Here is a 56746-nt window from a genome sequence, read left to right as displayed (position 1 = left end):
ATTCGATATGCACCTGTGATTGATGGTAACAGTCAATCAGCCTAAGATGCTATATGCACTGTCTTAGGAGGGGCAATGAGATGCCCTCATCTTGAAGGCTGTTCAAAACAGAAATGGACTGCGAACGATTAGTCATTCAAGAATCCCACCCGTCACACCGTAAGGTGTAGGGCTTGCGACTTTAGTCGTGGGAGTCTCAAAATGGAGGATTCGCATGGCATTTGCGGCATACCGGATAATAGGATTCGCTGCCGCCAATTTGAATTTGCTCGCCCGTATACACCGGCTTGCCGTTCTCCACCCGCAGGTTCATGGTCGCCTTGCGTGCGCAGAACCAGCAGATGGTCTTCATTTCTTCAATTTTATCCGCATAAATGAGCATGAGCCGGCTGCCTTCAAACAGGTGGTTTTGGAAGTCGTTTTTGAGTCCGAAGGCCATGACCGGCACATCAAGCTCATCGACGATCCGGACAAGCTGCCGGATGCTCCTTTCATTCAAAAATTGGCATTCGTCTACAAGAACGCAGTATGGTTTGGGCTCATGGTCCCGGACAATGCCGAAAATATCGGTATCCTCGAAAATGGGAATTGCCTGTCTGCGCAGGCCGATCCGTGAGGAGACATACCCGACTTCATCCCGGTCATCCACAGCGGACGTAAAGATGAGAACCGGTTTGCTTTGTTCTTCATAATTATGGGCAACCTTCAGAATTTCGATCGATTTTCCGCTGTTCATAGCTCCATATTTGAAAAATAACTGTGCCAACTTCAGGTCTTTCCTCTCTTTGTTCATATCGTCAAACATGATTATTCTATCACAAATCACCAAAGCGGTTTGCCGCCATTTTGAAACTGCAGGATTGCTTTGGTAAGGTGTATATTAGGGAGTAAATATGAATTCTATCCATAATTTACAAGTGAGAGGATGAGTGGGGAATGGCCAAGCTTCGCATTGAAACGAAACAGGGTATGGTGGAGGGAAGAGAAGAAAACGGCGTTCGCGTCTGGAAAGGCATCCCCTACGCCAAGCCTCCGGTGGGAGAACTGCGGTTTCACGCTCCCGTAGCTCCGGAACCGTGGGACGGGATCCGGGAAGCTTTCAGCTTCGGAACGGTCAGCTTGCAGCCTTCTAGTCAAGGCGCCGGCTTGTTTGATTCCGGTGCGGAGCCGCCTGAGGTGTCCGAGGACTGCCTTTATTTGAATGTATGGGCGCCGGATGAACCGCTGGAGGCTCAGCTTCCCGTGATGGTATGGATCCACGGCGGCGCCTTTGTTGCGGGCTCAGGCAGTCTTCCATTGTATGACGGAACACGGTTTGCGCAGCGGGGAAAAGTGATCGTCGTTACGTTCAACTATCGTCTCGGACCCTTCGGATTTTTGCATCTTGCGCCATTGGGCGGTTCTTTCGCCTCCAACGCCGGACTGCTGGATCAGATTGCCGCGCTGAAGTGGGTACAGGACAATATAGCTGCGTTCGGCGGGGATCCGAACAAGGTGACCGTATTCGGCGAGTCGGCCGGCAGCATGAGCATTGCCGCACTTCTTGCCATGCCGGCGGCAAAGGGATTGTTCAGGCAGGCCATTATGGAAAGCGGAGCATCCCAGGCGCTGCCTGATGACGGAGCCTCGGCCATTGCGGGCGGAATGCTGCAGCTGCTGGGCATCGCGCCTCACGAAGCGGAGCGTCTTAAGACGCTGCCCGCGGAGCAAATACTGGCGGCAGGCGAGCGGCTCAAACAGCAGGCTGGCGGCGAGCTCATGATGCTGTTTCAACCGGTTGTGGAAGGAAATACACTGCCGCTTGATCCTTTAACCGCCATTCGGAATGGCGCTGCCAAGGATATTCCGCTGCTGATCGGCACTAACCGGGATGAAGGAGCGCTGTTCATCAGGCCGGACTCGCCGGTCATGAACGAGGAGGAGCTGGTTCAGGCCATAAAGCTGATGACGGGGATCGAAGGGGCCGAGGTGATCGCCCGCAGTTATCCTCTAAGTACCGAGGGTCAGGAGCAGCTCATGACGGATCTTTATTTTTGGCGTTCAGCCGTTCAGTTTGCCCTCGGTCAGAGCGAGCATGCTCCAGTATGGATGTACCGCTTCGATTGGACCCTTCCTTCCCATCCGCTGCTGGGAAAGGCGATTCATGCGGGAGAAATTGTGTTTGTATTCAACAATCTGGAGCACCTTAAAGCTGTTGGAGTACACGCCGATCCTTCCATGCAGCAGCTTGCGGACCGGATCCAGGATGCCTGGATATCCTTTGCCGTATATGGCACACCGGATACGGAAGAGCTGCCATGGCCAGCCTATGATCCGCATAACCGGACAACGATGATCTTCAATAATCACTGCGAAGCGGTGAAAGATCCCGATGCCCCGAAACGTGCGATGTTCGGCTTATAGGCAGAGGAAGACGCCGCTGGCTGGCGGCGTCTGTTGTTCTATCCAATATGAAGTACAGAAAGAGTGGTCTGGCGAATGAATACTGATCAAAGCGTGCCCGAACTGGAATCCGTCCTGAAGGAACATCGTGATTTCTTCAGCCGAGGCGGAACGCGCAGCGTTGCGCTGCGCATCCTGTTTCTGCAGCGGCTGAGGAAAACTCTGAAAAATCATGAGACGGAAATTTTGCAAGCGTTAAGGCAGGACCTAGGGAAATCCGATCATGAAGGCTATATGACGGAGCTTGGCATCGTGCTGGATGAAATCGGTTTTATCAGCAAGCGCCTTACGAATTGGGCCAAGCCCCGCAAGGTTAGAACCGTGCTCACACATGCCGGCTCCAAGGGAATGATCATGCCTGAGCCTTACGGCACAGTGCTGATCATTGCCCCGTGGAATTATCCGCTGCAGCTTGCGCTGTCCCCGCTTGTTGGAGCGATTGCCGCCGGAAATACGGTCATTCTCAAGCCTTCGGAGCTGACCCGCACGGTTTCCGGACTGCTTCAAACGATTCTGGAAGAAGTGTTTCCGCCGGACTATGTGAAGGTTGTTCAAGGCGGGCCCGATGTTAGCACGGAGCTGCTCAAGCAAAAGGTCGATTATATTTTCTTTACCGGAAGCGCGCCGGTGGGACGGATCGTTATGGAAGCCTCGGCGAAAACGCTGACGCCGGTAACGCTTGAGCTTGGCGGCAAAAGTCCGTGCATCGTTCATCATGATGCGGATATCAGACTTGCTGCGCGAAGAGTGGCCTTCGGCAAATTTACAAACGCCGGCCAGACCTGCGTAGCGCCGGACTATGTGTGGGTTCACCGGCAGGTAAAGGAACGTTTCTTAACGGAGCTGAAGTCCGTTATTACCGAATTTTATGGAGAACGACCGCTGGAGAGTGGGAACTACGGCCGTATCGTGGGGCGTCGTCATTTTGATCGGCTGATTCGTTTTCTGGATAACGGAAAATGCGTTATTGGAGGAGAGCATGACGAAAGCGCGCTGAAAATAGCCCCGACGGTTCTGGAGGAAGTGACCTGGGAAATGCCCGTGATGCAGGAAGAAATTTTTGGCCCATTGCTTCCCGTGCTGGAATATGAAGACCTTGAGCAGGTGCTTGAGACGGCAAGGAGCCTCCCGAAGCCGCTGGCCCTCTATTTGTTCAGCCAAAGCAGGCGGGTGCAAAGCCGGATTACCCGGGAGCTTTCCTTCGGCGGAGGCGCCATTAATGATACGCTGATGCATCTGGCAACGCCCTATCTCCCGTTTGGCGGGGTAGGCGAAAGCGGCATGGGAAGCTATCACGGTTACGAGAGCTTCAGAACATTTTCCCATGAGAAAAGCATCCTGAAACAGACGACGAAATTTGACTTGCCGTTTCGCTACCCCTCTTCAAAATACGGGCTTTCCATCATCCGGAAGCTTCTGAGATAACACAATAACGGCTAGTTTAGACAGAAGTCCACCCGGGTTAGAGCCGCCCTACATACATTGTTAGTAAATTTGGGCATTTTCACGATCCAATGTACAGGAGGGGGCTACTCATGGCGGCAAACCAGCGCGGAACAAAATCCGGTTCCGGCGTGTCGGCAGATACGCTTCGGACCGTGGCGGCCGGCATGCTGCCTTTTTACAAAGCGATAGCGGGCAGTCAGGCATTTGCGGCAAAGTGGAGCCGAGCCGTTGTAAAGGCTGATTTAAAGAACATGCACAAGCTGCTCAGCTTTGTTGCTCCTTATGCCGCAAGGCAAGGATACGGTACCAACAGCATCGGGTATTTTATATCCTTTGTTCTGCCAAAGCCGGACGGTGATTATTCGAACGGGACAACGATCCCGCCGGGAACGGTGCAGTTTACGTTTCAAACGCACATTCACCGGCAAATTGCGAAGGCGGTCATTCCTTTCTACAGGGAGCTTGCCTACAACAAGCCGTTTGCGGCTGCGTTGTCCCGGGCGATTTCCGGAAATGACGGACGTGCCGTATCTGCTATGATTCGAAGTCTTGTCAGATCGACGGCGCTGAAATCGGTCACGATCGAACAATCAGGTGTTGCCTTGCTGTTTAAATATCGCTCTTCAAAATTCTATTACCGAAATCTGCTGTTTCGGGAGTTCGGCTGACGGGCTCCCTCTCGACATATATGCCATGCTATGTTATTATGGGACTCTGATAACGTGGTAGCGAACTAAAGTGTTCGGCAATCATTTAGGGGGAAACAGAAGATGAAACGAAGTAAGACAGCAGTGCTTGCCGTTATTATGGGTATCGTCATGATGATGCTTGCAGGCTGCGGGGGCGCAGGCGGCAAAGATGACAATAAACTGATTATCGGAATCGACGATAAATTTGCGCCAATGGGATTCCGCGACGATAACAATAATATTGTCGGATTTGATATCGACTATGCCAAAGCGGCTGCTAAAGAAATGGGCAAGCAGGTGGAGTTCCAGCCGATTGACTGGTCGACCAAAGAATCCGAGCTGAACAGCGGACGGATCGACCTGATTTGGAATGGATACACCATTACGGACGAGCGTAAGCAAAAGGTGCTGTTCACGAAGCCGTATCTGGCGAACAGCCAGGTGGTTATGGTGACTGCAGATTCAAAAATAGCCAAGTTTGACGATCTGGCCGGTAAAGAGGTCGGACTTCAGTCCCTTTCATCGGCGGCTGATGCGCTGGGCGCGAGCTCGGTTAAGAGCAAGATAAAGAAAGTGACCGAGTTTCCGGATAATGTGCTCGCGCTCACGGACCTGAAAAACGGACGTCTGGACGCGGTTGTCATCGACGAAGTGGTGGCGAAGTATTACATGTCCAAGGAACCGGGCACGTTTAAGCTGATGGATGAATCCCTGGCTCCTGAAGAGTACGGGGTCGGCGTGAAGAAGGGCAATGAGGAGCTTCTGAACAGCCTGCAAAAAGCGCTGGACGAGCTGAACGCAAGCGGACAAGCGGCAGAAATCTCCAAGAAATGGTTCGGCGAGGATAAAGTTCTCAAATAAATAGGCAGTTATAATAAGATTTGAAAACCGGATGAAGTTTCCGGTTTTCTTTACTTAAGGAGTCGAAAGCGATGAGTCTCGATTATTTAATGGATATTGCCAGGCCGATGCTGGAAGGGGCGCAGACGACGATCATATTGTTCCTGATCGCGATCTTGCTGTCCATTCCGCTCGGTTACTGCATTACATTGCTGGCCAACAGCAGCATCAGGATTTTGTCCTGGCTGGCGCACACCTTTATTTATGTCATTCGCGGGACGCCGCTGCTTCTGCAGCTACTCTTCTTCTGCTTTGGCCTGCCGATGCTGCCCGTCATTGGCGAATATTTGGTCATGGACCGATTCATGGCAGCCTGTCTCGGATTCGTAATCAATTATGCGGCCTATTTCGCGGAAATATTCAGAGGCGGACTGCTTTCGATCGATAAAGGCCAGCACGAAGCGGCCAAGGTGCTGGGACTGAACAAATGGCAGACGATGAGGAAGGTTATTTTACCACAGATGACCCGCGTCGCTTTGCCGGCCATGGCCAACGAGTCAATCACCTTGGTAAAGGATACGGCGCTTCTGTACGCTGTGGCGGTTCCCGAGCTGCTGCACTACGCCCAGACGGCGGTCAACCGGGACTTCACCATCATGCCTTTTGTCGTGGCGGGAGTGATTTACTTGCTGATGACCCTGGTGCTCACCCTGTTCTTCAAGGCGCTGGAACGGCGGTTTAAATATGAATAAAAGGAATGTCGGACGATGACGATGATCGAAGTAAGCGATATGAAAAAAACGTACGGAAGCGTGGATGTGCTGCAGAAGGTCCGGTTCACGGTCGAGCCGGGAGAAGTGGTTGCCGTGATCGGCCCTTCCGGTTCCGGCAAGAGTACGATGCTGCGAAGTCTCATTCATCTCGAGGAAATTGACGGGGGAAGTATTCGGATTGGAGGCGAGTCCCTGGTGGAGGACGGAAGGTATGCTGCCCCTTCGGTCATCAGGCAGATCACATCCCGGATGGGGATGGTGTTCCAGCATTTCAATCTGTTTCCGCATTTGACCGTGCAGCAGAATCTGGAGCTTGCTCCCAAGATGGTCAAAAGGGAAAATGCCGCCCTCATTCGCAGCCGCAGCACTGAGCTGCTTGCCAAAGTGGGGCTTGCCGACAAGGCCGGTGCGCATCCGGCCAAGCTGTCCGGCGGGCAGAAGCAGCGGGTCGCAATCGCGAGAGCGCTCATGATGAGCCCGGACATTCTGCTCTTCGACGAGCCGACCTCGGCACTGGATCCCGAGCTGACCGGAGAGGTGCTGCAGGTGATCAAGCAGCTGGCCAGCGAAAAGATCACCATGGTGATTGTAACACATGAGATGAATTTTGCCCGCGATGTGGCGGACCGGGTTATTTTTATGGATAATGGGGAAATAGCCGAATCAGGCACGCCGGAGCAAATTTTCGGCAATCCGCAGCTTGAGCGGACCCGGGCATTTTTGAAACTCTGAGAATGAACGGATGGTCAAACGAACTCGTTTAGGATGCTGCCTGGACGGGTTCGTTTTTTCTTTGGCTGTTTTCTGCCTCAGTTTAAATCGATCTTCATCTGGCGAATTTGTAGAGAAGGTGTCCCTTTCGACTCGCCTCGTTTGTTATACATATGTAAACTTCATCCTTAACAGAGGAGGTGCTTAAGAAAATGGATGAGGAAATAGAATACAGGATTAAACGGGTTCAGGCGGGCGAGATTCAGGATTACTCTTATATTGTGAAGGAGTACCAGCATCAGATTTTCGTATACTGCTGGCGGCTTCTGGGCAGCAAACAGGAGGCGGAGGACGCCGTCCAGGAAGTTCTGGTCAAGGCATTTGAGAAAATCAACATGTACAGGCCAACTGTGGCTTTCTCCTCCTGGCTGTACAAAATGGCTTATCATTACTGCTTGAACTTGATCCACCGAAAGAAACTACAACGGAAATTTAAGTTTGGTCTGTTCAACCAAAACATGACCACTGCTAGCGCTGCACAGGTTATAGAGCGTCAACTCTTCAGTGAACCGCTCAGTCAGGCGCTGGAAAAGCTGACAGCGGAGGAGCGGAACCTGCTGGTGCTGCGAGTCTTTGAAGAAAAATCGTTTGGTGAGATCGGTGAAATAGTGAACAAAAGCCCGGAAGCAGTCAAGAAAAAATACGGCAGGACGAAAACAAAGCTAAAAAAATGATGGACCATATGAAGGAGGAAGAACAATGCGTGAATTACAAAGCACTTTCCAAGACGAAAGCCTGAAAAAAATGGATTTGCTGCCGGAGAAAGCGTTGGCAATCCAAGCGTTTGATGTCACGGACAAAGTTATGGACCAAGTCTATCAGATGGAACAACGAAAAGAGGGACTGACTGCCAAGATGCGCCTACGGCCGGGTATCGCCGCTCCCACTATGATCTTGTTTTTGGTTTTGGGTGCCTCTTTTACCGGATATGCGGCTTCGCAATACCTTGAGTTCCGCAACAGTAATGGTGATGTCGTATTAAATACGGCTAAAGCTGATGAACCAACAGATTTCTCCAAACAATATACAGAATTGCTGGGGATGTACAGCCAGCAGGTGAAAGACCGGCTCCAGCCGGGAGAATTTGCCGCCTATTACGTTAAGGATGATTTTATTAATAACGCCGACAAGCAGAATCCGGTCAAATTCGAATACAAATGGGCTGAATTCTCAAGCTTCAGCAGTCTGCAGGATGAAATTAAACGAACTCAGGCACCGCTCTTGAATAATCCTTCTCATCTGCCGGATGGCTACCTCTTTGATTACGGATACGTATATCCTGCTGTCATGTATCCTAATCTTCTGGAAGATGTGGAATACCGTACTTTAGCGGATGAACTGATCCAGGAATCCGAATCTGCTCCAGCAGGTGAAAAACTGTTTATGAAGAAGCTGAACTGGGAAAAAGCGGACTTCACTTTAGCACGGTATGCGAAAGGGGACGACTATGTGAATATTTCCGTCAGAACAGTCAACCCTGATTCCAAGCTGACGACTGTCATCCAGAAGGATCAGGATTCGGCTGAAAAGCTGACGATTAAAGGAACAGAAGTATTTTACATCAAGTCGGGTGAGACAAACCAGTCATCAAATGCACGCAAAAACTGGATTGGATGGAGAGATGACAACAATCATCTACTCTACGAAATTTATGATAACCAGGACAGTCAGCTGACCAAGCAGGACCTGATGAAGATTGCTGAAGACGTCCTCGTATCTCATTGATCCAGCCTGCAGAAGCGGACCAAAAATTCAAACTATATCTTGTATACAGAACGATTATTCATTCGGGGAAGCCTGTCTCTAGAGCAGACAGGCTTTCTTTTTCGCCAAAAACTTGGCGATCTATAAATTATTTGAAAGCGCTATTGTAAAAATCGGCGGAATGTGATACTTTATATGTGTAACCGGTTACATAAAGAGGTGATCAGAACATGGTGACGATTAAGGATGTTGCAAAACAGGCCTGTGTTTCGGTAGCGACTGTTTCCCGGGTCATTAATGAAACCGGATACGTTCACGCGGATACCCGGAAGAAGGTATTAGATGCGGTAGAACAATTGAACTATACACCAAACGAAGTAGCCCGGTCATTATATAAACGCAAGTCCAAACTCATCGGTCTGCTGCTGCCGGATATTACGAACCCGTATTTTCCGCAGCTGGCAAGGGGTGTTGAGGATGGGATGCAGGAAAATGATTTTCGGATTATTTTTGGCAACAGCGACGAGAATGAGCGCAAAGAACAGGAATATATCCTGACGTTTATACAGAACAACGTAGTAGGGGTTATAGCGTCAACGAACCATCCGAACTCGGATATGTATGCAAAGCTGAAATTGCCTGTCGTCTTTTTGGACCGTACTTCCAGCGACAGTCCATCGGTATACGCGGATGGCAGAAAGGGCGGACGCCTGGCCGCCGAGGAGATTATCGCACGCGGAAGCAGGCGGGTGACGATCATGCAGGGGCCGGTACATATCAGGCCTGCGCAGGATCGTTTTCAGGGAGCGGTTGAGGTGCTCAAGCAATCGGGGATTGAATTTAACGTGATTCAGACATCGTCCTTTTCTTTCAAGGAAGCTGAAATGTGGGCAAAGGAACTGTTTAACAAGCATCTGGATACGGACGGAGTGCTCGCAAGCAATGATATTGTGGCTACGGCGGTGCTGCATGAGGCGCTAAGGCTTGGCAAGAACGTTCCCCATGATGTGCAAATTATCGGCTTTGACGACATTCCGCTGAGCAGCTTGTTATCCCCGGCGCTCTCGACGATCCATCAGCCGGCGTATGAAATGGGGCGGGAAGCGGCAGGGCTGCTCATCAGACTGATCGAGCAAGGGAAAGTGGAGAACCGGAATATTCAAATGCCCGTCAGGTTCGTTGAACGGGATACGACAAGAAAGGCGGATTAAGATGGCTAAAATAAGTGTAGTAGGCAGCTGTTCCATGGATTTGGTGGTCACGTCGAAGAAACGTCCACTGGCAGGGGAGACTGTCCTCGGGGAAAGTTTCAAAACCGTCCCTGGAGGGAAAGGAGCGAATCAGGCGGTGGCCGCCGCCCGTCTCGGGGCTGAGGTAAAGATGATCGGCCGGGTTGGGGATGACCATTTCGGTGAAGCTATTTTGCACAATTTAAAAATAAACGGTGTTCATACAGGCTATGTGGAACCGGTTACAGGTATGGAAAGCGGGACTGCGCACATCGTGCTTGCGGAGGGCGACAACAGCATTGTCGTCGTCAAGGCAGCTAATGACGAAGTCACTCCAGCTTATATCGACAAGGCGCTTGAGGCGCTAAAGGCCTCGGATATGGTGCTGATTCAGCACGAAATACCGGAAGAAACCGTCGCTTATGTTAGCGAGATTTGCGCCAAATACAAGATTCCGCTGCTCCTGAATCCGGCGCCTGCCCGGTCTATAGAGCAGAGCATCATTGAGAAAGCGGCTTATATCACGCCGAATCAGCATGAAGCGGCCATTCTTTTTGGCGGGACAAGCGTTGCCGAAGTACTCAGAAAGTACCCGAATAAACTGTTTGTGACGGAAGGAAGCAACGGCGTGCGTTATTTTGACGGCCATCAGGAGGTGCTCATTCCGGCATACAAAGTCGAGGCTGTAGATACGACAGGCGCGGGAGATACGTTTAACGCCGCATTTGCCGTAGCTTTGGCGGAAGGCAAGCCGCTTGCCGAAAGCGTGAAATTCGGAAACCGCGCAGCTTCCCTCTCGGTAATGAAGTTTGGAGCGCAGGGCGGTATGCCGACGCGTCAAGAAGTGGAGGAGAATTTGAAATGAAGAAACAAGGCATGCTCAACAGCCATATTTCCAAAATACTGGCCGATCTGGGGCACACCGATTTTATTGTAGTGGCCGATATCGGGCTGCCTGTTCCGGAGGGCGTCCCCAAAATAGATCTGGCCCTAACGCCAGGCGTGCCAAGCTTTCAGGAGGTCGTCGACGCGATTGCGGAGGACATGGAGATCGACAAGGTCATCATTGCGGAAGAGATCAAATTGGAGAATCAGGAAACGGCGGAGTATATTTACCGGAAATTTGCGGAATGCCCCATTGAAGCTATGCTGCACGAACAATTTAAGAGCTTGACCAGACGCGCCAAAGCCGTTATCCGAACCGGCGAGGCGAAGCCGTATGCCAACTGTATTTTACAGTCCGGCGTTCATTTTGGGTAAACAAAGAAATCCGGGAACAACAGCGATCCTAAGAACATTTCACACGGCTGCCTTCATCCGCTACAAAACTAAGCCTATGCTTTCGAAGCAAGTTTTGCCTGCGAAGCATACCAAGTAGTTTAGCTCCACAAAACTTTTAGGAGGCCTTCATATGTACATTCAAATGAAAGGCATTTATAAATCCTTCGGAACCAATCATGTTCTGTCCGGAGTGGATTTCGAGCTTCGCGAAGGCGAGATACACGCGCTGATGGGGGAGAATGGGGCCGGCAAGTCCACACTGATGAACATTCTTACAGGGCTCCATCAGAGGGATGAGGGAACGATCCTCATCGACGGCAAGGAAACGTATTTTGGCGCTCGTTGCTTCGGACAACGTGAAAGGCGGCAGAATGGCGGGCGAATACATCGTCCAGCAGCTTGGCAAAGGCGCCAAAGTGATTGAGCTGGAAGGGGTGCCGGGCGCATCCGCCACGCGTGAACGCGGCAAGGGGTTCCATGAGGTCGCCGACCAGCAGCTTCAAGTCATTGCCAAGCAATCCGCCGACTTTGACCGAACGAAAGGCCTGAACGTGATGGAAAACCTGCTGCAGGCCCACCCGGATGTGCAGACCGTATTCGCGCACAATGACGAAATGGCGCTGGGCTCGATTGAAGCGATCCAAAGCTTGGGCAAAGATATTAGGGTCATTGGCTTTGACGGCAACGCGGACGCGCTGAACTCGATCAAAGCCGGCAAGCTGACGGCTACGGTGGCGCAGCAGCCGGAACTGATTGGTGAGCTGGCCGTCCAGGCTGCCAAAGACGTTTTGCAGGGCAAAACCGTTCAAAAATCCATTCCTGCGCCGTTGAAATTGGTGACGAAGGAGTAAATAACAGAATAAAAGAATGCCAATCATCAAAGGTTATGGGCTTTCATATTCAAGAAGACTGTCTAGCGAGTGAGTCATTCTCAAAACAACATGCAAAGACGCCTCAATAACCACAATACGAGTGGGAATGAAGCGTCTTTTTGCATGCAGATTCATGTTATAATCGGGACCGAAACTGAATTTGGGAACCCCATTAACTTTTCTTTTTGGTATTAATAAACCCTGCAATGATAAAGCCTACACCAATTAAATAATTTACAAAAGTAAAATACTCAGATGGACCGGAAGATTTTTGAATATGGGCAAGATCAGTGCTAATTCTATTTAAAAAATACGTTAAATTGATGATTATTACACCTATACCAAAACAGATTATACTTCTCACCTATACCTCCTCCAAATTCTATTGAAACTTCGTTAGACTCTGTAGCACTTACGCTAATAGGGATAAGTGTTACCATTTTGACCGATCCTGGGTCAGGAACGGCAAGCATCAAGACGGTATGGAACGCTCCGCGTTGATGTACCCGGCTCCGTAAACGTTAGGATCCCGGTCCGTCCACAAATCGGCTCCAGAAATCAGCATTTGCTTGATTTGATCAGGCATTGCCCCCGGATTAGCCTGCTTCATCAGAGCGGCCACGCCGGCGCAGATCGGCGTGGCCATGGAGGTGCCCGACAGCGTAAAATAATCCCCGTCCACGCGGTTTGACTTTTGCAATTTATCAAGATACGAGTTGGGTGAACGAAGGGAGACGATATTGACACCCGGAGCCAGAACATCCGGCTTAACTACACCGTAAGGCGTCGGCCCCCGGCTGGAAAAACTGGCCACTGTATCGTCGTCGCGCGTCGTGTCCGTATTGTTGTCGTCCAAAGCGCCTACCGTAATCACCTCACTACTGATGCCCGGGCTGGCAATCGTCCCGCTGTCGGGGCCTTCATTGCCTGCGGCGACGCAGACGGTAATGCCGGCCGCCCATGCTTCTTCAACGATTTTCACCATCGGGTCGTCATTTTCGCTGGCGTACGGCTGAGGCGTGCTGCCAAGCGACATGCTGATAATATGGATCGGATCTTCGGGGACATCTTCATTATGCTGAATGCACCAGTCCACTCCCTGAATGATCGTTTCCAGCGACCCGGATCCCATTTTGTTCAGCACCTTGACTCCGAACAGACTGGCTTCAGGAGCCGGTCCGGCATATTTGCCGCTCGAACGCAGTCCGTTCCCCGCGACATCTCCGGCACAGTGCGTTCCATGGCCGTTATCGTCATAGGGCTCCGTTCGATTGTTTACAAAATCGACGAAGCTGGTGATGCGGCCTTCAAGATCCGGATGCGGGTAAATGCCGGTATCCACTACGGCAACCGTTACTCCCTTGCCCGTCAGTACGGTGCCCTTGCGAACGACATTGCGGGCGTTGGCTGACGGAACCGCCGCATCCAGAAGGGCGCGCACTTTGCGGTTCAAATAGATCCGGCGGATACGGCCGCAATCGGACAAAAGCTCGGTTAGTCCGTTTGGGGTCACCTCCGCGCTGCAGCAATGGATTCTGCTAAAATGATGCCGCACCGTATTTCTCGAATGTTTGCTTACGACATTTCCTAATAGCTGCAGCTCATCTTCATAGCCGTCTCTTTCAAATTCAACAATGATAGGCAATTTTTTCGTGCTCCGCAAAAAATTTTCAAACTTAGTGTGAAGGAAGCAGGGCGTCTTTGCAAACGGCTTATACAAGTTTAGAATTTCATTGCGCAAAGGTTTATCCAGCTTGTCGGCGTACGACCTGACCATCTGAACCATCGAATAGCCAAACACGGACATCTCCATCCTTTTTGATTTAAGTCCCGGTATTGTCTGAATTCCGAGCTCTTATAATCTATGAAAAAGAATTGCTAGATGCCGCGGTGCCTGTCCTGTCTTCTATGAAAAAAGGTTATGCGTCCTTGGTTACTACAGATGGCTCTGCCAGATATTTGTCCGGCTTATCGTCCGGTTCCTCTCCGCTTCCTGCACGATCGCCGCAAAGCCTGCTTCCATAGCTTCGGGCTGAAGGTTGGCGATGCTGACCCTGATCATTTTCTCGTCGTAAAACTCAGGAAGGTAATAGCTCTGCATATTGGAAATCAGGATGTCCCTCTTTCCGAGAGCTTCCCTGAGCGCCGGTTCATTGATGGGGCCTTGAAGCCGGGCGCAGGCATAGAATCCTGAATCTTCGGGTATCGTCCAAGATACTGCCGGGCTTTCGATTCTGGCCGAGAGACTTCTCAGAAGCGCCATCCGGCCCGCATACATACGCCGAATCCGTTTCAGGTGGCGGCTGTACATGCCGCTGTTCAAATAGATTTCAAGCGCCCCTTGGGATAGTAGCGGCGTGCCCAGGTCCGACCAGTATTTCCGTTCAGCGAACAGAGGAATGAGCCTGCGCGGAAGGACGACCGCAGCTATTCGCAGACCCGGCAGCAGCAGCTTGGAAAAGGTCTGGACATAAATGACGCGGTCATTCGAATCCAGCGCATAAATCGGCGGCGATTTCGTGCTGTTGTCGAGTCCGCCCAAATAATCGTCTTCTACAATAAAAACATCGTATTTTTCCGCGAGCTCCAGCATTTTAAGCTTTTCTTCTTTGCCATAGCTCAGGCCCAGAGGATTGCTGTAACGGGAAACCGTATAGAAGAATTTGACGTTCCCGCTCCGAAAAATATTTTCAAGGCCGTTCATATCCAGGCCCGCGGTATCCCTGGCGACACCGATCGCGTTGATGCGGTTCAAATTCAAGCTGCGGAGCATGCCGGAATAGGTCGGCTGCTCCACAGCGACATGGATTTTACCGCTTGGAAAATCCATGGCCGCAAGCAGATTCAACGCCTGCTGCGAGCCTGTGGTGACGAAAACCCGATCCGCTTCGCAGAACACCTGCACATCCTGCAGGTGCTTCCGGATCGCTTCGCGCAGCGAATACAGTCCCTGCGGGTCGGAATAGGTAAACAACTGATCTTTGTACTTCCCCAGAGCCTGGCTGACACACGGCTCGAATTCGGAGTATGGAAGCGAACCGGCATCCAGGGTTGTTCCGGACCAGTCGGTTGGGGAAGAGCGAAGGGGTTCGGCTTTTGTTCCGCCGATCAAATAATAACCGCTTCCCTCCACGGCATAGACCCATCCTTCCTCCTTTAGCGACGCATAAGCGCGTACGGCGGTAGAGGAACTGCATCCGAAGGTGGAGCACAGCTCCCGGATCGAAGGCATTTTGCCGCCGGATTTAATTTCGCCTTTCATGATTTTCTCTTTGATAGATGCGATTAGTTTTTCATATTTCACAATACCCATCCCCCAACTGTATCGGTACGCTTGTGCTTTTTTGTCATTGAATACCCTGAAGTGTTTCGTTAGTATTGGCAAATATAAGCCAAACTGTATTGAATCTACTTCATTATAAGGTGTGGAGATGATCTTATGGAAATTGTTTATAAGGAAAAAGTGAATTCTTCTGTGACGTTTAGCCGGATGCTTCGCCTTGCTGTCCCCGTGCTGCTCTCTATGTTTTCGCTGAATGTGATGGTGTTTGTCGACAGAGCCTTTGTCGCCAAATATGATTTGGTGCAGTTCGCCGCCACACTCCCTGCCAGCAATCTGGCTACATCGTTCGCCAATCTTTTCATCGGCCTCATCGGCTTTGCGTCGGTGCTCATCTCGCAGTATTACGGAGCCGGGCAGTACGGAAAGTGCGCTTTATCCATGTGGCAAGGAGTATATTTAAGCTTTTTGTTCTCGGCCATTCTGCTGGTTTCTGCGCCAGGGGTCTCGGGCATATTTGGGCTGATGGGGCATTCGGGCGAGCTGCTGCAGCATGAGAAGCATTTTTTCTATCTGATGATTCTTTCTTCATGCGCCCAGCTGTTCGTTACGGCTTTCTCGGGCATCTACCGGGGGATTGGAAGCACGATGACGATTCTGGTTGTAGGCGTGTTCGTCAATATATTAAATATCTTGCTTGACTGGCTGCTGATCTTTGGCAGAGGCGGACTTCCCGAACTTGGCGGGATAGCCGGATCCGGCTTTGCGACCTTGATCAGTACGGCAGCGGGTGCGATAACTTATATTGGACTGCTTAACCGCGCAAAAATGAAGGAAAAGTACGGAATCTTTTCCCATGTGAAAATAAACAAGGACCTCATCTTCAAGCTCCTGCGTTTCGGTTTGCCCGCTGGCGTTCAGACGTTTGCCGGATCGGGTTATTTTACGCTGCTGCTGCTGTTTGTCGGAAAGACCGGGGAGCTTAATTTGTCGGCTGCCAATATTGCCTTTACCATCGAAGGCATATCCATCATTCCGGTGTGGGGGCTGGGAGCCGCCGTCAGCATCATTGCCGGTCAGGAGAAGGGGGCGGGGCGCGCGGATCAGGTTGGCGAAGCGCTGAAAAAGGGTCTGCTGGTCGGTTTGGTCATCAATTTGGCGATTATCGCCGTGTACAACCTGTTTCCCAGGGAGCTCATTTCACTGTTCGGGGCCGGGGAACAAAGTCAAATGTTTGATCGAGTAATGGACCTGACACTGCCGCTTATCCGGATCACTTCGCTGTGGATCGTATTTGACACCCTGCAAATTGTCGTCGGCAATGTGCTCAGGGCGATGGGTGATACCGTGTTCATGATGACGATATCCTTGGTTGTTCCGATTTTGTTTTACGCCCTCTTTCCTTATTTCCTTACAAGAATAGACTGGATTCCTTTGTATTGGGTCTGGCTTGATCTGCTGCTGTATACTTTCGTCATGCTTGGATTGGTTTTTTTCAGGTATTTGGAGGGCAAATGGAAGCGGATGGAACTGATTTAAGCGTTGTCTTTCAATAAATACAACGGATTGTAAGAAGCGGCATTGCAAAACCCTCCGGCTTTGATTGATAATATTTTGGAAACAGATTTGCTGGCAGGGGGTACATATACATGAAACAAATTACTGAAGTTGCATTGCAAGCGGGAATCCATGATGAACATTTGGAACCGTATGGGAAATACAAAGCAAAGCTGAATCCTTCGTTATGGGAGGAAGTTAAGGATCGCCGAAGCGGCAAGCTGGTGCTGGTCACCGCCATCAATCCGACCCCCGCCGGGGAAGGAAAGACGCTCACGACGATCGGACTTGCCCAGGCTTTAAACGCGATTGGACTCAAAACGGTGGCTGCGCTGCGCGAGCCTTCGCTCGGACCTTGTTTCGGGATGAAAGGAGGGGCTGCCGGGGGCGGAAAGGCCCAGATTGTTCCGGCAGAGGATATTAACCTGCATTTCACCGGCGACATCCATGCGATAACCTCCGCCCACAATTTGCTGTCCGCCATGATTGACAACCATATTTTTCACGGGAATGAGCTTCGGCTGAACCCGGAGCGGATCGTGTGGAAACGAGCCGTCGATATGAACGACCGCAGTCTGCGCAGCATCGTAACTGGCTTGGGACAGGGGAACGGCAAGGTACGGGAAAGCGGCTTTCTGATCACATCGGCTTCGGAGGTCATGGCCGTGCTGTGCTTAAGCGAAGATATGGCGGATTTGAAGCGGCGTCTTGGCAAAATGCTGATCGGTTACAACGAATCCGGGGAGCCGGTTACGGCCGCCGAGCTGAACGCCGTGGAGGCCATGGCCGTACTTTTGAAAGAAGCGATTAAGCCCAATCTGGTGCAGACGCTGGAGGGAACGCCTGTCCTCGTCCACGGCGGTCCGTTTGCCAATATTGCCCATGGATGCAGCAGCCTGATCGCTACAAAGACCGCGCTGAAACTCGGGGAGATTGCCGTAACCGAAGCCGGATTTGGCGCCGAGCTTGGCGCGGAGAAATTCTTCGACATCAAATGCCGCCAGTCCGGACTTAAGCCGGATGCCGCCGTGCTCGTCGTTACCGTCAAAGCGCTGAAGTATAATGGCGGGATGCCGAAGGACAAGCTTGGCGAGGAAGATATGGACTCCCTGCGGCTGGGTATGGCCAATATGAGAAGGCATTTGCGCAATATTCGGAAATTTGGCGTGCCCGTCCTCGTTGCCATCAATCATTTTGCAACCGATACGGAGGCCGAGATCGGGCTGATCCGGGAAGAATGCCGCAAGCTAGGCGTCCCCGCGGAAGTATCGCAAGTGTGGGCGTTCGGGAGCAAGGGGGGCGAGAAGCTGGCAAAGAGCCTTGCACAGCTGCTTCAGGATGGACAAGCCTCCTTCCAGCCTTTGTACGACGACAGTCTTGACCTGAAAACGAAGATCGAGACCATCGTCAAGGAACTATATGGAGGAGCGGAGGTTTCCTATTCGCCTGCTGCAAGCCGCGCGCTGTCCGGCATTGAACGCCTTGGCTTCGGCGGTCTGCAGGTTTGCATGGCGAAGACGCCTTATTCGTTTTCCGATCAGCCTTCCCGGCTGGGCGCACCCGAAGGCTTTACCGTGAATGTCTCCGGCGTGTCCTTGTCGGCAGGCGCGGGGTTTGTCGTCGTGGAGACCGGAAATACCATGACCATGCCGGGTCTGCCGAAATCACCGGCGGCCGAGCGCATTCGTCTTAACGAAAGCGGAGAGATTGAAGGATTGTTGTAAATAAAAGCTGCAAGGATGAATGCGTAAGGCTGCTAATCGCTTATTCCGACGCTTGTCATGCTAGTCTGCATAATCGGCCAAGTTCCCTCATAGACATGTTATCAGTCTACGAAAACTATTAGTGCCGAAGGGGATGATATCATGCGTCGGATCACGTGGGTGTTAGCCATCGTGGTTTGCTTTTCCGCCGTACTGGCCGGATGCGGAAAAAAAGATGCGGCTGGCGTTGTCAAGGATTTGAATCAGGTAGTGAACAAGCTTGAAAGCTATGAGGGCTCGGGAACGATGACGCTGCATACGGGGGATACGCCCCAGATGTACAAGGTGCAGGTCTGGTACATGAATCCTTCCTATTACCGGATTGCCCTGACGAATGCGCAGAAGGATATAACGCAAATTGTGCTTAGAAACGATCAGGGTGTGTACGTGCTCACGCCGAGTCTGAACAAAAGCTTCCGCTTCCAGAGCGATTGGCCGGATAACCAGGGACAGGTTTATTTGTATCAAACGCTGGTCCGGAGCATTTTGTCCGATAATACGCGCCAATTCGTAAGCGACAAGAACAGCTATGTTTTTGAAGTGGCCGCCAATTACAATACCCAGTCTCTCGTACGTCAGAAAATCTGGCTCAGCAAGGACGGCTACAAGCCGCAGCAGGTGCAGGTATCCGATTCCTCCGCGCAGGTGATCGTCGAAGTGAAGTTCGACAGCTTCGAATTCGGCAAGAAATTTGCTAAGAAAGATTTCGATATGCAGGAGAATCTGAATACGGCCGGGAGCGACGCACAGGGAACACTGCTTGAAGTCGACGAGAACGGCCAGCTTGTTGAGAAGCCTGCAGGTACTGAAGAAACGGGGGCGAAATCGGCGAGCCTGCCCGCGCTGAATGAATCGTTCGGCGTTATTATGCCGATGTACGTTCCGGACGGGGTAGAGCAGAAGGATACGAAGGTCATCGACGACAGCGAACGAAGCTCGGTAATGCTGCAATATGACGGGGATTATCAATATACCTTGCTCGAATCGCGCTCCCTGGACCGTGCGGTATCGCTGCAGAAGGGTGAAGTTGTCGATATGGGCTTTACCTTTGGCCTTCTCACCGGGGATGAGCAGCAAACGCTCACCTGGACACAGGATGGAATTGATTACCGCATCACCAGCGATAATTTACCGGTAACAGAAATGATCAAAATCGCCGCTTCTATGGAGGAGCAAACGGGTAAATAATATATGAAGGCGGATCAACGGCTGCCGGGAAGATTTCTTCCTGCAGCCCGGCCATCCGTCTTTTCTCTTATAACAGGCAGGAGTAGCGCCCCTGTCACTGCAGAAGGTTGCCTTATCCATTTGACAGCCGATCATTCGGACATTAGGATTGAGCTAAGGCTTCGTGGCTTACATTTTTAAAGAAGGTGACCTTTGTGCAAGTGAATTATCGACCTACTGTAGCAGAAATTGATCTGGATGCCCTGGAATCGAATTACCGGGAATTCAGGCAGGTGCTCCCTGAAGGCATGAAACTGCTCGTCTGCGTAAAAGCTAATGCATACGGGCATGGCGCTGTTCAAGTTGCCCGGGAGATGCAGCGGCTGCAAGCGGATTATCTCAGCGTCGCCTTTCTGGATGAAGCGATTGAGCTTCGACGGGCGGGCATCACCATGCCGATTCTTGTTTTGGGGTATACGTCTCCGGACGGTGTCCAAACAGCTTTGGAGCATGATATCACGCTTTGCCTGTTTGACGAAGATGTGCTTGAGGCAGCCCGTCATCTGGAAACCGGCGATTCCGGAAAAAGGCTGAAGGTGCACATTAAGGTGGATACCGGCATGGGGCGGATCGGGCTGCTGCCCGAGGAAACCGTTCAATTTGTACAGCAGGCGGTTCGTGTACCCGCCTTGGAGGTCGAGGGACTGTTTACTCATTTTGCCACTGCAGATGAAGAAGACAAAAGCTATACACTAACGCAATACAGACGGTTTCAGGCCGTGGCGGAAGCGCTGAGGGAACGGAATATCAGAGTCCCGATCATACATACGGGCAACAGCGCCACAGCGATCGATCTGCCGGAAATTTCATGCGATATGGTACGGATCGGCATAGCCATGTACGGTTTGTATCCATCCGATGAGGTTGACCGTCAGAAAGTTAAGCTTACACCGGTGCTTTCGCTTAAAACCCAATTGACTTATGTAAAAGATTTGCCGCCGCATTGGGGCATCAGTTACGGGAAAAGATACGAAACGCAGGATAAGGAAATGATTGGCACGCTTCCAATCGGTTATGCGGACGGCTATTCCCGTATGCTTGGCGGTAAAGCGCAGGTACTGATACGCGGACGCCGCGTACCTGTCGTCGGAACCATCTGTATGGACCAGTGTATGGTATCTCTGCAAGCTTTTATGCAAGAAACGGAACAAATTCAAGCCGGCGAGGAAGCTGTTCTCATCGGCCGGCAGCATGGCGGCGAAATATCCGCCGGAGAGCTGGCCTCCTGGCTCGGGACCATTCACTATGAAGTGATTTGTATGGTTGCCAACCGTGTTCCCCGGCTGTACAAGAAAGCCGGTCACCCTGATTTGATGGTCAATCCGCTGCTCCGGTCCGTACCGGAATGAATGCGGACGGCCTGTCAAACAAAACTTTTTGCCATACAATGAAGGAATACGCTAAGGATTTCCCGAACTTAACAAGTATGAAAAAGGCGCATAGGTCTATACGCCGCTAAGGTTCTAGTTTATAATGAATGCAGCATACTTGATATACGGGAAGCATATATTCCATTGTATATATTTCCTTGAATAGCGTAATACTGTTCACAAGGAAAAGGCTCGAAAGGTTTTGGGGGTGGAAATCAGGTGGCAAATATGCACAACACCAAGAGGATTATGATCAGTTTACCGGATCATCTTTTGCAGGAAGTGGACGGAATTGCCCGGCTGGAAAATTCCAATCGCAGTGAGCTTATCAGACAAGCCATGAAGCTGTATCTGAATGAACGCAAGAAGCGTTTTATTCGGGATTCGATGCAGCGCGGGTACATGGAGATGGCCAAAATTAATTTGACCATGGCTGCTGAGGCGTTTCATGCGGAGGAAGATGCAGACAGCACCCTTGATCGCCTGGTAAGCGGGGTGTAAACATTGATTGTAAAGCGCGGCGATGTATTTTTTGCAGATCTCTCTCCTGTGGTTGGTTCCGAGCAGGGTGGGGTCAGACCGGTGCTGATCATCCAGAACGATATCGGGAACCGATTTAGTCCGACTGCGATTGTGGCCGCCATTACGGCCCAGATCCAGAAGGCAAAGCTGCCGACACATGTCGAAATAGATGCGGAATCGCACGGGTTTGACCGTGACTCGGTCATTTTGCTGGAGCAGATTCGGACGATTGACAAACAGCGGCTTACGGATAAAATCACACATCTGGATGAAGAGACGATGAAGAAAGTGGACGATTCGCTTCTGATCAGTCTGGGTTTGATTGATTTTTGATGTAGCTTTACATTTGCATGGAGGGGTTGTCCCGGGAAGCAGTTTTTGCTGCCAAAGGGATGGCCCTTTTTTATCAAAATATAGCCGGATCAGGATAGGATTGTAAGAGACGGCTGATTTATGTATACTTAAAAGTGAATTTATCTCTGACGAAACGATGGAGGATCTCCCCTGCGATGAACAATTAACGTATGCCTGAACAATAACTTGTCTGAAAACAAGCGTTGTCTCCGTGAGAACGGGGAGGCGGTCAAGGTATACGTGTGTCTGATTGGGGAGACTCCTATATATACTGGAGCTGCAATGGCAATCTTCGGGAAAAGTGGACGTACAGCGTTCTACTTCTAGCCTGTATTTTTTGCCGTTTCGACCGATCATTCAGAAACCGTATGCCGCTGGCAGCGGTTTTTTGTTGTTTAATCATAATGTCCGCGAACAGGGAACGGGGGAAAAGCATATGACCGTGCTGAAAGTGATGAATTTGCGTAAAGAGTGGAATGGCAGCAATCTGTTTAGTCATATAACCTTTGAGGTGGCGAAGGGGGAGCGTCTGGCTCTCTTCGGCCGCAACGGAATCGGAAAAACAACGCTTCTCCGCTGCATAAAAGGTGCTACAAACTGGGAAGAAGGCGACATTTGGAGATTCGCCCCCGCTAGCGATTGGGGCTGGCTGGATCAGAATGTAGAAGCAGGAGAAAACCTCAGTCTGCTGGAATTTGCCAGGTCAGGGTCTACTGAATTGTCTGAATTGAAGAGGAAGCTGGATCTAATACAGCAGCAATGGAGTATACATCCTTCGCCAGACTCCCTGCTTGAGGAGTATGGAGAACTCTATGAAAGGTATGTGCAACTGGACGGTTACGGCTGGGAACAAAGGGTCGAGCAATGCCTGGAGAGGTTAAAGCTGGATCCCTCGATTTGGGACGTACCATTTGTACGTTTAAGCGGCGGACAAAAAACAAAAGTGCAGCTTGCCTCACTAATGGTTCGCATGCCGGAGATGATCGTGCTCGACGAGCCGACCAATCATCTGGATGAAGAGACCCTGCTTTGGCTTGAAAAGTGGATTTCGGACTATCCGGGCACCGTTTTATACGTATCGCACGACCGGGCGTTTATTGACCGGACTGCTACAGGTCTGCTTGCGCTTGACAAGAACGGCTGCCGAAAATTCACCGGCGGCTATACCGAATATCGCCGGCAGAAGAAGATCGAGCTGCAGACTTTAGAGACTGCTTACAAGAAGCAGGAGCAGGAGCGGACCAAGCTGATTGAAGCGATCCGCAGATATGCGCAGTGGTTCGACCAGGCGCACCGGGCAGCGGGGCAGAATGATTTTTTGCGATCCAAATCCAAAAAGAATGTTTCCCGGCTGCACGCCAAGGAAGCGGAACTGCAGAGGCTTGAGGACAACCTTGTTCAGCGGCCGAAAGAGACGGTCAAGCTGAACATGCAGCTGGAAGCGGAGAAGTTTCGTGCCTCCACGTTGGTTCGTTTGAGCGATGTTTCTTTTGCCTATAACGACAGGCCGGCCTTGTTTAAGCATCTTAACCTGTCTGTTCACAATGGGGATCGTTTCGCTGTACTTGGAAAGAATGGTTCAGGGAAATCGACCTTGCTGAAGCTCGTAACAGGGGATCTGCAGCCGCAGGAAGGGCTGGTGGAGCTCCATCCTCAGGCCCGGATCGGTTATTTTGCGCAAGAATTGGAGCAGCTTGATCTGGAAGAGACCCTGCTGGATTCGCTGCTGCCGCTGCCTGACATGACCGAGTCCCGGGCAAGAACGCTGCTGGGCTGTTTTCTGTTCCGAAGGGATGATGTTTTTAAGAAAATCGGGGAGCTCAGCCTCGGAGAACGATGCCGGGCGGCTTTTCTGAGGCTGCTCTTCAGACGAAATAACCTGCTGATTCTCGATGAACCCACTAATTATCTTGATATAGATACCCGAGAGGTCGTAGAGGATGCGCTCCTGAGTTTTCCGGGGGCTGTGCTGCTCGTATCGCACGACCGCTATTTGGTGCAGAAGGCCGCGAGCCGCTTGTTCATACTGGGAGAAAGTGAAACACCGATTGATTATCCTGGCACTTACGAAGATTATTACCGAGCAGACCGCAGCAGATTGTATCTTCCGGAAGAGCAGGCCAGACAAAATGAACAAGAACGGCTGAAGCTAAAACTCGCCCGACTGATGAGCGAAGAGGAACCGGAGGATCCGGAGGCTGGCGCCACATTGCTTGCGGAAATCGGCAAGCTGCGCAGGCAGATTGATGAGATGGACCGGTGATTTTTTTTCTGGGCAGCTTCTGCTTTAGAAGAGTTGGGTAGAGTCAAGTGCCCATAGGGGTTTGGTTCAGGGCCAGCAGGACGTTCATTTGAACCGATGCGTTCTGTGGAAATATAGCCGGAATTTTGCAATAATAAGGGATGAGCCTGAGAACTGCGAAGCCCTCCTGGGAATGCGCATGCTCAGGCAGATCTGTGGTATTGCTGAAGGAAAGAGGGAATAATCCATTGTCAGAACAAGATACAGTATTAGAAACGGAAGCCCGTCCGGAACAGGCCAAAGCTGAAGAGCAAGAAATGATCGTCCGGCAGGTAGCGAAGGAACTGAATCTGGCATTGAAACAGGTTCGAACGACGATTGCTTTGCTCGACGAGGGGAACACGATTCCGTTTATCGCCCGTTACCGGAAGGAAATGACCGGTGAGTTGGATGAGAATCAGCTGCGGGATGTCGAGGAGCGCACGAATTATTTGCGGGGACTTGAAGAGCGCAAGCGCGAGGTCATCCGGATCATTGATGAGCAGGGCAAGCTGACGGAAGAGCTGTCTTCGGCGATTCGCCAGGCGGTCAAGCTTCAGGAGGTGGAGGATTTATACCGCCCCTACCGGCAGAAGCGGAAGACGCGGGCCAGCGTGGCGAAGGAGAAGGGACTGGAGCCTTTGGCTCAGTGGCTCCTTTCGCAGGCTGCGAAAGGAAATCCCGCTATGGAGGCTGCAGCCTATATCGATGGTGAGAAAGGCGTAGAATCGTCCGAGGATGCGCTGCAGGGAGCTATGGACATTGTCGCCGAACAGCTAGCGGATGATGCGAAGATCCGGGCATGGGTACGCCGTTACACCATGGATCATGCCATCATCGTTTCAGAAGCGAAGGATGCGGAGCAGGAATCCGTTTATGAAATGTACTACAACTATCGCGAGCTTGCGAAGAAAATGCCTCCCCACCGCATCCTTGCCATCAACCGCGGCGAGCGGGAGAACGTGCTCAAGATTGGACTTGAAGTTTCGCCTGAACCGGTCCACTCCTATATGGCCAAACAGGTAATCAAGGGGAGTTCCGCAAGCGAACAACTGCTCCGCGCTGTTATTGAAGACGCCTATAAGCGCCTCATTGCTCCTTCTATCGAGCGCGAGCTGCGTGGTGAGCTGACCGAGAAGGCTGAGACCCAGGCGATCTCGATCTTTTCGGCCAATCTGCGGAGTCTGCTGCTGCAGCCTCCGGTCAAGGGCATTAATGTGCTGGGCGTCGACCCTGCTTATCGAACCGGCTGCAAGCTAGCGGTTGTAGACGATACGGGCAAGCTGCTCGAAGTGGCGGTCACCTACCCGACACCGCCGAACAATAAGAAGCGGGAGGCTGCGGCCAAATTCCATGAACTCATTGACCAGTACGGCATCGACCTGATTGCCATCGGAAACGGGACCGCTTCGCGCGAGACCGAGCAATTTGTCGCCGAAGTGATCGCTGAGCGCAAGCAGGATTCTCTGGCCTACCTGATTGTCAATGAAGCGGGAGCGAGCGTCTACTCAGCCTCCAAGCTGGCCCAGGAGGAATTCCCGGATCTCGATGTCGCCGAGCGCAGTGCGGCCTCGATTGCCCGCCGTCTGCAGGATCCGCTCGCGGAACTGGTAAAGATCGATCCTAAAGCCATCGGCGTCGGCCAGTATCAGCATGACGTATCCCAGAAGCATTTGGAGGAAAGCCTTAAAGCTGTTGTCGAGTCTGCGGTTAACCACGTGGGAGTCGATGTGAATACGGCTTCGCCGTCGTTGCTTTCCTACGTATCGGGAGTGAATGCAACGATTGCGAAGAACATCGTGAAGTTCCGCGAGGAGAACGGTAAATTTGGCAGCCGGAAGGCGCTGCAAAAGGTACCTCGCCTAGGAGCTAAAACCTTTGAACAGTGCGTCGGCTTCCTTCGCATCACCGAAAGTGAAAATCCGCTGGACCGCACGCCGATTCACCCGGAATCATACGATGTCGTGTCCCGGCTATTCGATGAGCTTGGCGTAACGATGGATCAGCTTGGTTCCAAGGAGCTGGCCGGACGCCTTGAAGCGCTGGACATCGGGGAACTGGCAGTTAAGCTCGAGGTGGGCGCCCCGACGCTGCGGGATATTGTGGACAGCCTCTGTCGCCCGGGCCGCGATCCGCGCGACGAGCTGCCGCAGCCGATTTTCCGGAAAGACGTGCTGAAGCTGGAGGATCTCGTTCCCGGCATGGAGCTTCAGGGAACGGTCCGCAACGTCATCGACTTCGGCGCTTTCGTCGACATCGGCGTCAAAAATGACGGGCTCGTGCATATTTCGCAGCTGAGCAGCGGATATGTCAAACATCCGATGGATGTGGTGTCGGTCGGAGATAACGTAACCGTATGGGTACTCAATGTGGATGAGAAGAAGGGCCGTGTCGGACTTACGATGCGCAGACCCGAAGCAGCGGCGCAATAAGCAGCCAAGTTCTTAGCTGCCGAGCTATCAAGCTGTTATGCTGTCTAATCCAACCAGTTCCAAGTAAAGAAGCCGCCGGTTCCTCTTGCCTTACAAGAGGTCCGGCGGCTTCTTGGACATTTACAGCAGGGCAGGTTCATGCTTTATTCGGCATGAACTTCTTCGGACGGATTGGAATCCGTCCGGCGATTGTGATAGAAAAACCAGCAGTCATTAAGCAGCCTGACCTGGCGCCGGTCTTTCTTGTAAAAAGCATGCATGATCTGATTGCACAGCCACTTAGGCAAGATGCATCGCCTCCTCCGTAATCCCTGTTACGAATATCTATATGGAGGAATGCCCAAAATTGTGCGGAAGTTCAGGATCATGCATCCGCTTCTTCATCGTACCATTGCTCCAGCTGCGCCTGAAGGGCACGGATTTCCGTGAGCAGGGAAATAAGAGGGTAGCTCGTTTCCCGGATGGAGGAGAACGAATTCTCCAACTCGTTAATGTAATCCAGACCGCTGACGATTTGATCGGATTCGCGAAGCAGCTCTAGCGAATCGCATTCCGCGACGGCTTTCGGAAGGTCTGGCACTTGCTCAGCGGTTAACTTGTCCACTTCCTTGTTCAAGCGCAGATTCAGTGCGCTTAGCTGGTATGCGTAATCAGCCGGCATTTCCACAAATATAAGATCGGGGTCTTGCTGCAATATACAATAGCGCATGGTTGACATGGCAGGCCATTCTCCCTCCGGAATTCATTACTACTTGACAGTGTATCGTAACGGCAAGTTAAAATTCAAGTACAAACCCTTCGGGTATATTGCCCTTTAGATTCATCAACTACGGTCAGTCAGGCCTTTAGGAAATGAGGATCATTCGATGAACGATGAAGAGCTTCAGGCATGGGTGGAAGACGTTTCCCTTCGCTGGTTCGGCAGAGCATTCCGCCACCGCGCTACGTTCAACGCAAGGCTGCGTTCAACCGGGGGCAGATACTTCATGAAGAGTCATGATATTGAAATTAATCCGAAGCAGCTTGAGCATTATGGAAAGGAGGAAACGGAGAAAATAATCAAGCATGAGCTGTGTCATTATCACTTGCATTTGCTTGGATTGGGGTACCGGCACAGGGACGCTGATTTCAAAAAATTGCTGGCCAAGGTTGGAGGCGGCCGGTTCTGTCAAAGCCTTCCGGGAACGCAGCGAAGGCCGCTTCCTTACCGTTACGAGCTCGTCTGTCAGAGCTGCGGGATGAAATACGCCCGGAAGCGCAAAATCGACCCAAAGCGGTACCGCTGCGGAAAATGTGCAGGACAGCTGAAGCTAAAAAATTTAAAACCACAAGAATAGCGCTTGGGTATCCTTCTGGTGTAGAATGGAAGAAGCAATAAAATAAGGAGTGATGAACATTGGCTAAATCCGTTGCCAAGAAAATGCGTGAGAAGCGGATCAGGGAAGGCCGGATGGATCCTGAACTGAGCCGAAGCCCGTTTGCAAATGTGGATATGAGAACGAGAATGACCAAAACGAAAAAAGATGCATTGTACAGATGCAAGCACAAGAACCGTTTCTTCACCGAAGGAAGAGAGGGTTCTTTTTTTAATGCCAGGAAATGCTGTTGACTTTGGAGGAGCTTTCGTGATAAATTAATAAATGTTCGCTGGTAATGTTCCCTGATAGCTCAGTTGGTAGAGCACTCGACTGTTAATCGAGTTGTCACAGGTTCGAGTCCTGTTCGGGGAGCCATTTTTATTTGGAGAGATACCCAAGTGGCTATAAGGGGACCCTCTGCTAAGGGGTTAGACTGCGTAAGCGGTGCGAGGGTTCGAATCCCTCTCTCTCCGCCATACATATGATAAGGCACGCTGATCGGGCGTGTTTTTTTTTGACAATATAGTTTATAAGTTTCCGGGGGACAGTTGACATTAATAGCCTATTTCACTATACTGTCTCTAATCTTATATGCATGCGTACGTTGAAAGAGCCCAGTAGCTTACTTAATCCCTGTTCCAGAAAGCCGGGGGTGATGAAACCCGGTACACATTAAGCTGGCGAATTACACTCTGGAGTATCCCGGATCGTGCCGGGCGGACTGGCGAACGATATTCCGCCGAGAGTGGCATTCATGGCCCGCGCGCAGGCGGAGCTTATGGTGCAAGCTGGGTGGTAACACGGTTATCCAATCGTCCCTGTGTCTACAATAGACAAGGGACGATTTTTTATTTTCGCCGCGGCATGATGATTCGTTATAAGAATGCTTATGAATAAAGGAGTGGAATGGTCTTGAACATTATCGACGAACTTGAATGGCGCGACGCCATCAATCAGCAAACGGACGCCGATGGTCTCCGGGAATTAACCGAGCAAAAATCGATTTCCCTGTACTGCGGCGTAGACCCTACGGGGGACAGCATGCATATCGGCCACCTGATTCCGTTTATGGTGCTGAAACGGTTCCAGCTTGCCGGCCATCGTCCGGTCATTTTGATCGGCGGGGCGACGGGGACGATCGGCGATCCGAGCGGCCGTCAAACGGAACGTTCGCTGCAAACGCTGGAGCAAATCGAAGCCAACGTCCAGGCGTTAACCATGCAGATGAAAAAGCTGTTTGTCACGGAAGGCGACAACCAGATCCGGATGGTCAACAATTACGAATGGACGCTTAAGATCAATGTCATCGAATTTTTGCGCGATTACGGCAAAAATTTCAGCATCAACACGATGCTGGCCAAGGATGTGGTGGCAAGCCGGCTGGAAAGCGGCATCTCCTTTACGGAGTTCTCTTACCAGATTTTGCAGTCGATTGACTACCTGCATTTATACCAGCATGAAGACGTTCAACTGCAAATCGGCGGCTCCGACCAATGGGGCAACATTACGAGCGGCCTCGACCTGATTCGGAAAAAAGAAGGGAATGAAGCCAAAGCGTTTGGCCTTACAATTCCGCTGATGCTTAAAGCTGACGGCACGAAATTCGGCAAAACGGCCGGCGGAGCGGTATGGCTCGATCCGAACAAAACGACGCCGTTCGAGTTCTACCAGTTCTGGGCCAATACCGACGACCGCGACGTCGTGAAATACCTGAAATATTTTACGTTCCTCACCAAAGAGCAAATTGACGATTTGGCTGAAAAGGTGCAGACGGAGCCGCATAAACGCGAAGCGCAAAAAACGCTGGCCGAGGAAATGACGAGATTCGTGCACGGCGAAGAAATGCTGGAGCAGGCGCGGCGGATCACCGCCGCATTGTTCAGCGGCGATATCAAGTCGCTTACCGCCGATGAAATCGAGCTGGGCTTTAAGGAAATGCCGACATTTGAAGCTGCGAAAGAGCCGAAGAACATTATCGACTGGCTTGTCGATCTGGGCATTGAGCCTTCCAAACGGCAGGCGCGCGAGGATATTACGAACGGAGCCATTTCCTTGAACGGGGAGCGCGTCAACGATGTGGGGCTGGAGGTTTCGGTGGATCAAGCCATCGGCGGCCGTTTTATCATTATCCGCAAAGGCAAAAAGAAGTACAGCCTGGTGAAGATATCCTAAGATCACCTCTGGAAGCCGTGCCGGGCTCCTTGCCGTTTTGGCAAAGAGCCCTTATAACGGCTCATAGGTTCATGGCTTTGCTCATGGGCTTTATGGAAGCCGCTTAATATCTGGCAGTTGAGAAGGATGCTGCATGACGGAAATATTTTTTGAAAAAAATTGTGTGAAAAAATGCTTGCCAGATGTTTGTGATTTTGTTATACTCATTCTTGTCGCTGCGAAAGAGCAGCACTGAGTAAGTTGCTATGGCCCGTTGGTCAAGGGGTTAAGACACCTCCCTTTCACGGAGGTAACAGGGGTTCGAATCCCCTACGGGTCACCATCTGAATATGCGGTAGTGGTGGAATGGCAGACACGCTATCTTGAGGGGGTAGTGGGCGTACGCCCGTGGAGGTTCGAGTCCTCTCTACCGCATAACCATATATGCCATAAGAAATGCGGCTCGGAGGATTTCAATCTTTCGAGCCGCATTTTTTTGCTATTGGGAAGTGTTCCATAAATAAGCTTTACATTTTTCGGAAGCAGCTATATTATAGAAAATGTTCGTTTTCAAGGACTCTATTTGTTCACCGCACAGACGTGATAAAAGGCAAAAATATGCGCGGCTTGAAGGTAGAGAGGAGTTTGCCGAAGCGGTCCAGTCCTGCTTGTGACCTATTTATAATACAGAAAAGAAGGGCTGTCCTTGATGACAGTCTTTTTCCTGATATATACCTCGATGTATAAAATGGAATCTTTAGTAAATTTAGTCTTAATAACCGAATTATGATACAATTTTATTGCTGTATGGAGTCAAGCGTAGAACTCATTCGTTCAGCCCTCGGTCCAAAACGGATGAATATTGAGGATACAAGTGGCGGATACAATCGGGACACATATCATGCGTAAATTCGAGATGCAGATGTTTCTTTAAATATCTTTCGAAGGAATGCCATTCATCCTTTTCATCACGAATTCTTTTGCATTCGGCGCACAAGGGCAGCAAGCGGCTAAATGGCGACTTATGGGGGATTACATGAAGTGAAGTTATATCGCTGATACTAATGATAAGCCCGCTCACATTCCGGCTTTCGGATGAATACCAGGGTGTTATCTCCAGCAGCAGCCACTGAATTCCCTTGTCCGTATAGTTAGGGCATTCTATGGGCGTAAACGAATCTTTGCCCTGAAGCAGATCGTCCAGCTTGGATAATGCTTGCTTGGCCAATATCCCGTCGGCGAAGGCGCGTGCTTCGACAATCTGCAGCAAATTAACGCCGTGCCAATCAAAATCTTCGGTATAGCCGCTCTTCATGCCGAACTGGGTCCAGGAAGCGTTGTAGTCGACAATGCAGCCCCGCAAGTCTGTAATAACCAAACATTGTTTCATTGAATGGGCGATCTCATCCCATAAAATGGTCGATCTTGTCACAGCGTTCGCCCCTAACTTTTACAAGAAAAATAGTAACGAAAAGTACAAGCAGGAGCTTGTCTATTGATTCATTATATACGAAGTTGCGCTATTTAACAATACAATTCGAACTTATTTGCGTCATTTATGTTAACGTTTGGAGGATCATGGAGAATGCACTCTATTTATGAACGGATTGAAATGCTGATTCGCATGAAAAAGATGACCAAGAAACGGTTTTGTGAGCAGCTTGGCATCAGTACCGGAAACCTTGGCGATTGGAAACGGGGGAAATCAACACCGAGCACTAACAAGCTTATCGAAATTGCCGCTTACTTCAAGGTTAGTCTGGATTGGCTGATGCTAGGGAAGGATCACTCGCTTCCATCCGTTAAAGAAAAGGCGGAGGATTACGTGTTTTCCGGCGAGGCCGGTGAAAGGGCAGCATTAACCCCTGACGAGGAGGCTTTTATCCGCGAATATATTGCATTTACGCAGTATCGAAAACAAAAGGGCAAGAATGGGGCAGGGGGAGAGTCCGAACAGTAAATCGAAATTTTTTTAACAAAACCCTTTACTTTTGGTTGTCAGAAGTATATAATATATTTGTTCGCTGCAAAAATACATGCGGTAGTGGTGGAATGGCAGACACGCTATCTTGAGGGGGTAGTGGGCTTACGCCCGTGGAGGTTCGAGTCCTCTCTACCGCATAATATTTAAACAGCAAAAACCCTTGATAAATCAAGGGTTTTTGCTGTTTTTATTTTTATCAAAAAACTGACTTGAACGATACCTTTATAACTTTGTTGACGAATTGTTGACGGAATATTTTAATGATAGCAGAAAAGGATTGATTGTTAGGGCATATCCGGTCAGGCATCTCATATTGCGAATGGATTGTTGCCCATCACTGGGGGATCATCTGTCCTCTTGATTTGGTCTACAGTTTTTCACCAGCCGTAAACCTTTCATGTAGTTTTCTGGTGATTGTTTTGCCGTAAATAGCACTATTTTTATTTTATGAAATCGGTAATTAATATGTTCTAATAGTTGCTGCTCCCGAGTGTCAGAAGGAAAAAAGTGTTAAATCAGGCATATAAAGTTGTAGAATCAGAAAATAAAGTATTAGACTGATGATTCTTTATTAAGCTACCGGTTCGACTGGGTCCGAATGCAAATGCGGGCACGTTCATCGAAACGGTCAAACGGTTACAGCAACAAGCGCTGGAATCGGAGAAATACGATTACATCTCCTTGGCCGAGATTCAAGCACAAACAGAACTGAAACAAAACTTGATCGATCATTTATTTATCTATCAGAACTATCCGGAAGTCTATGAAGTAAACGGGAAGCCTGAGGATCAGGATTTTCAGATCACGAATATTCAAAATTTCGAGCATACCATTTATTCGTCAAGCGTCATGATGTATGTACAGGCGAATCGACTCGTCATTAAAATCGATTACAATGCGTCGGAACATCGCAAAGATAACATCGAACGAGTCATCAGCCATTTGGAAACCATTCTGGGTCAAATTGCGGCAAGGCCGGAGATGCGTCTGGACGAGATTGAGCTGGTTGGGGAAGAAGAGAAGCGGCGGTTGCTGGAGCAGTTTAACGACACGAAGGCGGAGTATCCGAAGGACCAAACGATTCATACGCTGTTGGAGCAGCAGGTGGAGCGGACGCCGGAAGCGGTGGCGGTCGTATTCGAGTCTAAACGGCTGACGTATGGGGAGCTGAACGCGAAGGCGAACCAGTTGGCGCAGAAATTGCGGTCGCATGGCGTCGGAGCGGACCGGATCGTGGGGATTATGGCGGAACGCTCGGTGGAGATGTTCGTAGGCATTCTCGCGATTCTGAAAGCCGGCGGCGCATACTTGCCGATCGACTCGGCGTACCCGGCAGAGCGGATCGCGTACATGCTGGGGGACAGCGGTGCCGATCTTCTGCTCGTATACGGGGACGCGGAAGTGCCGCAAGATTACGAAGGGACCGTGCTGAACCTGGCAGACGCGTCGCTGTACACAGGCGACACCGCGAACCTGCCAGCGTCCAGCGGACCAAACGACATGGCGTATGTCATCTACACCTCAGGATCGACGTGACAGCCGAAAGGGGTTGTGGTCGAACACGGCAGCTTAACGAACATGATGATTGCACTGTACAGCAGATATCCTTGCGGGGAACAAGAAGCTTATTTGCTGAAGACGGGCTATGCGTTCGACGTGTCATTGACGGAATTGTTCGGATGGATACCGGGCGGAGGAAAAGTGGTCATAGCGGCGCCGGGCGCCGAGAGAGATCCGCGGGAGCTGCTCCAGGTCATTGGCGATAACCGGGTAACGCATATTAACTTTGTACCTTCCATGCTGCAGCTGTTCATGGCAGAGGCGGAAACGAGCGGGGGAGCGGCTCCATCGTTGCAGTACCTGTTAATTGCAGGCGAAGCGTTCCCGACGGAGATGGCACGGCGAGCTTGCCAGCAGTGGCCGCACGCCCGAATCGAGAACATCTATGGGCCGACGGAGGCCACGATCTATGCGACTCAAGAGGCGGTTACTTCGCATACGGAGAAAGTTGGAATCGGCAAACCGCTGCCGAACTGTCGGTGGACAAGAACATAGTCCCATAAGAGCCCGCGCCCAGCGCGGGTATTCTGTTTTAAGGGATCAAGTTCTTGTCCTTTGATTAGGACAAGAACTTGATCCCATTGCCGAAAATGGACAAGAACATGGTACTATTGCCGATTTGATGATCATCTAAACATATTGTTATGCTGATACATCGGACCTGAAATTACACAAAGTTGATTTTTTGATAAAAGAACATGCATTATAAGCCTGCCAAATGTAGTTTTCACACCAGCTTCGGTGCTGTGTGTACTTTCAAAGATGTGAAGTGTCCGTGGCTCTACAAAGGGATACCAAAGAGGAGAATACTGGTACGCATGATTCTTATCGTCAAAGTATATCAACGTCAAATACAACATTTCTCATTTCCCATATTATAATTTATACTATGGATTTTCTTACTTTCATCTATACTGTTCTCGAAAGAACTCGCGGATTTCCGTAATGTTCTTGCGGGAGTGTAGAACGACCGGCTCAATCATTACATGGTTGTTATTAGACTGCACGACAAAGCCGCTATTGAAGCTCTTTGGTTATTTGCCTGGCAGCGCAGCGGGTCGGGCTTAGAAAGGAAGATTCGACGAAGAGAGAAGTTCTTGTTCTATAAGGGATTCAAGACCAATCAAATGGAGTTTAGAATTCAACGTGCTGCTGGTTTTTAGATTGTGTTAATCTGTCTAATAGTGAACCCCATTTAGAGAGAGGGATGTTACTTGAAAAGAAGCGTGTTATATATTGAAGATAATGAGAAGATAGGCAGTTGGGTAAAAGAAGAATTGGAACAGCGAGGATTTTCGGTTCAATGGCTGCTTTCTGGCGAAGGTGCCGAAAGAGAAGTAAATCAGCATGAAGTCGTTATTTTGGATATCATGTTACCCGGGTTAGACGGATTTACGGTGGGAAAACGATTAAAAAAGGCAGCTCCTGCTGTTCCTATATTGCTGTTATCTGCTCGAACATCGATAGATGATAAGGTAGACGGTTTACAATTTGCTGATGATTACTTAACGAAACCATTCCATACGGATGAATTAGTTGCAAGATTAGAAGTATTAATACGTCGAAGTGGTGGAGCACATTCCGAGCGCATTTCATTAGGGAATCATATTGAAGTAGATCCGGAAGTTCAAATGGTATTTGACAAACGTACAGGAGAAGAAATTATATTGACAGGGAAACAACATCAAATTTTAATGTATTTCCTACGCCACCCTAATCAAGTTTTACCGAAAGAACAAATTTATGAAGCTATTTGGGAAGAAGCTTATATCACTGGTGATAAAACCATAATGGTGCATATCCATCGACTGCGTCAAAAGCTGGAACGTCATCCGGATTCCCCAGAGATTATTGAAACGTTGAAAGGAATAGGCTATCGGGTGAAACTATGAAACAGAATAGATCATTATTTCGTCGTTTTCTAAAAGTACATTTTCTATTTATCTTTTTTCCTCCTATTGTGCTTATTTTCTTCAGTGCGTTTTTTGGGTTTTCTGATATCAATGAAAAAGGTATGAATACGTTAAATCTATTTTATGTTACCGTGCTATTGTTTGGTTTTATTATTGTCGCATTTGTTATATTATCTTGGCTGTTCTTCTTGAAACTTCAAAAACGTCTCGCCCGCTTACAGGAAGTCATGTCATTTCCAGCTAATAATAACTCATTTCCTAAATCCATATCTGTCCAAAGTGATCGTATGGATGAAATAGACCAGTTAGGAAGTTCTTATAATTGGATGATTCAGCAGCTTGAAGACAGTCGCAAGCGAGAATATGAAGAGGAATTATTACGACATCGGCTCATTGCGAATTTATCTCACGACTTACGAACGCCACTTACCATTTTGAGAGGACATGTCACCAGATTAAATAAAGAATCCATGAGTTTAGAAGGACAAAACTCATTAACAGAGATCAACCATACGATTACAAGAGTCGGAGATCTAATGGATGATTTACTTTCCTATACATTGCTTACCTCAGGGAAACATCCTTTTGGGCCCGTTTCAACAGATATTGGACGTTTAGTAAGAGCATCTGTTGCTGCGTGGTATCCTGTATTTGAAGAAAAAGAAATTCAGCTCGATGTTGATTTACCGGCAGACGAAACTTTTTATTGGGAAGCAGATCCTACATGGATGACACGGGTTCTGGATAATTTATTTCAGAATATTATTCGCCATGCAGCAGAGGGGAAATATGCAAACATTGCGGTTGATGTAGATAAAGAACTGATCATTGTTGCGGACAGAGGTCCAGGTATGGATAACTCTTCCTATGAGCGTGGGGCGGGGATTGGTTTATCGATTTCAAATTATATGTTGAAAAAAATGAAGCTGAAAGCTGATTTTACATCAAATGAAAATGGCACAAGAGTAGCTATCGGTAGAGCTTAACCTAAAGGTAACCCAGAATTAAACAACATGCTCACCGAGATGTAACTTTGCTTCTTTATAATTAGAACCATAACAGAAAGGAAGTGTTGTGGTTGCTTACAATTGATAACTTAGTCAAACATCGCGGAACTCAAGAAATCTTATCAGGTATTAGTTTTAAAGCTAGGCCAGGTAAAGTAACTGGTTTTTTAGGTCCAAATGGGGCAGGTAAAAGCTCTACACTTCGCATATTGCTTGGATTAGATCGTGCCACCTCAGGGAGTGCACTAATTAATGGCAAGCCATTCGCAGAATTACATAATCCTTTAACGACAATAGGTGCCGCACTGGATGGATCTGGAGCTCATCGTAGGCGAACAGGGCGGGCACATTTACGTTGGATTGCTCGTGCCGCAGGATTGTCTAGCTCACGTGTCGAGGAAGTTCTGAAAATAGTGGGTCTTACTAATGCAGCTGGTCAAAGAGTGGGAAAATATTCCCTGGGTATGGGGAGAAGACTCGGAATGGCGGCTGCGCTACTAGGTGATCCCCAAATATTGGTTTTGGATGAACCCGTGAACGGGCTTGACCCGGAAGGAATTCGCTTTATTCGGACATTTTTACGTGAACGTGCTGAGTCTGGAAACACGGTGTTACTATCCAGTCATCTAATGGGAGAGCTTGCAGAAACTGTTGATGACGTGGTGATTATTAAGCATGGAAAAATCGTTGCAGATGGAACCTTGGAAGAAGTAATAGGTAACCATTCCTCGCTAGAGGAAGCCTTTTTTGCCCTGACATCTGACAAAGCAGGTGACGTTGTATGAGAGCATTTAACGCAGAACTATCTAAATTGTTCTCCCTGCCGAGCATTTGGCTTGCCTTTCTTATTGGAGCATTTGGCCCAGCGGTCATTGCTGCCTTGGACAGCATAGCAGAAAAAGAGGAGATTATAGCTGGAGTTAGCACACGGCTATCGGAAGTTGGCTATATTGGATTAGCTCTTGGTGTGCAAGGTGTTATTATTCTCGGTGTGCTTGCTGTCAGCAGTGAGTATTTGACAGAGAGCAGTGAATCTGGTGGAGGACAACAGATTACAACAAGTTTAACGGTTGTTTCATCCCGACTTCATTTATTGCTGGCAAAAGCAGGCGCTGTGACAGTAATCAGCATACTGCTTTGTGTTGTTGCTATTATGACAACTTTGTCAGCCACGCATCTTGTTCTTGGTGAATATACCCCTGCATTTGAATGGTCTAAACTGATCGGTGCAGTTTGTTACTGGACATTCACTGCTCTTTTGGCATTTGGGATTACTGTTCTAACTAAGAATGGCATTATTCCGCTTGCTGTGCTCATCATAAATACATCCGTTGTATCATTCAGTTTCCTGCTTTCTAAGGTTACAAAGTTGGCGTTTTACTTACCAGATAGGGCTGGCGCTGAAATGTTTATGTTTACGAGCGACAGATTTCACACCCCGTTCACAGGCGGTTTAGTCATGTTTGCCTGGGTAGTCGTTCTTTTCATTGTTGCAGCTATTGTATTCCATAGGAGGGACGTTGCATCATGAGTGTCCCTTCTAGTAGAAAGATAACACACATCCTTCGTGCTGAACTGGATAAATTAGTTACATTACCATTGACATGGCTCACTCTTATGGGTACATTCATTCTTAATTTACTTTTAGCTGCAGCTTTTACTTCGGTTGGTCTACAAGGTGCAGCAGGGACGCAAAGTATACTGAATATAGGGCTTGCTTCTATGGAATATCTTCAAGCAGGGTTCATTATTCTTGGGATCTTAGCTACTTGTTCGGAGTATACCGGTGGACAGATTCGAACTACATTAACTACGATACCTTGGCGTGGGCTTCAACTATCCACGAAGTATTTGGCATTGGCAATCATAACCATTCCTGCGGCTTTTATTATTGCTGCATCAGGTGTACTTTATACTTTTATTAGGATGAGAGACACAGCAGTAGGGTTTGAAATAGACACAATGATAGATGCATTAGCAGGTGCAACAGGCTATCTAACATTAACCACACTTCTCAGTGCAGCTATGGGAGCTTTATTAAGACGAACCACTCCTGCTTTAGTGGTACTGCTTGGTTATTATTTCATTTTAAGTCCATTGACGAGAGATTTTCTGCCTAGATATAAAAATTGTTTTCCGGATACGGCAGGATATTATATGTATATGGCGCCTTCCTCTGATGAAATAAATGCCCTTACACCAATGCAAGGGACAGGTATTTCAATGTTATGGACCCTGATCTTTATTACAGTAGCTATTGTATTTTACTGTAAACGAGATGCCTAAGTTTAGGCTTCATTATTTTTACATAATACGGTAATAAATTTTCCCTCTGGAAAAGAATATGTGTAAACCGATTTATGAAGAGCGAAAGCGAAGAACTTTTGAAATTAACCAAGAGAACTCTTTTCTCATATCTATCTGATTCCTCTTTGCGATAACCAGAAACAATGAAGCAGTGAAGATGATATTGATAAGAATAGATGATGGTTGGTTAGAAAATAGATAAAATGCGGTAAGAAAAATAGTTAAGAATGTAATAAGCTATAAATGAGCAAATTCACTTCCAGTAAATTGGAAGACGAAAAAGAATAGAGACAAAGTGCTTTCCTTGTGTTAAAAAGTAGTCACCACAACACACTTTTTACGAAGGAGAAATCACTATGTCCCATACCGCCATCGTACCTGAACCTACCGCGATTCGCAACTATTTGTTGCAGCATCGGCTTGCCTCTGTATTTTTCCAAGCCGGTCTTAGCCCATGTGGAGACATACATGACAGCGGCAACTGCCAAAGGGTTTCGGGGGAAGGTTACGGATTTGGAGGAATATAGCGACTGCCATCGTACCACATTGGGCCATTTTCTCGCTGAAGGCGTATGGGACGAAGGCGTGTTGCAAAACAAAGTCAAAACCGAATCCCTTCGCCAGATCCTGGAAAGCTCCCAGTACACAAAGGAGCCGATCTTTGTCATTCACGACGATACGATTGCTCAAAAGACGAAGCCTTCGTCACAGGCTCGTTCACCTATGGAGCAAGCTGACTTTCATCACTCCCATCTGCTGGGCAAGGTAGTCTGGGGACATCAGGTGCAGGCCACGGTTCTGGGCTGTTCCAACCTATCCCTGATTCATTCCATTGATCTATACCCCACAAGACGTTCACTCACCCGGATGGCAGGGTATACACGAAAATCGACCGGGTTTGTGATCTGGCTCAGACTTTGCCACTGCCGCCTCATGGCGGGTATTGTTTGGTAGATTCCTGGTTCACCTGTCCTCGCGTCATCGATGCTTACACAGCTGCAGGCTATCAGGTCATCGGCGCACTGAAAACCAATCGGATTCTCTACCCTCAAGGCATCCGGATCTCCGTCCAAGACTTTGCGCGGCACATCTGTAAGAAAGACGTTCGCCTCGTTACCGTGAACGGCTCGTCGTACTGGATGTATCGTTATGAAGGAGCATTAAATGGAATCGACAACGCCGTAGTTTTACTTTGCTGGCCGAAGCAGGCTTTTGGAGAGCCGAAGGCGTTGCGCGCTTTTTGCTGCACTGATATTTCATTGGAAACGGAAACCATTGCATCGTACTACGCCAAACGTTGGCCTATCGAGATTTTCTTTCGCCAATCCCAAAATAATTTAGGTTTTGACACGTATCAGGTTCGCACGGCTAAAGCTTTTATCCGTTTGTGGACCCTCTTGGCTTGGACTCATCTGTATTGCACGGTTGGGTTAGGATACGCTTGCCCTTTTGGCGATGGACTGCGCTCTGTACGTAAGCAAGTCCAGCGGGATCGCCTCTGGTTTGTCTACGAATCCGCCCGAAAGGGTATTTCGTTTCAGGCTGTCTGCGAGCGATTCAAGCTTGCCTAATTTACTTCTGGAATTTTCTGTATCCGTTTTTGCTCATTTATAGTTTTAATCATTCTTGCCTAGGGTGATCGGTTTTATAATTATTTTGTTGACGAATTGTTGACCAAATTCAACAACAGCCATTATAATTAACCGTATTAGAACACATGAACAAATACAAAAAGCCCGCTACAACGGGCTTTGTCATAATTAATCTGAATTGATCCAAACTAGCCCACTACCTTGAGGGGGTAGTGGGCTTACGCCCTGGAGGTTCGAGTCCTCTCTACCGCATTTCTACTATTAGAGCGAAGAAGGAACGATCCGGATTGGATCGTTTTTTGTTTCTTTTTTTCAAAATAAACAGCAAAACAGGCCCTTCCGGATTCAACCGGGAGGGCCTGTTTTAGTATGCTCAGGATGTCAGCGTTTGGATGATCAGAAATACATTGAGCAGAATGATAACTGTCGCGATGAACCAGGCCAGTACATTGATCCAGAGCTTGTTGGCGAAAGCCCCCATTTTGGTTTTGTCGCTTGTAAACCGGATCAAAGGTACAACTGCGAACGGAAGCTGCAGGGACAATACGACCTGGCTGAATACGAGCAAGTCCTGGATGCCGCCTTCTCCATATAGGGCGGTTACAATAACTGCCGGAATGATGGCAATCAACCGGGTAATCAATCGGCGCAGCCAAGGCTGCAGACGAATGTTCACAAATCCCTCCATGACGATCTGCCCGGCTAATGTGCCCGTCAGTGTCGAGTTCTGGCCGGAGGCAAGAAGGGCGATGGCAAACACGATGCTGCCCAGCGTAGTCCCGACAAGCGGGGTAAGCAGGTTATAGGCATCTCCGATATCCGAAACGGTGGTCATTCCCGCCATGTGAAAAGTTGCCGCAGACACGATCAAAATAGCGGAGTTGATCAGCAGGGCAAGGGTAAGGGCAATGGTGGAGTCCCAGGTCATAAACTTGATAGCCTGGCGTTTCCCTTGAATCGACTGATCATACCGTCTCGTTTGGACAATGGATGAATGCAGATAGAGATTATGCGGCATAACCGTTGCGCCAAGAATGCCGATCGCAATGTAGAGCATGGCGGGATTTGTGATCAGTTCTGTATTCGGGACATAACCTGCCAGGACGCTGCTCATTTCGGGTTTGGCCAGGAACAAATCGACTCCAAAGCAAATGCCGATGGTAGCGATTAGGACGATCACGAATATTTCCAGTGATTTGAAGCCTTTATGCTGCAGAAGCAGGACTAATAGGACATCGACTGCGGTAATCAGCACCCCATAGATCAGAGGCAACCCGAACAGAAGATGGAGCGCAATGGCCGAGCCGATAACCTCGGCCAGATCCGTAGCGGTAATGGCCAGCTCGCACAGAATCCAGAGTGAAAAAGAAACCGGTTTGGAATAATGGCTTCTGCAGGCCTGCGCTAGATCCTTCCCAGTAACGATGCCTAGCTTTCCCGCAAGAAATTGCAGCAGAATCGCCATCAGATTGGAGATCAGGATAACGGACAGAAGGGTATAGCCGAACCGGGAACCCCCTTCAATGTCTGTCGCCCAATTGCCGGGATCCATGTAACCGACGGCTACCATATAACCTGGGCCTACAAAAGCCAAAAATTTCTTAAGGTTGGAGCCTGTTGTGGGAATCCGCAGCGAACGATGGGATTCAGGCAATGAAGGCGAAGTCTGGGCCGTATCCAATCTCCAGCCGTTCAAACGAGAGTTGTTATTTTCATATGCATCATTCATGAATATCACCCTTTAGTTCTGCATGGAAATTTTACTTTCAGTCTTATTGTACATCTACAATAATTTTTGTCTAGGGAAACTTTTTGGTGCAAACGCTTTTTTATTTAAATTTTTTAGTTGATCTAGTATATGTTTTTTTGGATTCAGACTATTAAAGGTATCGGCGTAAACCTAATGTATGCAATTTAAACAATTTTGACATCCCAAACGTATTCGAATTCTGGGCGGTTCGGAGGCCGAGGCACGAATCCGGAACAGCTCTTTGAAACGTTCCACCGATTTGAACCCGTTCCGATTGAAATCAGTTCGCTTCATATTCAAGTTGACAGGCTGCCTAAAATTCATTAATATGTCTAAGTACTAAAAAAGGAAAATGAACAAATTAAACATAACGGGTGATGAAGAAGATGTCCTACAAACCGAGCGTTGACAACGTCATTAAGGCCGGCAGCAATGAAAAAGAAGGATTGTACGAATTTATTGTTCATTTGGCCGACGGTTCGGAGTGCCGTGTGTTCTACAACCGTTTCCCTAAGTGGCAGCTTACTAACATCAGCCGCTTGCAGAAAAACCCTTGTCCGGTTTGCCGAAAAGATTTTATTTGCAGATGCATGGAAAGCTTTGCAGATAATATTGGACAGCAGATCGAAGAAGGACACTGGTTTGAAAAAGCTCTAGGCGAATAAGCATGGGCAATTAGATTACGTGTTAAGATAAGCGTGGGAGCGGTCTCCTGCGTTTTTTTCTTTTTTAATATAAGAAGTTAGTTAATCGCCTTGTCCGGAGGGATTGGATGAAAAGTAATGACGGTGCTATAGTGCTTGTTGATGGCGTTTGTCATTTGTGCCAGGGATTAACGAAATTTATCATCCGGCGCGATCCCACAGGGTATTTCAAATTTGCGCCGCTGCAATCGGACATTGGGTAGAAGCTGCTGACGGATTTCCGCGTTCCTCTTCAAAAAGGGATGGAATCGGTCGTGCTGATCGAACGGGGATGCTGCTATTTGCGCTCCGATGCTGCGCTTCGCATCGCGCGGCGGCTTTCATGGCCTTGGAAGCTTGCGGCGGCCTTCATTTTGGTTCCGCGATTGATTAGAGACCGGGTTTATCGTTACATTGCAGACCGCAGATACCGCTGGTTCGGCAGAGACGAGACCTGTCTCGTCCCAACAGAAGATATTCGCGGTCGCTTTCTGGATGAAAAGGACGAGAACCGCTGTCAAGCCCCGGATTCCGGTGACGAAAATTGAACCAGCCGTTTAGGTGGGTTTAGTGCTTGTCAAACGGACCGGATTATGATATTCTAATTGTAAATATTAGGAATGCGGACGGAAGCACCGTCAAGAACCGAATTTCGGTTTTTGACGGTGCTTTTTTGCGTTCCTGGAAAGGGTGCGATCATGCGGTGGCTGTACGGATTGTGCTGGCCGTTGAAGACCAGCAATATGTTGAAGCACTTCTGGACTTTGTCCGCAGCAGTGAATTCAATCGCCGGATTCAAATTACGGCATTCAGTAAGCCAGAAGCGTTTCTGAAGCATGTAAGCAGCGGGGCAAACCCGGCAGATGTAGTTGCTGCCGAGATGTCGTTTCTGTCTCCATGGATGGCCAGCGGTGATGGAAATAAAGGGCTGCCCTGGGTTTGTCTCAGCGAAAGTGGCAAGGAAGCGGTCGAAGGCCCTGTGCAGCGCAAATACCAGCCTCTGCCCGAACTGCTGGAAGGGTTGCTTGAGCATGCACTGGCGCCAGAAGCGGCCGTTAGAAGCGGGAAAGCGTCCGAGGCTCCTGTTATTGGGGTATATTCCGCAGCCGGAGGATGCGGGAAAACAACGGTAGCCATGCATCTCGCAAAGCAACTGGGAACAGAAGGGGCGAAAGTATTTTATCTCAATCTGGAGACGTTTCGAAAGCCATATCCTCTTGCAGGCGGAAATGGAGAGGATGGCTTTGCGAAGCTTCTGTATGACATAAAGGCAGCAATGGAAAGAAACAAGCTGCCGGATGCACCGGTAGCCCATTATGCAGTGAGGCATTCGCTGATTCAGGCCGATATGTTCCTTCCCGTATCTAACGTTCGGGAACTGCTGGAGATGGACAAGCAGGATACGACCCGCCTGATCGATTATATTGCGGCTAGCGGCGGCTATGATCTCATTGTTGCGGAAACCGATCCGTATCCGGACGGACGCTCTGAAGGGGTGCTTGAAAGGTGCGACAAACTGGTATGGCTGCTAACGGATGATGAAGATGCCCTGGATAAGTCGGCAGCGTTTCTTGAGTTTCTGGAGAAAAGCGCGCCCGCATTTTACTCGGTCCTGATGAAGAAGACGGTGTTTGTATCGAACCGTTACAGCGGATCGCTGATGTGCCCTGTACCGCGCCCGGAAATGGCTCCAGCGCTTACGCTTTCCTACATTCCGGAATGGAAGCAGGCAGGCAGAGCCAGAATGTTGTCCGATACGCCGCTGTTTCGGCGCGATATGTTGAAGCTGTGCCGTCATCTATTTGCGGAATCAGGCCGGTTGGCAAGGAGCGTATGAATATGACGGAGGAACGTCTGGCAGCGCTTCGAAGCGAAATTCGCGCAGGGCTCAATATGACCACGCCGCTTTCCGATGAAGAACTGCTTGCATTTATTGAACGGCGGATGCTGCAGGAGCAGGATGTGGCCAACAGCACAGCCGCCGAGAAACGAAGGCTTGTGCGCCGCATGTTCGATTCTTTTCGCGGGCTGGATGTGCTGCAGCCGTTGGTCGAAGACCGGCGGATCAGTGAAATAATGATCAACAGCCATGAGGAAATATTTGTCGAGCGGGAAGGACGGGTTGAAAGGCTGGGTGTGCAGTTTGAATCGAGGGAGCGCCTTGAAGATATTATTCAATCTATTGTTTCCGGCGTTAACCGGGTCGTTAACGAATCATCGCCCATTGTCGACGCCAGGCTGAAGGACGGGTCGCGTGTCAATATCGTGCTGCCGCCGGTAGCGCTGAAAGGTCCGACAATAACGATCCGCAAGTTCCCGGAGAAGCCCTTAAGCATGGAGGACATGATCGGGATGGGAAGCTTAAGCGGTGAAGCGGCGCTGTTTCTTCAGAATCTGGTTCGAAGCAAGTACAACATATTCATCAGCGGCGGAACGGGGTCGGGCAAGACGACATTTCTCAACGCGCTGTCCCAGTATATTCCGCCGGACGAGCGGATCATCACTATTGAAGACTCTGCGGAGCTGCAAATTGTGACCGTCCCCAATCTCGTTTCACTCGAGACCAGAAACGCAAATACGGAAGGCCGGGGAGAAATTACGGTCAGGGACTTGATCCGGACCTCGCTGCGGATGCGCCCCAACCGGATTGTGGTGGGCGAAGTTCGCGGAGCAGAGGCTTTGGATATGCTTCAGGCCATGAATACCGGGCACGATGGAAGCTTGTCAACTGGCCATGCCAACAGCACGGCGGACATGATCAGCCGTTTGGAAACGATGGTGCTGAGCGGCGCCGATTTGCCCGTTCAGGTTGTACGAAAGCAGATCAGCTCGGCGATTGATATTTTTGTGCATTTATCAAGGCTCAGAGACCGTTCGAGACGGGTGACCGAAATATCGGAGGTAGCGGACTTGATTCATGGGGAGGTGGTGCTTAATCCGATGTATATTTTTCGGGAGGAAGGGGAGTCGGAATGCAAAGTGAAAGGGCAGCTTGTAAGCACAGGAAATGAACTGATTCATAGAGTCAAGCTGGAAATGGCCGGCATGGGCGAATTTGGAAGTAAGTGAGGTGAATGACATTGCTTGGAGGCGTCTATCCCAAGAAACGGGTGAAAGCCCGCAAGCCGCGAACTGCCGGGTCTCTTTCAGGAAATGCGCTGCCCGACTACACCGTGATTCACCTTACGCCAAGGCAAAAGACAGCCAGTGTAATGGTTGGAGCGGCTCTGCTGGGAGCAATCGGCTACGTCTTTTTTCACACATGGTATCTGGCATCATTGCTGGTATTGGGAGCAGGCTGGGCACCGGGGATATGGAGCCGTTATCTGCTCGCTAGAAGGAGGGCTGCGCTCGGCATGCAGTTCAAGCAGATGCTGTATTCCTTGTCGAGCTCGCTCGCAGCTGGCCGATCTGTGGAGAACGGATTTCGCGAAGCGGTTAATGATCTGCGTTTCCTTTACCCTGACGGCAATACAGACATGATTCTGGAATTGAATATTATCTGTGCCCGTCTTGAATACGGACAGGCCATTGAAGAAGCGCTGCAGGATTTTAGCCGGAGGGCTGCCCATGAAGATATTGGGAATTTTGCCGATGTGTTCCAGGCCTGCAAACGTACCGGCGGGGATCTGGTGGAGGTCATTCGGAGAACTTCAACCATGATCGGCGAGAAAATGGAAATCACCATGGAGATTGGCGTACTCCTGGCGCAGAAAAGGATGGAATCAAAGCTTATGCTTGCGGCTCCGCTATTCTTCCTGATCTTTATGAACCTGTCTTCTCCCGATTATATGAGTCCTTTATACAGCGGAACCGGGCTGTTGATTTCGGGAATTGCTCTTCTTCTGTTCGGCTTATGCTTCTGGCTGATTAACAAGATTATGAATATCCGGGTATAGGAGGCTGTGGATGTGGCCGTTGGGTACGGAGCGTTCTTTATTGTTCTATCTGCAATATGGGGTTGTCTGTTCTATTTATCCAAAGGTCGGTACAAGAAATTAACGGGATTGAAAATGGACGGGCTGAGGCTCCAGAAAGCCGCTCCGCCGATGCTGTTTATGCTTGAAACCCTCAAGGTTGTCCGGCGTTTCCCGATGGTGGTGTTCAAGCTGGGACGTCTGCTTCGGAGGCTGCATGGGGAAAGGATTGGCGGAGAGCTGGTGACGCTCTTTCTTGCCGAGATTTTTTCATATATGTATCTGCTGCTTATGGCTGGATGCCTGCTCTCTTTGTTAATGGAAGGTGACCCTTCCGGAATTGTAATAGGGTGTATTCTCTCCATTTTGCTGCCGATAGGTTTGATTGGCGATCTGCGCGGTAAAGTCCGCCAGCGCGAACAGGAGATCATCATTGAGCTTCCCGAGCTGCTTAACAAGATCATGCTGCTGGTAGGCGCAGGTGAAACGGTGCAGCAGGCGTTCAAGCATTGTTTGTCCCACAGAAAGGATATAAGCCATCCGCTTTATCAGGAATTAGCCAAAATGATGGCCGAATGTGAAGGAGGCTATTCATTCGGACAAGCATTGGAAGGATTCAGCAGAAGATGCGGCATTCAGGAAGTGGCTTCTTTTTCCACGGCGGTCATGTTGAACTACAGGAGAGGAGGAAGCGACTTCACGCTGGCTCTCCGCGAATTGTCCCGATCACTGTGGGAGAAGCGCAAGTCGGTAAGCCGGACACGCGGGGAACAGGCATCATCCAAGCTTTTGCTTCCCATGCTGCTGCTGTTTATCGTAGTGTTGGTGCTCGTTGGCACTCCGGCGTTTATGATCATGAGTTTTTAACTATGCAAGTGATGAGGAGGTAAACAATGTTGATGCAGCTTAAAAGCAAGGTGGGAAATTTTCGGAAGAACGAGGATGGGCTTGGCATGCTGGAGATGATTTTGATTATTGCGGTTATTGTTATTATCGCCATCATTTTTCGGGACAAGCTCAAGGATATTATTGAAAGCCTGCTTGGCAAAGCAAAGAGCAAAACCGAGAAATTTATGGATGACAAATGAAATCTTTATACAAGGATGAGGAAGGCGCTTATACGCTCGAAGCTGCTTTCGTGCTTCCCGGGGTGTTCTTGGCCATACTTGTGCTGCTGTTCTTTTGCATGTATTTGTATCAGAACGCCTTATTGGGTCAGGCTGCAGCTGTCGCAGCGGAGAGGACATCGTATTCATGGGATAACAGCCATCGGAATTCAAGGACGGGTGCGTACGAGGGAGGAGTACACGACAGCTTGTACTGGAGGTTAAGTGATGACGGAATGCTTCAAGCCATCTTCGGTTGGTCTGACGAAACCGGGCCTACAGTTCTGAATTTGCCCGCTGACGGAACAGGGAACGATTCGCTCCCGTTAAAAAAGCTGGGGCAAACCAGTCTCGAATTGCCTGAATCCATCGAAGGGAAAATGACTTATTCGCATGGTGTGATGAGACGTACTGTAGAGGCGGACTTTCAAAGACAGCTCCCGCTGGCCGTATTGAAGAACGTGCTGGGGGAGGATCCGAATCTCTCCGTGCAATCGGTCTCCTATGTTGTTGAACCGGCTGAATGGATCAGAACCGTAGAGCTTGCCAGGTATTACACGGCCAAATTTCGCAAGAGCGGAAACGGCAGGGAAGGAACAAGCAGGTCGGAAGCGGCAAAAGCTTTGAAGCTTTACGGCAAATAGCAGTGTAAATTGAGGAATGGACTCGGGTATGAAAGGAGGACTGGCATGTTTAACCGGAGGCGCCGTGAGCAGGGAGCGGTCAGCGCATTTTTAATGATGATATTTGCAGCTGTTTTTGCTTTCGTGGCTGTGTTTGTCGATTACAGCAGGATTGTTGCCCTTCAGGCGCAAACGGAAGCGGCCATTCATTCGGCTGTCAGATCCGTTCTTTCTTCATACGAACCCGAATTGATGACCAGGTACGGACTGTTTGCTTTTGGGGAAACGGACGCTTCCTATATTATGTCCAAGGTTCTCCAGGATGGCTTTAATCATTCCGAACGCTACGACAGTCTGAACCTGATTGGAGCAAAACTGGATTCATCAGAGGTGGTGCTTTCAAGACCGCTTGGAACTTATCCCGTATTCAGCCAGCAGATCAGGGAACAAATGAAGTATAAAGCCCCGGTCAACCTTGCCCTGGAAATTGTCAATAAATTGAAGCCTGCCTCAATGGTCATGAAGGAGGCTTCCAATACGATGGATGTGCTCGGAAAGCTGCAGAAGCTTTATGACAGAAGGGAAAAGCTGATTGATCAGTCGTTTAAGCTTCAAAAGGATGCTGAGGGCAGCGTTGAGGAGCTGTCCGCTGTAATCAAGCCAGATCAGGGCGAGATTGTAAGTGCTGCTCTCGGGGGTTCCATTGATTCAGCAGCCGACTCCGCCTCTCAATATGAGGATTACAGGACCAAGCTGGAAGAGGACAAGGCTCGCGAGCCACTTGAAAAAGTTTATACGCTGGACCTATATCGATACAGATCGGATACATCCCATGTTTTTGCCAAAGTTTCGAGCTGCCTTCATTCGGCAGCAGCCGAGCATGACAGATTGCTCAAGGAAGCGGCATCCTGGATTGACCAGGCTCGGGGGCTTAACGAGGAAATGAAACGGGTAATTGAGGAATCGGAGAACAGGCCGGAAGGAGATGTTTACGAGTCTGTAAGCAAGGGTGAAACTGTAGGCAATTTCGGCTCCGGGCCGATTGCCGGCACCCAGGAAATAGAGAAAATTCGGGCGCAGAGCAGATCGCTGCTCCGGGAGGATACATTTTTCAAGGAATTGTCCGCGTATATTCAGGAACAGAGTTCGGATTTTAGCAGGATTGACAGCAGCGTTTCAAGGCTGCTTGGGGAGAAAAGCGGCATTTTGCCAGGCACTATTGATGTCAATGCGTTCGTATCGGCCGTTTTGCAGTCGGGCGGCGCAGGGGAGTCTTATGGTACGCATTACCATGAAGTGCTAGCTAAGGAAGAACTGCTGATTCAGAAGCTGCGTGCGCATGAAGGGGAAATCAATCAAACCGAGAAGGAAGCTGCGGGAAAGCTCAAGGAAGCAGGAAGCATGATAAGCAGACTTTCCGGGATCAAGGACGCTTATCGGGAACAGCAACAAGCATTTGATACGCTGAAAAGCTATTATAACGACAGCTTGAAGCTGAATGAAGAGCCCAGGGATCTAGAAGAAGCACGGGAGCAGCAGGGCGAAATTTACGATGCGGGATCAGGATCGATGAAGGGGATGGATCAGCTTTACAGCAGTCTAGCACAATTTATGGAGAATGCGGCAGACGGTTGTTTTCAAGCGGAATATGCAGCCGATTATTTTAAGGAATTCGATATTACCCAATTGGAGGGCTTGCTGAAAGGAAATGCGGCGGAAAGCGCGGCCTCAGCAGACCAATTTGCACCGGAGAACCAGGAATTGGAATATATTCTCTATGGATTTCATAATCCAGCAGGAAATATTGCAGCTGCGTATGGAGAAATTTTTGCCATGCGGCTTGCGATCCGTACGATGGAAGGTTTTATCGTAAATGCAAACAAGGGACATCCGCTTTTGATTTTGGCAGCCGCGTTGTTATATGGAGTGGAGCATGCTGTCCAGGATTTATTGACTATTACAAAGACGGGCAGCGTTCAGCTAAGCAAATATTTGGATGTTCCGCTTAGCTATCGGGATCATCTGCGAATATTTTTACTTATTCACGGCGCAAGCGAAAGACGGCTGTCGAGGATGCTGGCGCTGATCCGCCTGAATACGGGAATTGATCCTGCAGACAAGTCCACTTATGTATCGGGAGAGGCCAGAACCGGCATACATTTGCTATTTCTCCCGGGTGTGGCCAAAGCTGTGAACGCGGCAATCTCCCGGCAGGGGGAAGTGGAGGGGATCGGCTATTATACGGTCAAGCGCGCGGATGATTCCTACTAAAAATTCAGGGTTAAAGGGCAACAACAGGGGAAGCATTGTGCTGGAGGCTTCGCTGGTTCTTCCGTTATTTATTATGTTCGTCTTCTTTTTTATTTACATGGTTCAAATGACGCTGCTATCTACACGCATGCATGCCGCTGCCTCCAATGCGGTTAAGCAGGTTTCGGCCCATATCTATCCGATTTTTTTGGCTGTTCAGGCAGCGGATAAGAAACAGGATGATCCTTTCATTCAGGCTGATGACGGTGAACGGCAAACGGAAAATGGAACATTCCCCTCGATCTCAATCAAGGATTGGGCTGATGCTTACGCCTCAAAACTGCCCTCGCCTTTTTCGGATTGGATCATGGCGGCTGCCGAGAAAGGGCAGGAGCCGATAGATCAATTAAAGACAGAAACGGCAGAAGCCGTGCTTGACCCTGTAATGAAGCCTATTCTCGAGCCGTTTCTTGATGAGGCCGGATTGGAGCTGGAGAGAGTGCATGTCACGAGGGTCATTGTCCCTGATCTCAAGACGGGGAAGACGCCTTATTTCGGAATCGAAATCAGTTATGAGCTGCCTATTCGGGTGCCATTTACCTATAAGAAGGTCGTTATTCAAAGCAAATCCGTTGAACGTCTCTGGATTGGCGATACGGATGAACTGAATGCATCTGATGGAGCAGACGAGGATTCGGGACAGATTGTCAATCCGGTTGTGCTGGAGAAACCGAATCCAGCTTATGCCGGCCGTAGGGCCGTGATCAAGGCGAAAATCAGTCCGGGAGGGTCAGCTGTATTAACGGTCTATTACAAGAGCGGCAAAAGTATAGCCAAATATTTGGGAACTGCTACCGCAGATGAAAACGGAATTATTGAATGGGAATGGCTGGTGGGCGGAAATACGACGCCAGGGAATTGGCAATTTGTTATTGAAACGCCGGAAGGCGGAAAGACGGTATCCACGTTTACGGTGGAAAGCCCGAATTCAGGCGACTAACGAGAGGGGGGTAAACGGATGGAGTGGCAGTTTATCGGCTGTATGATCTTTCTTGCTGCAGCATTTTATACGGATATTCGAACCATGAAGATTCCAAACCGGATTACGATTGCTTTTGCAGCGACAGGGCTGGCTTTTCAGGGAGCGACAGGAGGCTTCGAAGGTCTTTGGTCTGGATGTAAAGGCTTTGCCGTTGGATTCGGCATAATGTTTGTTCTCTATTGCTTCAAAGCTGTTGGTGGAGGTGACGTGAAGCTGTTTGGCGGAATTGGAGCATGGACCGGAACGGCTTTTACGCTATCCAGTCTTCTATATTCCATCATTGCGGCGGGTGTTATCGGGCTGGCTATCCTGCTGGTAAGGGGCGAAACGATGAGCCGGGCGGCAGGGGTGCTTCGCAGTGTCTATGGCGCCGTACTGCTGCAGAGCGTGCAGCCGCTGAAGGCCGCCCGGCATGACATGGTACGGTTTCCGTTTATGATTGCGGTCATTCCCGGAGCCATTCTGGCTTACATGTATATGTAGAGGAAAGTAGGTGAACGGAAGTGAGTTTGTTTTGTACGGATTTCATTCAGAATAATGGAACGTTTATGATTTTGACGGAAGAGAAAGGCATTCATTCAGACAGATTAAGCAGAATTCAATGCAATATGCTCTCCTCGGCCCGTATTCCAAATGTATTGAATGTCAGTGTCAAAGAATTGGATTTTCAGGTAAGCCTGCATTATGAAATTACAGGGAAACGAATGCTGGCCCATGTCATTAAAAGCGAAAAAATAGCGCCGGCAGAGTTCTACGGCTTATTATTGCAGGTTGTAACGGTTCTTGCCGATTCCAAAAAATATATGCTGAAAGCCTCCAACTTTCTGCTCGAGGACACATTTGTTTTTGTCGACGGAAGTTTATCTTCAGGTACGATTTACCTCACCTATGTGCCGTTAATTGATGTTGCGCCTAACGCCGGCCCTAAAACGTTTCTTGCTTTTGCTATGGCGCTGATACCGTGTGTTGTTGGTCTTGAGGGGGAAGGAATTCAGCAAATTGCGAAGTTGTGCGCGAGCGACGAACTCTTCACCTATACTGAAATGAAAGTTCTGCTGCTCCGGCTGCTGGAGGGACAGTCCGATCGCTCCGTTCTCTTACGTGAATCCGCCTACCGGTCGGATATTCCATCTGTAAGTACAGACGGAACCATTCATGCTCACATGTCGCCAGATAATCATGTGAAACCTGTGGCAGCGTCCTTTTCCTTCCAGGAACAAGGTTCAGACGGGGAAGAAGGAGCCCGGCAGGTACATAAGAGTACGATGGAGAGTGGAGGGAATGAGCTTTCAGAAGTAAAGGAGCGGGAAGATGTCCCGGCAGCGGCGTCACGAAAACGTACATATAGCATTTTGGGAGCTTTACTGTTGTCAGCTATAGGGTGGAAATTTCTTTATCTGGATCATACGGGCAGCGGTGGACTTTATGCCGCTCTTGGTGTAACCGGCGCTGCAGCCGTCGGGGCCGTACTTTTGCTAAAAGGAGCAATACCACTCGGAGGATTTGGTGCCGGAGACCGGAGTGAAGCTTTTGAAATGCAGGCTCAACATCAAATGGCGGCCGGAATGGACTGGAACGACGAATGGAGCCAGAATCAGAAGAGTCAGGTTGATCCGGCATTTGGAAGCGGTTCGAACAGGAAAGAAGCCGGCTGGCGGTGGAACCAGTCTCTTTGGGAAGAGGATATAGAAACTCCCTCTCCAGCAAGTGACGTACCGGTGATCCCATCTCAAAATGCGGCAGGGGCGAGAGGTTCACGTGTCATTGAGTATCTATCGGAGACGAATATTGAACACGTTCCTAAAGCAGAAATGGCTGCCAGCGAACGTTATGTGGAGCCCCCGGGCAGGACGGAACTGCTTTCCGCTCCAAGACAGGCTACAGTGCTGCTGGGCGGGAACAGCAAAACCATGCCTGCCGAACCGCAAAAGCCGCAGCTTGGCTTTCTGGAGCGGAGGGAGAAAGGCAGTGATTCTATCCAAAAAATCGAGCTTCGCGCCGGCAGTTTTGTCATCGGACGTTCTTCGGATGTCGTCCAGTATGTGGAAAACTCAACAGGAACATCGAGGGCTCATATCGAGCTGATGGTAGAGCATAAACAGTGGCGGATTAAGGATTTGGGTTCGAAAAATGGGACTGTGCTGAACGGAGAGGACATGGTTCCTTACAAGGACTATGCCTTGTCGCCTGGTGACGAGTTCAAGATTGCCTCCGCAAGCTACAGGCTTTGCAGCGATTAGCGCTCCTCTTCCTTTTATTTTGAACTGGTCTCTTACAGATTCAGCAGCGCCGATTCGAGTCTGTGAATCAGCTCTGCTGTCTTGTGAACTGTCTGTAGCCTGCTCTCCATGATTTGTTTCTTTGCTTTATCGGTCCATCGCTGATTAATCGGCGCACCGGCCAAGTTCACGATCGCCTCCAGTTTTCCTAAGCGGTCCGGATTAATAAGCGCCTGATCCCAGGACAATTGGTGAATATTCTGTTGTCCTTGAGACGTTTTGGGCGAGCGCGTGATGATAACAATTTCATGTCCCTGGCTTTGCCACCAGCTGCTGAGCGCCTGCCCGATAAAGTCCGTACCTCCGGCGATTGCGATTCGCACGTTTACCCCCCCGCAAACCAGAATAGGGTGCAAAGTTAGATTTTATGATAATTTGGTCAGAACGATTATACTTTTTTACAGAATTTGCCGACTGAAAGCCCACGGTTTTAATCGTGGGATGAAAGACGGCTTTGCCCGAACATCCTAAATGGGATAGGCAGGGCAAGCCTGATTGGGTATAATCAGGTAAAGCTCCTATGAGCCGTCAAGCAAAAGACGTTAAAACATCATTCGCTCTTTGAAAACAGCATACATATGGGGTTGCTCAAGCAAATCTTCTTGGGTGTAAAATGTATGAAGTCGTCAAGAAACAAGACGCTAAAACATAGTGAGAGCAAACCTGTGGCAGATGATAACAGTCTGCCAGCCCACGGAGCTATATGCTCTGCCGTGGGACGGGCTGATGAGACAGCCCTGAACTTGGGGTCATACTCCTTGAACAGAAATGGATCGAGGTTTCATCACCCAAGAATCCCACTGATACGGAAGGTGTCATCTTGCCCCTTCAGGGGTGGGAGTCTCAAGAATACGTCATCCTTATTATACATCCACCTGCTTCATAGATGACTTACGGCTTCCTGTTTTGGCAGTCGCAACATAGACACCTATCAGCACCATGATCATACCCACGATTTGAGTCAATGTAATCGAGCTGCCATATGCAATAACTGCAAGTAATGTAGTTACGATAGGGGTCAAGTTTAAATACATGCTTGCTTTACTGCCTCCTAATAGTTCTACGCCTTTATTAAAAATGACATAGCCGATCAGTGTTCCACATACAACCATGTAGGCCATTTCAATCCAACTTTGTACCGACATATTCGGCACTTTATTCCAACCGCCTTCAAATACAGTACTGATCGCCAGAAAAGCTGCGCCGGATAACATCATGATTGCATTTGATAGCATCGCAGGCGCCCCCTGAACAATAGCTTTACCTGTTAATCCATAAATAACCCCACAGAAAAGAGCTGCTACAAAAAGCAAGTCTCCTAAATTAAAGGAGAGAGCTAACAAAGCTGACAGTGAACCTTTAACAATGACAATAACTACCCCTATCAGAGATAAAAACAGACCTATACCCGATTTGGTGCTCCAAGTTTCTTTTCCAAACAATACGGAGCCTAACATGGTGAATACAGGCATAGCAGCTATGATTAGCGCGCCGTTGGTTGCTGAAGTATATTTCAAGGCTGTAAAAAAGAGAGCGTTGTAGCCAAAAACCCCAATCAGCCCAATAAATAATAAACCTTTCCAACGTTTTCGGATCTCTTTCCAATGCCATTCTTTCTGAAGGGTCACGACCATCGCCAGTATAATTCCTGTTATGCCAAAACGAAGTGTTGCAGCAATAAGTGGCGGAATTTCCGTGATGACATGCTTTGCTGTTGCAAACGCCCCTCCCCAAAATAAAGGAACGAGCAGCATTAAAATATAGATACTCTTGGATTGATTGGTGTTCTTGTTCTTCATTAATGAATTCCTCCCGACTTTTTGGAAATAACAATGTTTAAAAGTTTAAAAGTTTAAACCTTAAGCCTAAAAAAAGAACAAATCAATAGCTTTGTTCAATAGCTTTGTTCAATAGCTTGAATCAACTCTTTTATCAGCTTTAGAAATTCTTTGGAACTTAATGAATAAAATTTTTCATTTCCATTTCTGTTAAAAGCAATCAAACCAGCTTGTCTCAATATTTTCAAATGATGAGAAACTGCCGGCCGTGAAAGATTCATTCTTTCCGTTATTTGATTGACATTCAAGCGATCTTGCTCAAGCAATAGCATAATGATTTGTTGACGATTAACGTCTCCTAAGGCTTGGAATATGGGAGTTGCTAATTTAAATTTCTCCAAAACCAGTTCTTTGTTAGTACATTCATAGTTTTCCATCCTATTCACCCTTGTCCGTTTAAACTTTTAAACATATCTATTTTTCTTTCTGGACAGTGAAAAGTTCTCAATAAAAATATAACCCTCTCAAGCGATTGTATGGTATCCTTTAGTTTCCACACAGAAAGGAGATCCAATCGCAGAAAGGGTTATAGCAAGTAGTGTACCCGATTTCA

Annotated in this window: 49 protein-coding genes, 5 tRNA genes and 6 pseudogenes; 49 read left to right on the top strand and 11 right to left on the bottom strand. The window is 49.2% G+C overall.

What is annotated here, in order from left to right; all coding sequences use genetic code 11:
* Positions 1–196: 196 nt before the first annotated feature.
* Positions 197–766 (bottom strand): thymidine kinase, encoded by a 570-nt coding sequence (locus K7397_RS16925; protein ID WP_223069108.1) that lies wholly within the window; start codon positions 764–766, stop codon positions 197–199.
* Positions 767–936: 170 nt separating this feature from the next.
* Between K7397_RS16925 and K7397_RS16920 the strand changes: the two genes are divergently transcribed.
* From K7397_RS16920 to K7397_RS16860, 13 genes and pseudogenes are all read left to right on the top strand, one after another.
* Positions 937–2403: a carboxylesterase/lipase family protein gene (locus K7397_RS16920; RefSeq protein ID WP_223069107.1), complete on the top strand. Its 1467-nt coding sequence runs from the start codon at positions 937–939 to the stop codon at positions 2401–2403.
* A 93-nt stretch (positions 2404–2496) separates the two neighbouring features.
* Positions 2497–3867, top strand: a complete 1371-nt coding sequence (locus tag K7397_RS16915) for an aldehyde dehydrogenase (protein WP_337926750.1) — start codon at positions 2497–2499, stop codon at positions 3865–3867.
* Between the two features lie 110 nt (positions 3868–3977).
* Positions 3978–4556 (top strand): hypothetical protein, encoded by a 579-nt coding sequence (locus K7397_RS16910; protein WP_223069105.1) that lies wholly within the window; start codon positions 3978–3980, stop codon positions 4554–4556.
* 150 nt (positions 4557–4706) lie between these two features.
* Complete coding sequence (locus tag K7397_RS16905) at positions 4707–5438, top strand: amino acid ABC transporter substrate-binding protein (RefSeq protein ID WP_420488813.1); 732 nt, start codon at positions 4707–4709, stop codon at positions 5436–5438.
* A gap of 71 nt (positions 5439–5509) precedes the next feature.
* Positions 5510–6169 (top strand): amino acid ABC transporter permease, encoded by a 660-nt coding sequence (locus K7397_RS16900; protein WP_223069103.1) that lies wholly within the window; start codon positions 5510–5512, stop codon positions 6167–6169.
* A 15-nt stretch (positions 6170–6184) separates the two neighbouring features.
* Positions 6185–6922 carry an amino acid ABC transporter ATP-binding protein gene (locus K7397_RS16895; protein WP_273545643.1) on the top strand — a complete coding sequence of 246 codons (738 nt, stop codon included), beginning with the start codon at positions 6185–6187 and terminating at the stop codon, positions 6920–6922.
* A 191-nt stretch (positions 6923–7113) separates the two neighbouring features.
* Positions 7114–7700: pseudogene (locus tag K7397_RS16890) on the top strand (RNA polymerase sigma factor).
* Positions 7661–8686, top strand: a complete 1026-nt coding sequence (locus K7397_RS16885; protein WP_223069101.1) for a DUF4367 domain-containing protein — start codon at positions 7661–7663, stop codon at positions 8684–8686. Before K7397_RS16890 ends, K7397_RS16885 begins: the two are co-directional and overlap by 40 nt.
* Before the next feature lie 209 nt (positions 8687–8895).
* On the top strand, positions 8896–9876 hold the full coding sequence (locus tag K7397_RS16880; protein ID WP_223069100.1) for a LacI family DNA-binding transcriptional regulator: 981 nt from the start codon (positions 8896–8898) through the stop codon (positions 9874–9876).
* Between the two features lies 1 nt (position 9877).
* Complete coding sequence (gene rbsK, locus K7397_RS16875) at positions 9878–10759, top strand: ribokinase (RefSeq protein WP_223069099.1); 882 nt, start codon at positions 9878–9880, stop codon at positions 10757–10759.
* Positions 10756–11154 carry a D-ribose pyranase gene (gene rbsD, locus K7397_RS16870; RefSeq protein ID WP_223069098.1) on the top strand — a complete coding sequence of 133 codons (399 nt, stop codon included), beginning with the start codon at positions 10756–10758 and terminating at the stop codon, positions 11152–11154. The genes rbsK and rbsD overlap by 4 nt, the downstream gene beginning before the upstream one ends.
* A 151-nt stretch (positions 11155–11305) precedes the next feature.
* Positions 11306–11509: pseudogene (locus K7397_RS22250) on the top strand (ATP-binding cassette domain-containing protein); the annotation flags it as partial.
* Positions 11505–12026: pseudogene (locus K7397_RS16860) on the top strand (substrate-binding domain-containing protein); the annotation flags it as partial. The pseudogenes K7397_RS22250 and K7397_RS16860, both read left to right, overlap by 5 nt.
* A gap of 193 nt (positions 12027–12219) precedes the next feature.
* On the opposite strand, the gene K7397_RS16855 reads toward K7397_RS16860, so the two are convergent.
* The 3 genes from K7397_RS16855 to K7397_RS16845 all read right to left on the bottom strand — a co-directional run bounded on the left by K7397_RS16855 (position 12220) and on the right by K7397_RS16845 (position 15351).
* A complete protein-coding gene (locus K7397_RS16855; protein WP_223069097.1) occupies positions 12220–12411 on the bottom strand; it encodes a hypothetical protein in 192 nt (63 codons plus the stop codon).
* 108 nt (positions 12412–12519) lie between these two features.
* Positions 12520–13848, bottom strand: a complete 1329-nt coding sequence (locus tag K7397_RS16850) for a S8 family peptidase (protein WP_223069096.1) — start codon at positions 13846–13848, stop codon at positions 12520–12522.
* Positions 13849–13983: 135 nt separating this feature from the next.
* Positions 13984–15351, bottom strand: a complete 1368-nt coding sequence (locus K7397_RS16845) for an aminotransferase-like domain-containing protein (RefSeq protein ID WP_223069095.1) — start codon at positions 15349–15351, stop codon at positions 13984–13986.
* A 135-nt stretch (positions 15352–15486) separates the two neighbouring features.
* On the opposite strand from K7397_RS16845, the gene K7397_RS16840 reads away from it, so the two are divergent.
* The 8 genes from K7397_RS16840 (at position 15487) to K7397_RS16805 (ending at position 26833) form a co-directional block, all read left to right on the top strand.
* A complete protein-coding gene (locus K7397_RS16840) occupies positions 15487–16866 on the top strand; it encodes an MATE family efflux transporter (protein WP_223069094.1) in 1380 nt (459 codons plus the stop codon).
* Between the two features lie 110 nt (positions 16867–16976).
* On the top strand, positions 16977–18608 hold the full coding sequence (locus K7397_RS16835; RefSeq protein WP_223069093.1) for a formate--tetrahydrofolate ligase: 1632 nt from the start codon (positions 16977–16979) through the stop codon (positions 18606–18608).
* Between the two features lie 141 nt (positions 18609–18749).
* Positions 18750–19835, top strand: a complete 1086-nt coding sequence (locus K7397_RS16830) for an outer membrane lipoprotein-sorting protein (RefSeq protein ID WP_223069092.1) — start codon at positions 18750–18752, stop codon at positions 19833–19835.
* 194 nt (positions 19836–20029) lie between these two features.
* Positions 20030–21223, top strand: a complete 1194-nt coding sequence (gene alr, locus K7397_RS16825; RefSeq protein WP_223069091.1) for an alanine racemase — start codon at positions 20030–20032, stop codon at positions 21221–21223.
* A gap of 240 nt (positions 21224–21463) precedes the next feature.
* Positions 21464–21745, top strand: a complete 282-nt coding sequence (locus tag K7397_RS16820; protein ID WP_337926749.1) for a CopG family ribbon-helix-helix protein — start codon at positions 21464–21466, stop codon at positions 21743–21745.
* Positions 21746–21748: 3 nt separating this feature from the next.
* The gene (locus K7397_RS16815; protein WP_223069090.1) at positions 21749–22099 is read left to right on the top strand and encodes a type II toxin-antitoxin system PemK/MazF family toxin; all 351 of its coding nucleotides are present in this window, start codon (positions 21749–21751) and stop codon (positions 22097–22099) included.
* 457 nt (positions 22100–22556) lie between these two features.
* Positions 22557–24383, top strand: a complete 1827-nt coding sequence (abc-f, locus tag K7397_RS16810; RefSeq protein ID WP_223069089.1) for a ribosomal protection-like ABC-F family protein — start codon at positions 22557–22559, stop codon at positions 24381–24383.
* A gap of 296 nt (positions 24384–24679) precedes the next feature.
* On the top strand, positions 24680–26833 hold the full coding sequence (locus K7397_RS16805; protein ID WP_237691000.1) for a Tex family protein: 2154 nt from the start codon (positions 24680–24682) through the stop codon (positions 26831–26833).
* 143 nt (positions 26834–26976) lie between these two features.
* Here K7397_RS16805 and cmpA read toward each other — a convergent pair whose 3' ends face one another.
* Together cmpA and K7397_RS16795 are read right to left on the bottom strand one after the other, a co-directional pair.
* On the bottom strand, positions 26977–27120 hold the full coding sequence (gene cmpA, locus K7397_RS16800; RefSeq protein WP_223069087.1) for a cortex morphogenetic protein CmpA: 144 nt from the start codon (positions 27118–27120) through the stop codon (positions 26977–26979).
* A gap of 77 nt (positions 27121–27197) precedes the next feature.
* Positions 27198–27551 carry a hydrolase/acyltransferase gene (locus K7397_RS16795; RefSeq protein ID WP_223069086.1) on the bottom strand — a complete coding sequence of 118 codons (354 nt, stop codon included), beginning with the start codon at positions 27549–27551 and terminating at the stop codon, positions 27198–27200.
* A gap of 148 nt (positions 27552–27699) precedes the next feature.
* Between K7397_RS16795 and K7397_RS16790 the strand changes: the two genes are divergently transcribed.
* The 7 genes from K7397_RS16790 (at position 27700) to K7397_RS16760 (ending at position 30777) form a co-directional block, all read left to right on the top strand.
* Positions 27700–28170: a SprT family protein gene (locus tag K7397_RS16790; RefSeq protein ID WP_223069085.1), complete on the top strand. Its 471-nt coding sequence runs from the start codon at positions 27700–27702 to the stop codon at positions 28168–28170.
* Between the two features lie 59 nt (positions 28171–28229).
* The gene (locus K7397_RS16785) at positions 28230–28442 is read left to right on the top strand and encodes a hypothetical protein (RefSeq protein WP_223069084.1); all 213 of its coding nucleotides are present in this window, start codon (positions 28230–28232) and stop codon (positions 28440–28442) included.
* 48 nt (positions 28443–28490) lie between these two features.
* Positions 28491–28566, top strand: a tRNA-Asn gene (locus K7397_RS16780).
* Between the two features lie 9 nt (positions 28567–28575).
* Positions 28576–28667: transfer RNA gene (locus K7397_RS16775), tRNA-Ser, on the top strand.
* A gap of 436 nt (positions 28668–29103) precedes the next feature.
* Positions 29104–30363 (top strand): tyrosine--tRNA ligase, encoded by a 1260-nt coding sequence (tyrS, locus tag K7397_RS16770; RefSeq protein ID WP_223069083.1) that lies wholly within the window; start codon positions 29104–29106, stop codon positions 30361–30363.
* Between the two features lie 247 nt (positions 30364–30610).
* Positions 30611–30685 (top strand) — tRNA-Glu (locus K7397_RS16765).
* A gap of 9 nt (positions 30686–30694) precedes the next feature.
* Positions 30695–30777, top strand: a tRNA-Leu gene (locus tag K7397_RS16760).
* A gap of 391 nt (positions 30778–31168) precedes the next feature.
* On the opposite strand, the gene K7397_RS16755 is transcribed toward K7397_RS16760, so the two are convergent.
* Entirely contained in the window at positions 31169–31774 is a 606-nt protein-coding gene (locus K7397_RS16755; RefSeq protein WP_223069082.1) for a PAS domain-containing protein, read from the bottom strand.
* A gap of 153 nt (positions 31775–31927) precedes the next feature.
* Here K7397_RS16755 and K7397_RS16750 point away from each other — a divergent pair, with 153 nt between their 5' ends.
* From K7397_RS16750 to K7397_RS16705, 9 genes and pseudogenes are all read left to right on the top strand, one after another.
* On the top strand, positions 31928–32302 hold the full coding sequence (locus tag K7397_RS16750; protein ID WP_223069081.1) for a helix-turn-helix domain-containing protein: 375 nt from the start codon (positions 31928–31930) through the stop codon (positions 32300–32302).
* 78 nt (positions 32303–32380) lie between these two features.
* A tRNA-Leu gene (locus K7397_RS16745) sits at positions 32381–32463 on the top strand.
* Positions 32464–32896: 433 nt separating this feature from the next.
* Positions 32897–34381 (top strand): annotated as a pseudogene (locus tag K7397_RS21635) (non-ribosomal peptide synthetase).
* A 719-nt stretch (positions 34382–35100) separates the two neighbouring features.
* Entirely contained in the window at positions 35101–35778 is a 678-nt protein-coding gene (locus tag K7397_RS16730) for a response regulator transcription factor (RefSeq protein ID WP_223069078.1), read from the top strand.
* Complete coding sequence (locus tag K7397_RS16725; RefSeq protein ID WP_223069077.1) at positions 35775–36785, top strand: sensor histidine kinase; 1011 nt, start codon at positions 35775–35777, stop codon at positions 36783–36785. The genes K7397_RS16730 and K7397_RS16725 overlap by 4 nt, the downstream gene beginning before the upstream one ends.
* 92 nt (positions 36786–36877) lie before the next feature.
* Positions 36878–37591, top strand: coding sequence for an ABC transporter ATP-binding protein (locus tag K7397_RS16720; protein ID WP_223069076.1), 714 nt, complete (start codon positions 36878–36880; stop codon positions 37589–37591).
* Positions 37588–38337 carry an ABC transporter permease gene (locus tag K7397_RS16715; protein WP_223069075.1) on the top strand — a complete coding sequence of 250 codons (750 nt, stop codon included), beginning with the start codon at positions 37588–37590 and terminating at the stop codon, positions 38335–38337. Before K7397_RS16720 ends, K7397_RS16715 begins: the two co-directional genes overlap by 4 nt.
* Positions 38334–39092 (top strand): ABC transporter permease, encoded by a 759-nt coding sequence (locus K7397_RS16710; RefSeq protein WP_223069074.1) that lies wholly within the window; start codon positions 38334–38336, stop codon positions 39090–39092. The genes K7397_RS16715 and K7397_RS16710 overlap by 4 nt, the downstream gene beginning before the upstream one ends.
* Before the next feature lie 377 nt (positions 39093–39469).
* Positions 39470–40684 (top strand): annotated as a pseudogene (locus K7397_RS16705) (IS701 family transposase).
* 394 nt (positions 40685–41078) lie between these two features.
* On the opposite strand, the gene K7397_RS16700 reads toward K7397_RS16705, so the two are convergent.
* Positions 41079–42434 carry an Nramp family divalent metal transporter gene (locus K7397_RS16700; protein WP_223069073.1) on the bottom strand — a complete coding sequence of 452 codons (1356 nt, stop codon included), beginning with the start codon at positions 42432–42434 and terminating at the stop codon, positions 41079–41081.
* 407 nt (positions 42435–42841) lie between these two features.
* On the opposite strand from K7397_RS16700, the gene K7397_RS16695 reads away from it, so the two are divergent.
* From K7397_RS16695 to K7397_RS16640, 12 genes and pseudogenes are all read left to right on the top strand, one after another.
* Positions 42842–43120 carry a hypothetical protein gene (locus K7397_RS16695; RefSeq protein ID WP_223069072.1) on the top strand — a complete coding sequence of 93 codons (279 nt, stop codon included), beginning with the start codon at positions 42842–42844 and terminating at the stop codon, positions 43118–43120.
* A 107-nt stretch (positions 43121–43227) separates the two neighbouring features.
* Positions 43228–43686, top strand: a pseudogene (locus K7397_RS16690) (thiol-disulfide oxidoreductase DCC family protein).
* Positions 43687–43712: 26 nt separating this feature from the next.
* Positions 43713–44975 (top strand): P-loop NTPase family protein, encoded by a 1263-nt coding sequence (locus K7397_RS16685; protein ID WP_223069071.1) that lies wholly within the window; start codon positions 43713–43715, stop codon positions 44973–44975.
* Between the two features lie 2 nt (positions 44976–44977).
* A complete protein-coding gene (locus tag K7397_RS16680) occupies positions 44978–46207 on the top strand; it encodes a TadA family conjugal transfer-associated ATPase (RefSeq protein WP_223069070.1) in 1230 nt (409 codons plus the stop codon).
* Positions 46208–46212: 5 nt separating this feature from the next.
* Entirely contained in the window at positions 46213–47037 is an 825-nt protein-coding gene (locus tag K7397_RS16675; protein ID WP_223069069.1) for a type II secretion system F family protein, read from the top strand.
* Positions 47038–47049: 12 nt separating this feature from the next.
* Positions 47050–47922, top strand: a complete 873-nt coding sequence (locus K7397_RS16670) for a type II secretion system F family protein (protein WP_337926748.1) — start codon at positions 47050–47052, stop codon at positions 47920–47922.
* A 26-nt stretch (positions 47923–47948) separates the two neighbouring features.
* Positions 47949–48143, top strand: coding sequence for a Flp1 family type IVb pilin (locus K7397_RS16665; RefSeq protein WP_223069068.1), 195 nt, complete (start codon positions 47949–47951; stop codon positions 48141–48143).
* A complete protein-coding gene (locus K7397_RS16660) occupies positions 48140–48805 on the top strand; it encodes a TadE family protein (protein ID WP_223069067.1) in 666 nt (221 codons plus the stop codon). The genes K7397_RS16665 and K7397_RS16660 overlap by 4 nt, the downstream gene beginning before the upstream one ends.
* A gap of 45 nt (positions 48806–48850) precedes the next feature.
* On the top strand, positions 48851–51055 hold the full coding sequence (locus K7397_RS16655; protein ID WP_223069066.1) for a hypothetical protein: 2205 nt from the start codon (positions 48851–48853) through the stop codon (positions 51053–51055).
* A gap of 37 nt (positions 51056–51092) precedes the next feature.
* Positions 51093–52034 carry a TadE family protein gene (locus tag K7397_RS16650; RefSeq protein WP_337926747.1) on the top strand — a complete coding sequence of 314 codons (942 nt, stop codon included), beginning with the start codon at positions 51093–51095 and terminating at the stop codon, positions 52032–52034.
* An 18-nt stretch (positions 52035–52052) separates the two neighbouring features.
* Positions 52053–52559, top strand: coding sequence for an A24 family peptidase (locus tag K7397_RS16645; RefSeq protein WP_223069064.1), 507 nt, complete (start codon positions 52053–52055; stop codon positions 52557–52559).
* Positions 52560–52579: 20 nt separating this feature from the next.
* Positions 52580–54316: a DUF6382 domain-containing protein gene (locus K7397_RS16640; RefSeq protein WP_223069063.1), complete on the top strand. Its 1737-nt coding sequence runs from the start codon at positions 52580–52582 to the stop codon at positions 54314–54316.
* Between the two features lie 32 nt (positions 54317–54348).
* Here the strand turns inward: K7397_RS16640 and K7397_RS16635 are convergent, their stop codons facing one another.
* From K7397_RS16635 to K7397_RS16625, 3 genes are all read right to left on the bottom strand, one after another.
* The gene (locus K7397_RS16635) at positions 54349–54678 is read right to left on the bottom strand and encodes an NAD-dependent epimerase/dehydratase family protein (protein ID WP_223069062.1); all 330 of its coding nucleotides are present in this window, start codon (positions 54676–54678) and stop codon (positions 54349–54351) included.
* Positions 54679–55218: 540 nt separating this feature from the next.
* Positions 55219–56154 (bottom strand): DMT family transporter, encoded by a 936-nt coding sequence (locus K7397_RS16630; protein ID WP_223069061.1) that lies wholly within the window; start codon positions 56152–56154, stop codon positions 55219–55221.
* Between the two features lie 95 nt (positions 56155–56249).
* Positions 56250–56570, bottom strand: coding sequence for an ArsR/SmtB family transcription factor (locus tag K7397_RS16625; protein ID WP_223069060.1), 321 nt, complete (start codon positions 56568–56570; stop codon positions 56250–56252).
* Between the last annotated feature and the right edge of the window lie 176 nt (positions 56571–56746).

This window comes from Paenibacillus caui, assembly GCF_019904135.1.
Lineage (GTDB): Bacteria > Bacillota > Bacilli > Paenibacillales > Paenibacillaceae > Fontibacillus > Fontibacillus caui.
This window is presented reverse-complemented; position numbering and strand designations above follow the sequence as displayed.

What these genes read in the sequence shown, in the direction of transcription:
- K7397_RS16655 (WP_223069066.1), top strand. Translation starts at nt 48,851, where the DNA reads ATGTTTAACCGGAGGCGCCGTGAGCAGGGAGCGGTCAGCGCATTTTTA.
- rbsD (WP_223069098.1), top strand. Translation starts at nt 10,756, where the DNA reads ATGAAGAAACAAGGCATGCTCAACAGCCATATTTCCAAAATACTGGCC.
- K7397_RS16710 (WP_223069074.1), top strand. Translation starts at nt 38,334, where the DNA reads ATGAGTGTCCCTTCTAGTAGAAAGATAACACACATCCTTCGTGCTGAA.
- K7397_RS16715 (WP_223069075.1), top strand. Translation starts at nt 37,588, where the DNA reads ATGAGAGCATTTAACGCAGAACTATCTAAATTGTTCTCCCTGCCGAGC.
- K7397_RS16835 (WP_223069093.1), top strand. Translation starts at nt 16,977, where the DNA reads ATGAAACAAATTACTGAAGTTGCATTGCAAGCGGGAATCCATGATGAA.
- K7397_RS16675 (WP_223069069.1), top strand. Translation starts at nt 46,213, where the DNA reads ATGACATTGCTTGGAGGCGTCTATCCCAAGAAACGGGTGAAAGCCCGC.
- K7397_RS16750 (WP_223069081.1), top strand. Translation starts at nt 31,928, where the DNA reads ATGCACTCTATTTATGAACGGATTGAAATGCTGATTCGCATGAAAAAG.
- K7397_RS16625 (WP_223069060.1), bottom strand. Translation starts at nt 56,570, where the DNA reads ATGGAAAACTATGAATGTACTAACAAAGAACTGGTTTTGGAGAAATTT.
- K7397_RS16660 (WP_223069067.1), top strand. Translation starts at nt 48,140, where the DNA reads ATGAAATCTTTATACAAGGATGAGGAAGGCGCTTATACGCTCGAAGCT.
- rbsK (WP_223069099.1), top strand. Translation starts at nt 9,878, where the DNA reads ATGGCTAAAATAAGTGTAGTAGGCAGCTGTTCCATGGATTTGGTGGTC.
- K7397_RS16790 (WP_223069085.1), top strand. Translation starts at nt 27,700, where the DNA reads ATGAACGATGAAGAGCTTCAGGCATGGGTGGAAGACGTTTCCCTTCGC.
- K7397_RS16830 (WP_223069092.1), top strand. Translation starts at nt 18,750, where the DNA reads ATGCGTCGGATCACGTGGGTGTTAGCCATCGTGGTTTGCTTTTCCGCC.
- K7397_RS16725 (WP_223069077.1), top strand. Translation starts at nt 35,775, where the DNA reads ATGAAACAGAATAGATCATTATTTCGTCGTTTTCTAAAAGTACATTTT.
- K7397_RS16900 (WP_223069103.1), top strand. Translation starts at nt 5,510, where the DNA reads ATGAGTCTCGATTATTTAATGGATATTGCCAGGCCGATGCTGGAAGGG.
- K7397_RS16880 (WP_223069100.1), top strand. Translation starts at nt 8,896, where the DNA reads ATGGTGACGATTAAGGATGTTGCAAAACAGGCCTGTGTTTCGGTAGCG.
- K7397_RS16680 (WP_223069070.1), top strand. Translation starts at nt 44,978, where the DNA reads ATGACGGAGGAACGTCTGGCAGCGCTTCGAAGCGAAATTCGCGCAGGG.
- K7397_RS16665 (WP_223069068.1), top strand. Translation starts at nt 47,949, where the DNA reads ATGTTGATGCAGCTTAAAAGCAAGGTGGGAAATTTTCGGAAGAACGAG.
- K7397_RS16700 (WP_223069073.1), bottom strand. Translation starts at nt 42,434, where the DNA reads ATGAATGATGCATATGAAAATAACAACTCTCGTTTGAACGGCTGGAGA.
- K7397_RS16910 (WP_223069105.1), top strand. Translation starts at nt 3,978, where the DNA reads ATGGCGGCAAACCAGCGCGGAACAAAATCCGGTTCCGGCGTGTCGGCA.
- K7397_RS16805 (WP_237691000.1), top strand. Translation starts at nt 24,680, where the DNA reads ATGATCGTCCGGCAGGTAGCGAAGGAACTGAATCTGGCATTGAAACAG.
- abc-f (WP_223069089.1), top strand. Translation starts at nt 22,557, where the DNA reads ATGACCGTGCTGAAAGTGATGAATTTGCGTAAAGAGTGGAATGGCAGC.
- K7397_RS16895 (WP_273545643.1), top strand. Translation starts at nt 6,185, where the DNA reads ATGACGATGATCGAAGTAAGCGATATGAAAAAAACGTACGGAAGCGTG.
- K7397_RS16840 (WP_223069094.1), top strand. Translation starts at nt 15,487, where the DNA reads ATGGAAATTGTTTATAAGGAAAAAGTGAATTCTTCTGTGACGTTTAGC.
- K7397_RS16630 (WP_223069061.1), bottom strand. Translation starts at nt 56,154, where the DNA reads ATGAAGAACAAGAACACCAATCAATCCAAGAGTATCTATATTTTAATG.
- K7397_RS16695 (WP_223069072.1), top strand. Translation starts at nt 42,842, where the DNA reads ATGTCCTACAAACCGAGCGTTGACAACGTCATTAAGGCCGGCAGCAAT.
- K7397_RS16920 (WP_223069107.1), top strand. Translation starts at nt 937, where the DNA reads ATGGCCAAGCTTCGCATTGAAACGAAACAGGGTATGGTGGAGGGAAGA.
- K7397_RS16645 (WP_223069064.1), top strand. Translation starts at nt 52,053, where the DNA reads ATGGAGTGGCAGTTTATCGGCTGTATGATCTTTCTTGCTGCAGCATTT.
- K7397_RS16795 (WP_223069086.1), bottom strand. Translation starts at nt 27,551, where the DNA reads ATGTCAACCATGCGCTATTGTATATTGCAGCAAGACCCCGATCTTATA.
- K7397_RS16885 (WP_223069101.1), top strand. Translation starts at nt 7,661, where the DNA reads ATGCGTGAATTACAAAGCACTTTCCAAGACGAAAGCCTGAAAAAAATG.
- K7397_RS16905 (WP_420488813.1), top strand. Translation starts at nt 4,707, where the DNA reads ATGATGATGCTTGCAGGCTGCGGGGGCGCAGGCGGCAAAGATGACAAT.